General features: G+C 43.3%; 52 protein-coding genes and 1 riboswitch (2 of these 53 cut by a window edge). Of the genes, 18 read left to right on the top strand and 34 right to left on the bottom strand.

Translation table 11 applies throughout. The features are described from left to right. Positions 1-533, bottom strand: the 5' portion of a protein-coding gene (gene nadC, locus PR799_RS05805) for a carboxylating nicotinate-nucleotide diphosphorylase (RefSeq protein ID WP_272521456.1). The gene continues 370 nt to the left of window position 1, outside the view; 533 of the gene's 903 nt are visible here — the first part of the coding sequence; its start codon is at positions 531-533; the stop codon falls past the left edge of the window. Positions 534-634: 101 nt separating this feature from the next. Here nadC and ampD point away from each other — a divergent pair, with 101 nt between their 5' ends. The 7 genes from ampD to yacG all read left to right on the top strand — a co-directional run bounded on the left by ampD (position 635) and on the right by yacG (position 6,230). After that, positions 635-1,171, top strand: coding sequence for a 1,6-anhydro-N-acetylmuramyl-L-alanine amidase AmpD (ampD, locus tag PR799_RS05800; protein WP_272521455.1), 537 nt, complete (start codon positions 635-637; stop codon positions 1,169-1,171). 296 nt (positions 1,172-1,467) lie between these two features. Further along, entirely contained in the window at positions 1,468-1,893 is a 426-nt protein-coding gene (gene ppdD, locus PR799_RS05795) for a prepilin peptidase-dependent pilin (RefSeq protein ID WP_154627354.1), read from the top strand. Positions 1,894-1,906: 13 nt separating this feature from the next. Beyond that, positions 1,907-3,301 (top strand): GspE/PulE family protein, encoded by a 1,395-nt coding sequence (locus PR799_RS05790; RefSeq protein ID WP_272521454.1) that lies wholly within the window; start codon positions 1,907-1,909, stop codon positions 3,299-3,301. Positions 3,302-3,305: 4 nt separating this feature from the next. Continuing rightward, entirely contained in the window at positions 3,306-4,490 is a 1,185-nt protein-coding gene (locus PR799_RS05785) for a type II secretion system F family protein (protein ID WP_272521453.1), read from the top strand. Positions 4,491-4,644: 154 nt separating this feature from the next. Beyond that, positions 4,645-5,250 carry a dephospho-CoA kinase gene (coaE, locus tag PR799_RS05780; protein WP_154627351.1) on the top strand — a complete coding sequence of 202 codons (606 nt, stop codon included), beginning with the start codon at positions 4,645-4,647 and terminating at the stop codon, positions 5,248-5,250. Between the two features lie 8 nt (positions 5,251-5,258). Next, positions 5,259-6,017, top strand: coding sequence for a cell division protein ZapD (gene zapD, locus PR799_RS05775; protein WP_154602539.1), 759 nt, complete (start codon positions 5,259-5,261; stop codon positions 6,015-6,017). Between the two features lie 15 nt (positions 6,018-6,032). Further along, the gene (yacG, locus tag PR799_RS05770) at positions 6,033-6,230 is read left to right on the top strand and encodes a DNA gyrase inhibitor YacG (RefSeq protein ID WP_132495795.1); all 198 of its coding nucleotides are present in this window, start codon (positions 6,033-6,035) and stop codon (positions 6,228-6,230) included. 83 nt (positions 6,231-6,313) lie between these two features. Here yacG and mutT read toward each other — a convergent pair whose 3' ends face one another. The 3 genes from mutT to secM all read right to left on the bottom strand — a co-directional run bounded on the left by mutT (position 6,314) and on the right by secM (position 10,107). Further along, on the bottom strand, positions 6,314-6,712 hold the full coding sequence (gene mutT, locus PR799_RS05765; protein ID WP_272521452.1) for an 8-oxo-dGTP diphosphatase MutT: 399 nt from the start codon (positions 6,710-6,712) through the stop codon (positions 6,314-6,316). Positions 6,713-6,772: 60 nt separating this feature from the next. Further along, positions 6,773-9,484, bottom strand: a complete 2,712-nt coding sequence (gene secA, locus PR799_RS05760; RefSeq protein ID WP_154627349.1) for a preprotein translocase subunit SecA — start codon at positions 9,482-9,484, stop codon at positions 6,773-6,775. Between the two features lie 95 nt (positions 9,485-9,579). Continuing rightward, on the bottom strand, positions 9,580-10,107 hold the full coding sequence (gene secM / locus PR799_RS05755; protein ID WP_272521451.1) for a secA translation cis-regulator SecM: 528 nt from the start codon (positions 10,105-10,107) through the stop codon (positions 9,580-9,582). 86 nt (positions 10,108-10,193) lie between these two features. On the opposite strand from secM, the gene PR799_RS05750 reads away from it, so the two are divergent. Next, positions 10,194-10,715 carry a DUF721 domain-containing protein gene (locus PR799_RS05750; protein WP_272521450.1) on the top strand — a complete coding sequence of 174 codons (522 nt, stop codon included), beginning with the start codon at positions 10,194-10,196 and terminating at the stop codon, positions 10,713-10,715. Between the two features lie 37 nt (positions 10,716-10,752). On the opposite strand, the gene lpxC is transcribed toward PR799_RS05750, so the two are convergent. From lpxC to leuO, 21 genes are all read right to left on the bottom strand, one after another. Continuing rightward, a complete protein-coding gene (gene lpxC, locus PR799_RS05745; RefSeq protein WP_006660764.1) occupies positions 10,753-11,670 on the bottom strand; it encodes a UDP-3-O-acyl-N-acetylglucosamine deacetylase in 918 nt (305 codons plus the stop codon). A 99-nt stretch (positions 11,671-11,769) separates the two neighbouring features. Beyond that, the gene (gene ftsZ, locus PR799_RS05740; protein WP_036951193.1) at positions 11,770-12,927 is read right to left on the bottom strand and encodes a cell division protein FtsZ; all 1,158 of its coding nucleotides are present in this window, start codon (positions 12,925-12,927) and stop codon (positions 11,770-11,772) included. Between the two features lie 57 nt (positions 12,928-12,984). Beyond that, a complete protein-coding gene (gene ftsA / locus PR799_RS05735; RefSeq protein WP_036951194.1) occupies positions 12,985-14,241 on the bottom strand; it encodes a cell division protein FtsA in 1,257 nt (418 codons plus the stop codon). 44 nt (positions 14,242-14,285) lie between these two features. After that, a complete protein-coding gene (ftsQ, locus tag PR799_RS05730) occupies positions 14,286-15,098 on the bottom strand; it encodes a cell division protein FtsQ (RefSeq protein ID WP_154627347.1) in 813 nt (270 codons plus the stop codon). A gap of 1 nt (position 15,099) precedes the next feature. Beyond that, positions 15,100-16,020 carry a D-alanine--D-alanine ligase gene (locus tag PR799_RS05725; protein ID WP_272521449.1) on the bottom strand — a complete coding sequence of 307 codons (921 nt, stop codon included), beginning with the start codon at positions 16,018-16,020 and terminating at the stop codon, positions 15,100-15,102. Positions 16,021-16,022: 2 nt separating this feature from the next. Further along, positions 16,023-17,441 (bottom strand): UDP-N-acetylmuramate--L-alanine ligase, encoded by a 1,419-nt coding sequence (gene murC, locus PR799_RS05720; RefSeq protein ID WP_154602698.1) that lies wholly within the window; start codon positions 17,439-17,441, stop codon positions 16,023-16,025. A 97-nt stretch (positions 17,442-17,538) separates the two neighbouring features. Then, entirely contained in the window at positions 17,539-18,612 is a 1,074-nt protein-coding gene (murG, locus tag PR799_RS05715; RefSeq protein WP_154602533.1) for an undecaprenyldiphospho-muramoylpentapeptide beta-N-acetylglucosaminyltransferase, read from the bottom strand. Beyond that, positions 18,609-19,802 (bottom strand): cell division protein FtsW, encoded by a 1,194-nt coding sequence (ftsW, locus tag PR799_RS05710; protein WP_272521448.1) that lies wholly within the window; start codon positions 19,800-19,802, stop codon positions 18,609-18,611. The genes murG and ftsW overlap by 4 nt, the downstream gene beginning before the upstream one ends. After that, the gene (gene murD / locus PR799_RS05705) at positions 19,802-21,127 is read right to left on the bottom strand and encodes a UDP-N-acetylmuramoyl-L-alanine--D-glutamate ligase (RefSeq protein WP_272521447.1); all 1,326 of its coding nucleotides are present in this window, start codon (positions 21,125-21,127) and stop codon (positions 19,802-19,804) included. Before murD ends, ftsW begins: the two co-directional genes overlap by 1 nt. A gap of 1 nt (position 21,128) precedes the next feature. Beyond that, complete coding sequence (gene mraY / locus PR799_RS05700) at positions 21,129-22,211, bottom strand: phospho-N-acetylmuramoyl-pentapeptide-transferase (protein WP_006660755.1); 1,083 nt, start codon at positions 22,209-22,211, stop codon at positions 21,129-21,131. Then, positions 22,205-23,563, bottom strand: a complete 1,359-nt coding sequence (gene murF, locus PR799_RS05695; RefSeq protein ID WP_272521446.1) for a UDP-N-acetylmuramoyl-tripeptide--D-alanyl-D-alanine ligase — start codon at positions 23,561-23,563, stop codon at positions 22,205-22,207. The genes mraY and murF overlap by 7 nt, the downstream gene beginning before the upstream one ends. Further along, the gene (murE, locus tag PR799_RS05690) at positions 23,560-25,047 is read right to left on the bottom strand and encodes a UDP-N-acetylmuramoyl-L-alanyl-D-glutamate--2,6-diaminopimelate ligase (protein ID WP_272521445.1); all 1,488 of its coding nucleotides are present in this window, start codon (positions 25,045-25,047) and stop codon (positions 23,560-23,562) included. The genes murF and murE overlap by 4 nt, the downstream gene beginning before the upstream one ends. Further along, positions 25,034-26,800 carry a peptidoglycan glycosyltransferase FtsI gene (gene ftsI / locus PR799_RS05685; RefSeq protein ID WP_272521444.1) on the bottom strand — a complete coding sequence of 589 codons (1,767 nt, stop codon included), beginning with the start codon at positions 26,798-26,800 and terminating at the stop codon, positions 25,034-25,036. The genes murE and ftsI overlap by 14 nt, the downstream gene beginning before the upstream one ends. Positions 26,801-26,812: 12 nt before the next feature. Next, a complete protein-coding gene (ftsL, locus tag PR799_RS05680; protein ID WP_036951205.1) occupies positions 26,813-27,133 on the bottom strand; it encodes a cell division protein FtsL in 321 nt (106 codons plus the stop codon). After that, positions 27,133-28,086, bottom strand: a complete 954-nt coding sequence (rsmH, locus tag PR799_RS05675) for a 16S rRNA (cytosine(1402)-N(4))-methyltransferase RsmH (RefSeq protein ID WP_272521443.1) — start codon at positions 28,084-28,086, stop codon at positions 27,133-27,135. Before rsmH ends, ftsL begins: the two co-directional genes overlap by 1 nt. Before the next feature lie 2 nt (positions 28,087-28,088). Continuing rightward, the gene (gene mraZ, locus PR799_RS05670; RefSeq protein ID WP_154602526.1) at positions 28,089-28,547 is read right to left on the bottom strand and encodes a division/cell wall cluster transcriptional repressor MraZ; all 459 of its coding nucleotides are present in this window, start codon (positions 28,545-28,547) and stop codon (positions 28,089-28,091) included. A 721-nt stretch (positions 28,548-29,268) separates the two neighbouring features. Further along, entirely contained in the window at positions 29,269-30,279 is a 1,011-nt protein-coding gene (gene cra, locus PR799_RS05665; RefSeq protein WP_181477415.1) for a catabolite repressor/activator, read from the bottom strand. An 84-nt stretch (positions 30,280-30,363) separates the two neighbouring features. After that, complete coding sequence (gene ilvN, locus PR799_RS05660) at positions 30,364-30,855, bottom strand: acetolactate synthase small subunit (RefSeq protein WP_154602524.1); 492 nt, start codon at positions 30,853-30,855, stop codon at positions 30,364-30,366. Positions 30,856-30,857: 2 nt separating this feature from the next. Next, positions 30,858-32,585, bottom strand: coding sequence for an acetolactate synthase 3 large subunit (gene ilvI / locus PR799_RS05655; protein WP_272521442.1), 1,728 nt, complete (start codon positions 32,583-32,585; stop codon positions 30,858-30,860). Between the two features lie 329 nt (positions 32,586-32,914). Next, positions 32,915-34,672, bottom strand: coding sequence for an AMP-dependent synthetase/ligase (locus tag PR799_RS05650; RefSeq protein WP_154627339.1), 1,758 nt, complete (start codon positions 34,670-34,672; stop codon positions 32,915-32,917). 321 nt (positions 34,673-34,993) lie between these two features. Beyond that, entirely contained in the window at positions 34,994-35,941 is a 948-nt protein-coding gene (gene leuO / locus PR799_RS05645; RefSeq protein ID WP_154627338.1) for a transcriptional regulator LeuO, read from the bottom strand. A gap of 906 nt (positions 35,942-36,847) precedes the next feature. On the opposite strand from leuO, the gene leuA reads away from it, so the two are divergent. The 7 genes from leuA to PR799_RS05610 all read left to right on the top strand — a co-directional run bounded on the left by leuA (position 36,848) and on the right by PR799_RS05610 (position 45,713). Continuing rightward, on the top strand, positions 36,848-38,428 hold the full coding sequence (gene leuA, locus PR799_RS05640) for a 2-isopropylmalate synthase (protein WP_154627336.1): 1,581 nt from the start codon (positions 36,848-36,850) through the stop codon (positions 38,426-38,428). Positions 38,429-38,430: 2 nt separating this feature from the next. Continuing rightward, a complete protein-coding gene (gene leuB, locus PR799_RS05635; protein WP_272521441.1) occupies positions 38,431-39,522 on the top strand; it encodes a 3-isopropylmalate dehydrogenase in 1,092 nt (363 codons plus the stop codon). 1 nt (position 39,523) lies between these two features. Continuing rightward, entirely contained in the window at positions 39,524-40,927 is a 1,404-nt protein-coding gene (gene leuC / locus PR799_RS05630) for a 3-isopropylmalate dehydratase large subunit (RefSeq protein WP_154627334.1), read from the top strand. A gap of 11 nt (positions 40,928-40,938) precedes the next feature. Next, a complete protein-coding gene (leuD, locus tag PR799_RS05625; protein WP_154602516.1) occupies positions 40,939-41,541 on the top strand; it encodes a 3-isopropylmalate dehydratase small subunit in 603 nt (200 codons plus the stop codon). A 452-nt stretch (positions 41,542-41,993) separates the two neighbouring features. Then, positions 41,994-43,670: an HTH-type transcriptional regulator SgrR gene (gene sgrR / locus PR799_RS05620; RefSeq protein WP_272521440.1), complete on the top strand. Its 1,677-nt coding sequence runs from the start codon at positions 41,994-41,996 to the stop codon at positions 43,668-43,670. A 569-nt stretch (positions 43,671-44,239) separates the two neighbouring features. Next, positions 44,240-44,923 carry a DNA mismatch repair endonuclease MutH gene (mutH, locus tag PR799_RS05615; RefSeq protein ID WP_418055353.1) on the top strand — a complete coding sequence of 228 codons (684 nt, stop codon included), beginning with the start codon at positions 44,240-44,242 and terminating at the stop codon, positions 44,921-44,923. Between the two features lie 61 nt (positions 44,924-44,984). After that, positions 44,985-45,713 (top strand): TerC family protein, encoded by a 729-nt coding sequence (locus PR799_RS05610; RefSeq protein ID WP_154602514.1) that lies wholly within the window; start codon positions 44,985-44,987, stop codon positions 45,711-45,713. Positions 45,714-45,721: 8 nt separating this feature from the next. Here PR799_RS05610 and PR799_RS05605 read toward each other — a convergent pair whose 3' ends face one another. Further along, positions 45,722-45,961 carry a helix-hairpin-helix domain-containing protein gene (locus PR799_RS05605; RefSeq protein WP_154602513.1) on the bottom strand — a complete coding sequence of 80 codons (240 nt, stop codon included), beginning with the start codon at positions 45,959-45,961 and terminating at the stop codon, positions 45,722-45,724. A 216-nt stretch (positions 45,962-46,177) separates the two neighbouring features. Between PR799_RS05605 and PR799_RS05600 the strand changes: the two genes are divergently transcribed. Next, positions 46,178-47,053, top strand: coding sequence for an alpha/beta fold hydrolase (locus tag PR799_RS05600; RefSeq protein WP_272521439.1), 876 nt, complete (start codon positions 46,178-46,180; stop codon positions 47,051-47,053). Between the two features lie 54 nt (positions 47,054-47,107). Here PR799_RS05600 and speB read toward each other — a convergent pair whose 3' ends face one another. Both speB and speA read right to left on the bottom strand, forming a co-directional pair. After that, positions 47,108-48,028, bottom strand: coding sequence for an agmatinase (gene speB / locus PR799_RS05595; RefSeq protein ID WP_154602511.1), 921 nt, complete (start codon positions 48,026-48,028; stop codon positions 47,108-47,110). 13 nt (positions 48,029-48,041) lie between these two features. Then, positions 48,042-49,946, bottom strand: coding sequence for a biosynthetic arginine decarboxylase (gene speA, locus PR799_RS05590; protein WP_154602510.1), 1,905 nt, complete (start codon positions 49,944-49,946; stop codon positions 48,042-48,044). Positions 49,947-50,637: 691 nt separating this feature from the next. On the opposite strand from speA, the gene metK reads away from it, so the two are divergent. Beyond that, on the top strand, positions 50,638-51,789 hold the full coding sequence (gene metK, locus PR799_RS05585; RefSeq protein WP_006661136.1) for a methionine adenosyltransferase: 1,152 nt from the start codon (positions 50,638-50,640) through the stop codon (positions 51,787-51,789). Positions 51,790-52,120: 331 nt separating this feature from the next. On the opposite strand, the gene PR799_RS05580 is transcribed toward metK, so the two are convergent. Genes PR799_RS05580 through PR799_RS05570 form a run of 3 tightly spaced genes read right to left on the bottom strand, consistent with a single transcriptional unit; the run spans position 52,121 to position 53,316 of the window. Continuing rightward, the gene (locus PR799_RS05580) at positions 52,121-52,537 is read right to left on the bottom strand and encodes a DUF6691 family protein (protein ID WP_006661135.1); all 417 of its coding nucleotides are present in this window, start codon (positions 52,535-52,537) and stop codon (positions 52,121-52,123) included. 4 nt (positions 52,538-52,541) lie between these two features. Next, positions 52,542-52,979 (bottom strand): YeeE/YedE family protein, encoded by a 438-nt coding sequence (locus PR799_RS05575; protein WP_272521438.1) that lies wholly within the window; start codon positions 52,977-52,979, stop codon positions 52,542-52,544. A gap of 1 nt (position 52,980) precedes the next feature. Beyond that, on the bottom strand, positions 52,981-53,316 hold the full coding sequence (locus PR799_RS05570) for an ArsR/SmtB family transcription factor (protein WP_036975329.1): 336 nt from the start codon (positions 53,314-53,316) through the stop codon (positions 52,981-52,983). A gap of 117 nt (positions 53,317-53,433) precedes the next feature. On the opposite strand from PR799_RS05570, the gene PR799_RS05565 reads away from it, so the two are divergent. After that, positions 53,434-53,961, top strand: a complete 528-nt coding sequence (locus tag PR799_RS05565) for a SprT family zinc-dependent metalloprotease (RefSeq protein ID WP_154627629.1) — start codon at positions 53,434-53,436, stop codon at positions 53,959-53,961. Positions 53,962-53,992: 31 nt separating this feature from the next. On the opposite strand, the gene PR799_RS05560 is transcribed toward PR799_RS05565, so the two are convergent. The 3 genes from PR799_RS05560 to hcp all read right to left on the bottom strand — a co-directional run. Further along, positions 53,993-55,063, bottom strand: coding sequence for a magnesium transporter (locus PR799_RS05560; RefSeq protein ID WP_036975177.1), 1,071 nt, complete (start codon positions 55,061-55,063; stop codon positions 53,993-53,995). Positions 55,064-55,137: 74 nt separating this feature from the next. Next, a riboswitch (M-box (ykoK) riboswitch) is annotated at positions 55,138-55,310 on the bottom strand. 326 nt (positions 55,311-55,636) lie between these two features. Then, positions 55,637-56,641 (bottom strand): NADH oxidoreductase, encoded by a 1,005-nt coding sequence (gene hcr / locus PR799_RS05555; RefSeq protein ID WP_154627428.1) that lies wholly within the window; start codon positions 56,639-56,641, stop codon positions 55,637-55,639. Positions 56,642-56,692: 51 nt separating this feature from the next. Then, on the bottom strand, positions 56,693-57,671 hold the 3' portion of the coding sequence (gene hcp, locus PR799_RS05550; protein ID WP_154627429.1) for a hydroxylamine reductase. The gene runs 674 nt beyond the window's last position; only the last 979 of its 1,653 coding nucleotides appear in the window; its start codon lies off the right edge, out of view; its stop codon occupies positions 56,693-56,695.

The following is a 57,671-nucleotide window of genomic DNA, read 5'->3' as shown; positions in this document are numbered from 1 at the left end:
AAACCTAATCGGTGGTTATACCCGCCGCCCATGAGCACTGCATACTTTAATGCGCTCCGCAAACCAGGGATTGTTTTACGGGTGTCTAATAATTTAGTTCGAGTCCCCTCAAGAAAGGCAACATACTTTGCTGTCACTGTAGAAACCGAAGATAGTGTTTGCACAAAATTCAACGCCGTTCTTTCCCCAGTGAGTAGAATCTGAGAAGGTCCTTGCATCTCACATAATACTTGGTCTGGTGAAACCTTATCGCCGTCTTGAACCTTCCAATCCACTTTAACTTTATTACCGAGTTGGTAAAAAACCTCCTCTAGCCATTTTTGCCCACAAAACACACCGTCTTCACGGGTAATAATTCGAGCTGTGGCTTGGGCCTCTTCATTTAATAGCTGCCCTGTAATGTCCCTTTTATAATCAATGACCTGGCCGAGATCTTCTTTTAAAGCAACACTGACCATAAAAGGAATGTCGGTAATCAATCTTGCCATTAACAATTTACGTCTTTCTTGTTCATCATAGCGTCGTGTAGTCATTATTTACTCCAAAATATGCACCCGTACGGATCTCAACTATGCTAATCTTTCTTAATTACGGGTACTTACAAAAAAGAAAAGAGCATACTATGGATACTGATATGAAAATACATGATGGTTGGTTAAATAATGTGACTCATATCCCTTCCCCACATCATGATGACCGCCCTGAGGGCGAAGAACCTTCACTTCTTGTCATTCACAATATCAGCCTTCCACCAGGACAGTTTGGTGGTCCTTATATTAACCAGCTATTTACTGGCACTTTAAACCCCGAAGAACACCCATTTTTTGATGAAATTAAACATTTACGTGTTTCAGCCCATTGCCTCATCCGTCGTGATGGTGAAATTATTCAATATGTTCCTTTCAACAAGCGTGCATGGCATGCAGGGCAATCTAATTATCAAGGGCGAGAAAAATGTAACGACTTCTCTATTGGCATCGAGTTAGAAGGTACGGATTATGAAGCCGTTACTGAAGCTCAATATATAGCTTTAGCCAAGCTCACTAAGTTACTGATAACTGAATTCCCGCAGATCGAGCAGAATATTACAGGTCATAGCGATATTGCTCCCCATCGAAAAACTGACCCAGGCCCTTACTTTGATTGGCTGCACTATAAAAACACACTCTAAGCTTTCCCAATTAATAATTTTTACGAATTATCCGCCTATTATCTTAGCTAATGAGGGTAACTGCCCCATTAGCTCCTATTCCTGATGTGCCTCTATTTATATCAGTCTGACAAACTCATTTTTATTAGAAAAAATATTCTTGGTATATTTTTGCGAGAACGCTCGAAATAAAATGAGACAATTCACCATTTGCAAGATCATTTTACAAAGCCACTCGTAACCTGAATTTTCAATTCGTATTTCCACTAAAAAACTCTTTTATGATGCAACCTCACACTATCAAGGAGGTTTTATTTATGAATCAGAAGGGATTTTCTTTAGTCGAAATCATGGTTGTTATTGCAATTATCTCAATACTCAGCGCTGTCGCCATACCGGGCTATCAAAGCTATATGCAAAGAGCCGCAATGACTGATGTACTACAAACGATCTTGCCTTATAAAAACAGTGTGGAACTGTGCAGCTTTAACCAAGGCCTTTTAGCCAAATGTAATTCAGGAAAAGAAGATATACCGAGCAATATAAAAGGAAAATATCTAAAACAGATTGATGCGAAAGCAGGCGTCATTACCTTTGTTGGTGACAAAACATTAACAGGTCTTACGGGTATTTTGACACCCACTAACTCAACAGCCACATCACCATTTTCATGGAGTATCAGTTGCCAAGCTGATACTAATGCAGATCTAAAAAAACTTTGTGAAAAAACACTGAGCTTCTAATTAAGGGATTAACATGCGGACATCTAGGGAAAGCCATTATATTTTCAAAGAACTCAAAGTGCTTTGTGATAAAAACTATATCGTGATTATCGATTACAACGACAAAAGGTTATCCATCGCCACGATAGAAAAACTCAATGACAATTTATTATCCACATTACGTTTTATTGCCAGCGTTCCTGTTTGTTATGAAATATGGCCTAAAGAAAAAATTGATCATTATTTCAATCGTCATGTTTTAGAAATCAATGAAGATGAAAATGATTATCAGGCTAATACTATTGAACCTATCAACGTGGCATCTCCTGCCGTTGATTTTGTCGATGATTTATTAAAGATGGCAGTAAGAAAGCGTGCATCTGATATTCACCTTGAACCAACCAAACATAACCTAAAAATTCGCCTTAGAGTGGATGGAAAACTCTACGTTATCCCTTCACCACCTCATGAAATAAACAATGAGGTTATTGCCCGAATAAAAATATTGTCAAAAATGAATATTGCGGAAAAAAGAATACCACAGGATGGACAAATGAATTGGAGCTTTGAGCGAAAGAACTTTAGCATCCGTCTTTCCAGCATGCCCACACTTCATGGCGAGAAATTAGTTCTGAGATTATTAAATACTCAGCTAAAATACTCTCTTGAACAAATTGGGATGTGCCCGACTTTATTACCCCTTTTAAAAAGCACATTACAAAAACCGCAAGGATTGATTCTCGTGACGGGCCCCACTGGTAGCGGGAAAACTGTCACACTTTATAGTGCATTAGAATACCTAAATCAAACATCAAGAAATATATCCACCATTGAAGACCCTATTGAGATCCCCCTTGGGGGGATCAACCAAACACAAGTACACGAAAAATATTCACTTACTTTTGCGTTTATTCTTCGTGCACTACTTCGGCAAGATCCTGATGTTATTATGATTGGTGAAATTAGAGACGAAGAAACTGCTCAAATAGCAGCTCGAGCAGCACAAACAGGGCACCTTGTTCTCTCAACACTTCATACTAATTGTACAGTCAGTGCTATTACACGCATGGAACAACTAGGCGTTGACAGAAATCAACTTCAATCTTGTTTAAAAATGGTTATCGCTCAGCGCTTAGTGAGAAAACTTTGCACATGCTGTAAACAAGAAACGGCACGTATTACTCCGATAAACTCAATGCAGAATATTAACGAATACCACTCTACAGGGTGTGAATACTGTTTTTCTGGATTTATGGGGCGCACTGCAATTTATGAATACCTTGATCAAGCACAGCTCGATTTTATATTAAAAGACAATGGTAAATTAGCTGATAATTTCAAAAATCTATTTCAAGCAAGTCTTGAGCGAGTCGAATCTGGAGAAACAACATTACAGGAAGTTTATTCTGTTATCGGACAAGGAGAGTAAATTAATGTTTGTATATAAATATACTTCACTTGAAAATAATTCGTATATAACTGATAACTTAGTAGCAAAAAATAAACAACAAGCTTTTTTAGATATAATCAAACGAGGCCAAACGCCAATATCCATAAAATTTAAATCTCTATTTATATTGGACAAGGAAAATTTAAACTATAGAATTCATTTTTTCCATCAACTAAATATACTATCTTTATCAGGAGTCAGTTTATTAAAATGCTTTCAATTACTTCAACTTAATTGCCATTTACCCTTTTGGAAGAACCTCATTAATCAAGCAATCAATGATCTAGAAAAGGGTATTAGTTTTATTAAGAACTTAGAAAATCACCCGCGTATTTTTAATAGTACAATAATTAGCTTAATCGCAATCGCCGAAAAAACGGGAAAATATGATGAAAGCTTTTTGATCATCAAGAATATGCTTGAACATAATCAAAAAACATCAATCTTAATAAAAAAATCCTTGCGTTACCCAGTTACCCTCGTAGGGTTCTCTAGCCTATTACTTATCATTATGCTGGTTTTTGTCATTCCGCAGTTTGTTGACATTTACGAAAGCTTTCAACAGGAATTACCATCTATAACAAAGGTAGTTATTATCATATCGGATACTCTGATTGAGAATTTTCAATGGATACTATTAACACTGTTCACAACTATATTCTTATTTGTTAAATATAGGTCATATGTATCCAGAAAACTGAGCCATTTAATGCAATATCTTCCTTATATCAATAACATCATCAGAGCCAAAAATTTGAACATCTACTTTTTAACATTATCTTCCACATTAAAATCAGGATTACCTCTCATGGAATGCCTTGATTGCTCAACTAAAACGATAGTGCATCATAAATACAAGGAAGAATGTCATGAAATTTATCACTCCGTTCTTAGAGGCGCTTCATTATCTGATGCAATGAAAAATACTCAGCTCTTTCCAAAACTAGTATTTCAGTTAATTTCCTTGGCGGAAGAATCTGGCAAGCTAGAATATTTTGCAGTATATTTATTTAAGTATTATTCAAGGCAATATAAGACTATTACAGAGCATCATCTTAAGAGCCTTGAACCTATATTACTCTTATTTATAGCTATCATTATCTGCCTAATAATGTTTGCTATGTATTTACCAATATTTAAATTAGGCTCAGTCATTTCTGGAATGTAGCTTATTACATAAAGAAAACAGTTCAATTTAGAGAGTAAAAATAGATTGAAATCACACATATATCCATAACATGATAACTTGACTCAATTGTATACAGACAAATTAAAACTTTCAGTGTAACCTGACTTATTTCCCGTAAACTAATGAATCATTTATGTCTTATATCGTTGCCCTCACTGGGGGGATAGGAAGTGGTAAAACAACCGTTGCCAACGAATTTGCTAAACTAGGGGTGCCACTTGTTGATGCTGATGTCATCGCCCGCCAAGTTGTTGAACCTAATACCCCTGCATTGATCAGCATTCAACAGCACTTTGGTCAAGATGTGTTAAACCATGATGGCACTTTAAATAGAGGTTTCTTACGGACAGTTGTTTTTTCCGAGCCTAAGAAAAAAGCGTGGCTAAATGCGCTGCTTCATCCTTTGATACAACAAGAAACGCAGACACAACTTCAGCAGGCTAACTATCCTTATGTTTTATGGGTAATCCCCCTGCTTATTGAAAATAAAATTTCGCATTTAGCAGATCGTGTTCTTGTCGTTGATGTAACAAGAGAAGAACAAATAGAAAGAACGATTAGACGCGATGACACCAGCCTAGAGCATGTTATTAATATATTAAATGCCCAAGTATCTCGAGAAGAAAGGTTGTCATATGCTGACGATATCATCACTAATCATACAGATGATACTGAGCTACCAAATAAAGTTGCAGAACTACACAAGCAATACCTAGCACTTGCAGCACAAAAAGAATAGGAATGAGCATGAGCGAAAAAATCGAAACAACTTTGGTTACTTATGAATATCCAATGAATGAAAAAATTCGTTCTTGGCTGCGGCTTGAAACATTATTAATGCAAATCTATGAACAGAGCCATATAACCTCCTACTCCTCTGGAATCGCCTTTTTCCGCTCTGTTTCTGAACTGATTGAAATATTGGATAGAGGTGAAGTTCGCTCAGACCTTATCAAAGAACTCGAAAGACAAAAAAGTAGGCTACTCAGTTGGGCTGATGCTCCAAATGTTGATAAAACATTAATCACCTCTCTTTTAAATGACCTAACACCCAAAATAAGCAGTTTAATGTCTGCACCTCGATTTGGCCATCAACTACGCAATGATAAAATTATTAGCATGGTTCGCCAACGTCTCAGTATTCCCGGTGGATGCTGTAACTTTGATTTACCCACCCTTCAACTGTGGTTAAATATCCCTCAATCAGATAGAGATAATGAAATAAAAAGCTGGCTAAATAGTTTAGACCCTCTACAAGATGCCTTAAAAACCGCGTTATTACTCATCCGCCAGAATGGCAGTTTTGAACCTGCCGAATCTCACAATGGTTTTTTCCAAGGTAATGTCGAAGGAAAAGAGCTTTTGCGTATTAAATTATCACCAGAGCATTTGATATACCCTCAAATTTCAGGACATAAAACGCGTTTTGCCTTACGTTTTCTTCATATCGATAGTGAGAATGGTATACTCCCAGACGTAATTCATTTTCAGTTAGCCTGTTGTTAGTTTGAGAGTCGATGTATGAATGAAATTATTGAAGTCAATTGTCCGACTTGCCAAAAAGTCGTGACTTGGAATGAATCCAGCCCTTTTCGTCCATTTTGCAGTAAGAGATGTCAATTGATTGATCTAGGCGAGTGGGCCGCCGAAGAAAAACGCATTGAAAGCCAAGGTGATATTTCCGATAGCGATAATTGGAGTGAAGCACCTGAGCATTAATTCCACTTTATCTGTGTTGATAATGAAAATAGCCAAATCTCTGCATTAGGCTATTTTCATTCTTCATTACAGACGACTGGTTGTTATGTGCCCTTAATCAGCATATCAACAATTACGCGATTAGCAGGTGGAAACTCTTCAGCAATTAAGCTTTGCTGCTCAATCCAACGTGATTTTTGCCCTTCTTTACCATAAGGGTCATTTTTCCAGCCTGAAACCATAAAGAAATAGAGCGTAATAAATCTATCGTCAAATTCATGATCAACTTGATGGTATAGATCGCAGTCAGTCACCGCAATACCCACTTCTTCTTCCAATTCACGGATCAGTGCGCCCTTCGGGTCTTCCCCCTTTTCTAGCTTCCCACCAGGAAATTCCCAAAACCCAGCCATGTGAGTACCTTCTGGTCGCTGAGTAATAAAAATATGTTGCTGAGCATTACGAATGATCCCAGCGGCAATATGCAGATGTTTTTTTTCCATAATTTCTTCACTAAAAAGGCGGGTTTCCCCGCCTTTATTGATTATTTACTGAATTCTAAATTAATTTAAGCGGCCATGGCACTGCTTGTATTTTTTACCAGAACCACAAGGGCATGGATCATTACGACCAATTTTATTACCTTGGGTTGCAATCTTCGCTTCTGCTTCTGTCATTAGCGATTCAGCTTCAGCCTCATGGCTTAAATGCTGTTTCTTCGCCAAACGTTCAGCTTCTTCACGACGTTGCTGCTCTAATGCTTCAACTTCTTCCGGTAAACGTACTTGTACTTTTGACAAGGTACTGATCACTTCATATTTCAATGCTTCCAACATATTGGCAAACATACTGAAGGACTCACGTTTGTATTCTTGTTTTGGATCTTTTTGCGCATAGCCACGTAAATGGATACCTTGACGTAAATAGTCCATGGAAGCTAAATGCTCTTTCCATAATGTATCCAGCGTTTGCAACATAACGCCTTTTTCGAAATTACGCATTGCTTCAGAGCTAACGATCTCTTCTTTACGTTGGTAAATTTCAATCGCTTTTTCCATGATACGTTCGCGCAAAGTTTCTTCGTGAAGTTCAGGCTCTTTGTCTAACCACTCTTGAATTGGTAAGTCGAGGTCAAAATCGTTCACTAAACGTTTTTGCAGACCATCAATGTCCCACATTTCTTCCAGTGATTGAGGCGGAATATATGCATCAATAATAGTGGTAAAGACATCTTCACGAATGCTGTCTACGGTTTCTTTAATATCGCCGCCATCCAGCAGTTCATTACGCTGAGTATAGATAGCGCGACGTTGGTCACTTGCCACATCATCATATTCAAGTAATTGTTTACGAATATCAAAGTTACGGCTTTCAACTTTACGCTGTGCGTTAGCAATTGCTTTAGTGACCCATGGATGTTCAATAGCTTCGCCCGGTTTCATACCCAGTTTTTTCATCATGCCCGTAACACGGTCTGATGCGAAGATACGCATTAAAGCATCTTCCATAGACAGATAGAAACGTGATGAACCAGCATCACCTTGACGTCCCGCACGACCACGTAACTGGTTATCGATACGGCGAGATTCATGGCGCTCTGTACCGATGATATGTAAACCGCCAGCCGCTAACACTTCATCGTGACGGATTTTCCAGTTCGCTTTGATTTCATCAATTTGTTCTTGCGTTGGGTTCTCTAGCGCAGCCACTTCTGACTGCCAGCTTCCCCCTAACATGATATCGGTACCACGACCCGCCATGTTAGTTGCGATGGTTACAGCGCTTTTTTGCCCCGCGTTAGCAATAATATCAGCTTCCATTGCGTGAAATTTCGCATTCAATACGTTATGAGCAATTTTTGCTTTAGTCAGCGCATGAGAAATTAATTCAGATTTTTCAATCGAAATGGTACCGACCAGAACTGGCTGACCTTTGGACGTTTTATCACGAATATCTTCAATAATTGCTTCAAATTTGTCTGCTTCAGTCATATAGACTAAATCAGGCATATCCTTACGAACCATTGGACGGTTAGTTGGGATAACAATCGTATCCAGTTTATAGATAGAGCTAAATTCGAATGCTTCGGTATCTGCTGTACCCGTCATACCCGCTAATTTTTCGTATAAGCGGAAATAGTTCTGGAAAGTGATAGATGCCAATGTTTGGTTTTCATTATGAATTTCAACACCTTCTTTTGCTTCAACAGCTTGGTGCAGACCATCAGACCAACGACGCCCTTCCATTGTACGACCAGTATGTTCGTCGACAATAATGACTTGGTTATCTTTAACAATATAGTCAACATCACGAGTAAACAGTGCATGTGCACGTAAACCTGCCATGACGTGGTGCATCAGCATAATGTTTGATGGTGAATAAAGCGACTCGCCTTCATCCATTAAACCAGCTTTTGCCAGTAATTCTTCAACCAGAACCAGACCGCGCTCTGTAATTGTTACCTGGCGAGATTTTTCATCAACTGAGAAGTGACCTTCACCTTGGAAAGTGTCTGAGTCTTCTTTTTCTTGGCGAACAAGTTTCGGGATCAGTTTGTCCACTTTGATGTACAGATCCGAGCTATCTTCTGCTGGGCCTGAAATGATCAGTGGCGTACGCGCTTCATCGATAAGGATAGAGTCCACCTCATCCACTAATGCGTAATGCAGTTTACGTTGAACGCGATCTTCTGGGCTAAATGCCATGTTGTCACGTAAATAGTCAAAACCAAATTCGTTGTTAGTACCGTAAGTAATGTCTTCCGCATAAGCTTGACGCTTTGCAGGTGGAGCCATACCCGATAAGTTAATACCCACGGTTAAGCCTAAAAACTCGAATAATGGGCGGTTATTTTCCGCATCTCGTTTTGCTAGGTAGTCGTTCACGGTAACAACGTGAACCCCTTTGCCTGATAATGCGTTAATGTATGCTGGCAGCGTTGCAGTCAGTGTTTTACCTTCACCTGTACGCATTTCTGCGATGCAACGTTCGTTCAGAACCATACCACCGATTAACTGAACGTCGAAATGACGCATACCGAATACACGTTTACTTGCTTCACGCACTGTCGCAAACGCTTCAGGGATCATATTTTCAATGCTTTCGCCTTGCTTTAAACGCTCACGAAATTCTGCGGTTTTGGCTTTCAGCTCGTCATCCGATAATTTCTCAAACTCCGGCTCTAGCTGGTTAATTTTTTCCACTTCTTTACGCAGACGGCGCAGAGTACGGTCATTACGGCTACCAAATACTTTGGTTAATAGTTTAGTTAACATATTTTTTCTCAGGTAAATCAATTAATTATTTGAATCGGTGATTTTTGACACGATGAAAAGCGTCCCAATGGCAGGCTTTACATCGTTAAATGGATTTAGGCGAAAAAGGGTCCAGCCCGAATGCCATGTACCTGAGCAACCCAAATCGCGGGCTGATAAACAGTAAAGAGAGGGTAGATATGTTCGCTAGCTTGAGTCGTTGCCACATCCCATTGTAAAGATCGCTGCGCCAACATCGCGTACAGCGTATCTAACATTAATTGAGGGGCAAATAGCGCCTCTTTTTGTAGCTTACTTTTGTCGGTATCTTCATCTTCAGTTGCTGAAAAGGCAAAAGTCAGTTGGCGAATAACATTACGTACCGCATGTTGCTGCCAGTAATTGACTGAGTAAGAAGACGAGGATGAAGAGCGTTGGGAGTTCTGCTGTGCAAATAAGTTATCGAAAGCATTTACAGCTTGGCTTTGTCGATTCGCTGGCGCAGAATTAACTTGAGTTTGCTGAGATTCTGATAAGGCATTTAAAATTGTAGGCAAGCCAACACCCGTAGCCACAACACCTAATAACAGGTGGGACCAAAAGTATCGTCTACCTAAATGCCGCCAAAAATTTAAAATGCCCATCAAACTCTTATATAATTTATAGATTAAAGTATGATTCCCAATTATGTTCTGACATCTTTAGCAATCGCGTAAAATGAGAGTTCACAATGAGAGATAGTCATCCACAAGCACTTTTCGATGTTCTCGAAGAGTCTCTGGCGAAAACATCAAACACTTTACAAACTATTCAGCGAAATGCAAAAGCTATTCTAAAATTGAATCGTGTTGTAAAAAGTTTGCTGCCAGCAGAAATTAAACCCATGTGTCGAGTGGCAAACTACCGTAATAACATTATGGTTATCGAAGTGGCTAATGCCAGTTGGATGACCCGCCTTAATTACGAGAAAATGAATCTTACTTCTGCATTAAGGTCGTCTATTCTACCATCTTTATCTTCCATCGACATCAGAATCAACCCCGATCTTATACGAAAATCTAAGCAAAATAGCTCATTGAATAAGCAATCAGTGAGTCAAAAAGAAAATCGTAATCAAAGACAGATTAGTACGCAGACCGCAGAGCAGTTATTAAGATTAGCGAAAAAGAGTCCGAAGGGATTAAAAGAGAAGTTTGAGCGGCTGGCTGCATTAGCCGGAGAGAGTACTAATGCAACCAACAGAAAAGGCTAACCCTGGCAGGCAGGAGATAGCCGCATAATAGAAACTATTATGCGAATACAGTCGAAGGCGCTTTGAATGCCAGAGGTAATTCAGCTTCGTCTTCAAAGGTGACCAGATCCCAAGCAGACTCTTTAGCCAGAACCGCTTGCAGCAATTTGTTATTCAATGCGTGACCAGACTTGAATGCAGTGAATGCACCAATAATGTTATGTCCACACATGAATAAGTCACCAATTGCATCGAGCATTTTGTGACGAACGAATTCATCTTCAAAGCGTAAACCATCTTCGTTGAGCACTTTATAGTCATCAACGACGATAGCACAGTCAAAACTACCGCCTAAGCATAGGCCTTTCGATTGCAGATATTCAATGTCACGCATGAAACCGAAAGTACGCGCGCGGCTAATTTGGTTTACAAAAGATTCTGCAGAGAAATCCATTGCATAGCGTTGCGTGCTGCTATCAATCGCAGGGTGTTGGAAATCAATAGTGAAATCAAGGCTAAAGCCATTGTATGGGGACATTTCTGCCCACTTATCACCATCTTCAACACGTACAGTTTCTTTAATGCGTAAGAATTTCTTCGCACAATTTAATTCTTCAATACCGCCATCTAGCAGTAAGAAAACAAACGGTGCAGCACTGCCATCCATAATCGGGATTTCAGGCGCATTGACTTCAATAACAATGTTATCGATGCCTAATCCTGCTAAAGCAGCATTCAAATGTTCAACCGTCGAAATACGTACGTTATCTTCGTTGACTAAGCAAGTACATAACATAGTATCGCGAACTGATTTCGCATCTGCCGGAAAATCTACCGGTGGATTAAGGTCAGTACGACGGTAGATGACCCCGGTATTGGCCGGTGCCGGACGTAAAGTAAGCGTAACTTTCTTGCCGGTATGTAAACCAACACCAGTCGCTTTAATAATACGTTTAAGTGTCCGTTGTTTGATCATCGTATTTTCTCGCAATGTTATAAGTCCTACTGGCTATCTTAATTGATAACCAGTAGAAAATTTTAGCACAAAAAGCGGAAAAACCAATCTAATTAAAAATTAATCGGCCTGTTTACGCAAGAAAGCTGGGATATCTAAGTAATCCGGCTCTTTATTTACTTGTGTATTTTGGTCGTTAACGGCTTTTGCAGCTGGTTTTTCATCATTTAATGAAGACATACTATTTTGCATTTGCTGATAGCGTTGCTCCATAGAAGCTTGCTGAGACATTTTATTGCTGACTAAAGTAATTTCTGGACGTTTGTCCATACCAATACCTGTAGCAACAACAGTCACGCGCAATTCTTCATGCATTTCAGGGTCTAAAGAGGTACCGATTACGACAGTCGCATTATCCGATGCGAATGCACGAATGGTATTACCCACTGTTTCAAACTCATCCAAGCGCAGGTCAAAACCAGCAGTGATGTTAACCAGAACACCACGCGCGCCAGACAGGTCGATATCTTCCAGAAGTGGGCTAGAAATTGCCATTTCAGCAGCTTCTTCCGCTCTATCTTCGCCACGAGCCACACCAGAACCCATCATCGCGTAGCCCATTTCTGACATCACGGTACGTACGTCAGCAAAGTCCACGTTCATTAAACCTGGGCGAGTGATCAGCTCAGCGATACCTTGAACTGCACCTTTTAATACGTCGTTAGCCGCACCAAAAGCATCCAGTAAAGAGATACCACGACCAAGTACTTTCAGTAACTTGTCGTTAGGAATAGTGATCAGCGAGTCAACGTGCTTAGACAGCTCAGTGATACCCGCTTCCGCGAATGCCATACGTTTTTTGCCTTCGAAATTGAATGGCTTAGTCACGACAGCAACGGTTAGGATACCTAATTCTTTAGCAACTTCAGCAACGACTGGCGCTGCACCAGTACCCGTGCCACCGCCCATACCTGCAGCGATGAACACCATATCTGCGCCATCAAGAGCATTGCGCAGTGCTTCACGGTCTTCTTCCGCCGCATTACGGCCAACTTCTGGGTTTGCACCCGCACCCAGACCTTTAGTAATACCTGTACCGATCTGAATGGTTTGTCCGACTGCGGTTTTACGCAGGGCTTGTGCATCGGTGTTGACTGCAAAGAATTCAACACCCTCAATGCGCTCGCGTACCATGTGTTCAACGGCATTTCCGCCGCCGCCGCCAACGCCGATGACTTTAATCACCGCATCGTTGGTTAGCTCCATTGGTTCAAACATAATGTCTCTCCGTTTTGTGCTTACTATTGAAGCTAATAATATGCTTCTAAATAAAAATTAAAATTCTTTTCTCAGCCAGCTGGTGAGCTTACTAAACCACCCGCTAACTGAAGCACGTTTTTCCGTCTCGGTATCATCGCCAAGGTGGCTTTCTTTACCGTAATGCAGAAGCCCTACTGCTGTGGAGTAGTATGGCTCCTGAGCATAATCCGTTAATCCTGTTATATTAAGTGGGGTACCGATTCTGACCTGTGTATGGAACACTTTTTGAGCGCATTCAACTAACCCGTCAATCTGTGCTGCCCCACCGGTCAAAACTATCCCTGCCGCTAAGTGGTGTTTGACACCTTGCTGGCGTAACTGTTCCTGTAAATTTAAAATTTCTTCATTCACTAAATTTAACAGCTCAGTATACCGTGGCTCAATCACTTCCGCTAAGGTTTGACGCTGTAAACTTCTTGGTGGACGACCGCCAACACTCGGCACTTCCACCGTTTCATCTTTACTCACAATCGAACCGACTGCACACCCGTGACGCACTTTAATTGCTTCTGCGTCTGTTGGCGGCGTACCAAATGCGTAAGCGATATCACTTGTCACCACATTACCTGCGTATGGGATCACTTTGGTATGACGCAAAGCACCACCCGTATAAACCGCCATGTCCATTGTGCCGCCACCGACATCAACAACACAGACACCTAATTCGCGCTCATCTTCAGTTAACACACTGTAGCTTGCGGCAAGGCCAGCAAAAATAAGCTGGTCTACTTTTAACCCACAACGCTCAACGGCTTTCACAATGTTCTTCGCCATATCGTTATGGCAAGTGATCAGATGAACTTTAGCTTGCATACGAACACCAGAAAGACCGACTGGATTTTTAATGCCTTCTTGGTAGTCAATCGCGAATTCTTGCGGGATAACATGCAAAATTCGGTGTTCGTCTTTAACTCGGACAGATTTCGCCGTGTGAACGACGCTGTCCACGTCTTCTTGTGTCACTTCTTCTTCTGAGATTGGCACCATACCAATCTCATTTTGGCAGCTCACATGTTTACCTGATAATGCAAGGTAAACAGAAGAAATTTGGCAATCTGCCATTAATTCAGCTTGGTCAATCGCTCTTTGGACGCATTTAACAACCGACTCAAGATCGTTAACGCCACCTTTGTCCATTCCGCGAGATGGACAGCTTCCCACCCCAATAATATTAACCATACCATCGGGCAGAATTTCTCCTACAAGGGCTGACACCTTGGAAGTTCCAATTTCAAGGCCTACCACTAATTTTCTGTCCGTCGCTTTAATCATTTGCTTCTGCCTATCTGCCTAATTTGAGTTATTAGCAATTTGTCTTATTGGAAGCCTTGCGGTGCGTCAACTAATAGAGGAGCCCACCCCACCGCTGCCCCACTGGTATAACGCAAATCAACATAGTCGACGCGTTTATCAGTCGTTTGCTGTAAAAGTGGATAAAGCTCGAGAAAACGGTTTAACCGCTCTAACACATCTTTTTTCCCAAGTTCGACTCTTACATCATTATCTAAAATAATCTGCCATGCATGGCGCGCTGTCATAGAAACGGATTTTAGTTTCAAGTTATTTTTCGCCAAAATACCACTTAGCACAGCAAATTCTTTCAAAACCTCTGTTTGGCTTCCTTGCGGACCATACAGCATCACATAATCGCCTTTCCCATTTTGACTTGGTGGAAGGGTAAACACACGCCCTTCTTGGTCGACCATGTTTTGGTCATTCCATCTTGCGTAGGGTTTGTACTCCGCAATATGGATTTTTAATTCATCCGGCCACTGTTTACGCACTGTAACTTGGCGTATCCATGGCATCATACTGATTTGGTTTTGAATCGCATTCACATCCACCGTCATAAAGGTTCCCGGCTGACCTAATGACAAAATTGCCTTTCGCACATCGTCATTGGTGGTGTAATTGCGCTCTCCCGTTAATATCAGTTTGGACATTGGCAGCCTATCGGCATCCTTCATCCAGTTCATCACAGTCCAGCCGCTCCACACAATGGTGCCGACGACCATCAGGAAGAAAATCAATCCGCCCAGAAAAGCCCCATTACTTGGTCTTGAGCGCGGATCTTCATCTTGACCGCTATTCTGATTGTGATGCCTTACGTTTAACGCTGCCTGTGACATATCAACTAGCCAATTCCAAAATACGTACCACTAACTGCGAAAAATCCAAACCGGCTTGACGCGCAGCCATTGGAACTAAACTGTGACTGGTCATTCCCGGCGAAGTATTCACTTCGAGTAAATAGAATTCCCCATCACTATCTTGCATCACATCAACCCGTCCCCAGCCACGACAGCCTACCGCTTGATAAGCTTGCATTGCGATATCTGCCAGTTTCGCTTCGAGGTCGCGTGTTAAACCACTTGGGCAGAAATATTGAGTCTCATCGGACAAATACTTCGCTTCATAGTCATAAAAAATACCCGGTGGCTGAATACGAATCGAAGGTAGAACCTCGTCCCCCAATACCGCGACCGTATACTCAGGGCCACTTAACCACTTTTCAATCAATAACGTATCGTCAAACTGGAAAGCAAGCTCAATGGCTTCTGGCAGTGCATCCAGAGAGTCAACTTTGCTCATTCCAACACTGGAACCTTCCAAACTCGGTTTAACGATAAGTGGCAGTCCTAAGTGCTTAACTTGCTGAGCTAACTGCTCTTTTTTAATATTAGTATATTTCTGCTTGTTAAGTGAAATATATGGAGAAACACTTAATCCAGCGCCTTGCCAAAGTTGTTTGGTGCGCAGTTTATCCATACTCAGTGCAGATGCCATTACGCCACTGCCTGTGTATGGAAGCCCCAGAAACTCAAGCATACCTTGGATCGTGCCGTCTTCCCCGCCACGACCATGTAAGGCGATAAACGCTTTATCAAAACCAGCTTCTTTTAATGTCACAACAGGAAAATCTTGGGTATCAATTGGATGTGCATCAACGCCCGCTTGGCGTAATCCCGCCAATACAGCATTGCCAGACTGAAGTGACACTTCACGTTCAGCAGATGTGCCGCCAAATAGAACCGCGATTTTTTCTGTCATGCTTATTCCTCAACCATCGGTGGCTGTAATTTCGTTTCTGCTAGGTTTTTGGCTATTTTACCAATATTTCCTGCGCCTTGAACTAAAATTAAGTCGTTATCATCAAGAACTTGTGCCAGCATATGTGAAACTTGTTCAGGTTCTGCCACAAAAATAGGGTCAACCTGCCCACGACTGCGGATTGTACGGCACAATGAGCGACTATCAGCCCCCGGAACTGGCTTCTCACCCGCGGAATAAACTTCTAGCATGAGCAAGACATCTACCTGCCCCAGCACGTTTGCAAAATCATCGTATAAGTCACGAGTACGTGTATAACGATGAGGCTGGAAAACCATAACGATACGTTTATCTGGCCAGCCTGCGCGAGCAGCTTTAATGGTGGCATCCACTTCTGTTGGATGGTGACCATAGTCATCCACCAGCATCACTTCACCTTCTTTACCATTCACATTACGCAGCGCATAGTTACCTAAGAAATCGAAACGACGACCTGTCCCTTGGAATTCCACTAGTGCAGACAGAATGTGTAAATCGTCGATGCCTTCTTCAGTTGCCACAGCAACAGCCGCCGTTGCATTAAGCGCATTGTGGCGACCAGGTGCATTCAGCACGACGGTCAACTCTGGCATTCCTTCACGAGCAATCGTGAAAAAGCCTTGGTTCCCTTTTTGCTCGTACTTGGTGATACGAACATCCGCATCGTCACTAAAGCCGTAAGTGGTAATGTAACGACCGATTTTTGGTAATAATGAACGGATCACCGGGTCATCAATGCACATCACTGCACGGCCATAGAATGGCAAGTTATGCAGGAAGTTGATGAAGGTATCTGTCAGGTTTTCAAAATTACCCTGATAGGTATCCATGTGGTCCGCTTCAATGTTCGTCACAACCGCAACCAGTGGCTGTAAATGCAAGAATGACGCATCACTTTCATCCGCTTCAGCGATCAAGTAACGGCTACTACCTAATCGTGCATGAGTTCCCGCTGATTTCACTAATCCGCCATTCACAAATGTTGGGTCTAATCCCGCTTGCGCGTAGATCCCAGAAATCATTGCCGTTGTCGTTGTTTTACCGTGAGTTCCCGCCACTGCGATACCATGACGATAGCGCATTAATTCAGCCAGCATTTCAGCACGGCGAATAACGGGGATACGCAGCTCTTTCGCAGCTTGAATTTCAGGGTTCTCTGCAGAAATAGCCGTAGAAACTACCACCACACTCGCATTTTCAACGTTTTCAGGGCGATGATTAAAATAGATAGTGGCGCCCAATTCAGTGAGCTGCTGAGTCACCGCATTAGGTGCTAAATCTGAACCACTAATTTCATAACCTTCGTTAGCCAACACTTCAGCGATACCACCCATGCCAGCACCACCGATGCCGACAAAATGAATGTGCCGTACTCTACGCATTTCTGGCACCGATGTTCTTAATTTCGCTAACTGTTGTGTATTCACTGTATTTCGCTTCTCTATAAATTCTGTCTACATTCTATTTTGTATGGTCAGGCTATTTCGCAACATCGCAAATAACCGCCGCAACACGTTCGGTTGCATCCGTGATGGCACAGCTATAGGCTTTTTCTGCCATCGACAATAATTCGGTTCTATCCCACTTGTTGAGTAACTCAACAACGGCTTCAGGTGTAAACTGCGGTTGCTCAATAATCTTCGCAGCCCCTGCTTGTTCTAAAGGCAGTGCATTCCAATACTGTTGGCGGTCTTTATGCTGGAAAGGAACAAAAATCGCGGGTAAACCTGCCGCGGCTATCTCACTGACAGTTAATGCACCTGAACGACAAACCACAATATCAGCCCATGCGTAAGCTTGCGCCATATCATCAATAAATTCAGTCACTTTAAACTCAGAATTGCCTGAATTTTGCAAACAATCATTATACAGTGCTTCTGTCGATTCCTTACTGCCTTTTCCAGCCTGATGCCAGATATTTAACTGTTTGCTCACATTTCCAGCAACTGCAGGCATAACTTGATTTAAAATTCGCGCCCCTTGGCTACCACCTACAACTAATACGCGTATTGCACCTTCACGCCCTGCTAAGCGCTCTTGCGGTGCCGGCAATGCCAATACATCTTCACGCACTGGGTTACCTACAACGGGTGCATTAGGGAATGCGCCAGGGAAAGCTTGTAAAACACGTTTTGCAATTTTTGATAACCATTTATTGGTTAATCCCGCGATACCATTTTGTTCATGGAGAACAACAGGAACGCCACATTGCCAAGCTGCTATCCCGCCGGGACCAGACACATAACCGCCCATACCGAGCACAGCATCGGGTTGATAGCGCTGAATAATGGTTTTCGCTTGGCGAATGGCTTTATAGATACGCCAAGGTGCACCAATTAATGCACCAATACCTTTACCTCTTAAACCCGAGATCTGAATAAACTCAATATCAATACCGTGTTTCGGTACTAAGGTGGCTTCCATGCGATCCGCGGTGCCTAACCAGCGAATTTCCCAACCTTGAGCCTGCAAATAATGCGCCACAGCTAAGCCGGGAAAAACGTGTCCCCCAGTTCCGCCTGCCATAACGAGTAATTTTTTTGCCTGACTCATTTGGAACTCCTTACAAACGCCTGAGCTTTCTCAAGTCGTGTTTCATAATCAATTCTAAGTAGCACAGCGATCGCCGCTGACATCACTAATAAACTCGATCCCCCGTAACTGATTAACGGGAGTGTTAAACCTTTGGTTGGCAACATGCCTGCCGCTGCGCCCACGTTAACCAATGCTTGGAAGGTAAACCAAATACCGATGGCACATGCGAGATACCCACCAAATAATTGGTTGGTCAGTAGTGCTCTACGCCCTACCATCATCGCTCTAAATGCCAACATGAATACCATCAGTAACACCAGAACCACACCCACATACCCCAACTCTTCAGCTAGTACGGAGAAAATAAAGTCAGTGTGTGCTTCCGGTAAATATTCTAATTTCTGTACCGAGTTACCCAGACCTTGTCCGAAAAGCTCTCCTCGACCAAATGCCATCAAAGATTGCGTTAACTGATAACCGCTACCAAACGGGTCATCCCACGGATTTAAGAAGGATGTCACACGGCGCAAACGATACGGTTCAAAGATAATCAAAGCCAGTACGCCTACACCACAAGCCGCGATACCGATAATAAACGGTGCTAAGCGCGCACCAGCTAAAAACAGCAACCCTAACGTAGTTACAACCAGTACAACTACCGTTCCCAAGTCTGGCTGTAATAGCAGCAATAACGCCATCATGATCAAAATACACATCGGTTTTACGAAGCCGAAAAACTTGGTGCGTACTTCATCTGACTTACGAACTAAATAGCTGGAAACGTAACAAAACAGCGCGAACTTCGAAATTTCTGCGGGCTGAATTTTTACAATACCGATATCAATCCAGCGCGATGCCCCATTGACGGAACTACCGGCAACCAACACCACTGCCAGCATGCCCAATGCGCCCATCAGCAAAATAAAACTGTATTTTTCCCATGTGGCCATCGAGACCCGCATGACGCCTAAAACCAGAAGAAATGCAACGACCAAATACACCACGTCACGTTTAGCAAAATAGAATGGGTCATCCGTTAATCGCTGTCCGACTGGCATCGATGCGGAAGTTACCATAATGAAACCGATTGCCGCCAAACCGAATGCTAACCAAACCAATGTACGGTCGTAGAGCGTCGAGCCTGAAATCACGCCATTCTTTTCACCGATGATCCAGTTTTTTAAACGCAAGGCACCCGGTATGGTCATTAACCTAACTCCTTAGCGAGTTGAGCAAAAACATCACCCCGCTGCTCAAAACTTTTGAACTGATCTAAGCTGGCACATGCTGGAGATAACAGCACCATGTCGCCAGATTTTAACAACGGCGCAATTTGGCGCATACTCTGCTCCATCGTATCTGTCAGTACGGATTTTTCTGGTGCGAGTTCCGCTAATTGCTGACCGTCACGACCAAAGCAGTACAAACGGTAGTTATCTGCCGAAATATATTCTTTGAGCGGAGAAAAATCAGCTGACTTGCCGTCACCACCCAGCAATAAGTAAATATAGCCATCCACATGCAAACCATTAAGTGCAGCTTCTGTACTGCCCACATTGGTTGCTTTTGAGTCATTGATCCAACGCACACCGCGATTGAAAAAGACCAACTGGAAGCGATGCACTAAACCGGCATACTCTTTTAAGACTTTAAGGCTAGCTTCACGGGGGATTGCCACAGAATCAGCTAAGGCTAGTGCAGCCAGTGCATTCATATAGTTATGCTGCCCAGTCAGATGCATTTGTGCCACATCCAACACCACTTCACCTTGAGCGACTAAGACACGTTTTTGCGTATCAAAGTAGTAATCACCGTTATTTAAACCAAAACTAGTGTATTGGCTAGCGCTCTGGTCATGTGGAAGTGTTAGCGGATCTTGCGCGTTCACAATGCAGTATTGTGCATTATCATAAATACGTAATTTTGCTGCACGATATTGCTCAAGCCCCAATGGATAGCGATCCATATGATCTTCAGTCACATTCAACACGGTTGCAGCCGCTGCACGTAGGCTAGACGTGGTTTCTAATTGGAAACTAGACAGTTCCAGCACAAACAGACTATGCCCTTGATTGAGCAAAGAAAGTGCAGGAATACCGATATTCCCGCCCACACCGACGGAAATGCCCGCCGCTTTCGCCATTTCCCCCACAAGGGAAGTCACCGTGCTTTTACCATTAGAACCTGTGATTGCGACGATTGGCGCATCCGCCTCACGGCAGAACAGCTCAATATCACCCACAATCTCAATACCGTTGCTGGCTGCTTCCTGTAACTGCGGTGTTGCCAACGCGACGCCTGGGCTGGCAACAATCAAATCGGCTTGTTGCAGCCATTCATTATTTAAGCTGCCACTATGGCAAGCAACATTCTCAGGAAGTTTATCAACTCCAGGTGGCACAGCGCGGGTATCCATCACGCGAGGAACAACCCCACGAGCAAGGAAAAAGTCAACGCAGGAAAGCCCAGTTAAACCTAGGCCAATAATCACGACGTTTTTACCCTGATATTGCTGAGCCTGTGAACCAATCATCTTAACGCACCTTCAATGTTGCTAGTCCAATCAGAACTAACATGAGAGAGATAATCCAGAAACGCACGATAACGCGTGGTTCTGGCCAACCTTTCAATTCATAGTGATGGTGAATTGGTGCCATACGGAAAATTCGTTGGCCACGTAATTTGAAGGAGCCAACTTGTAAAATCACCGACAGTGTTTCAACCACAAACACACCGCCCATGATGACTAATAAGAATTCTTGACGCAGTAAAACAGCGATAGTTCCTAATGCTCCACCTAATGCCAAAGAGCCAACATCACCCATAAATACTTGCGCTGGGTAGGTGTTGAACCATAAGAAGCCTAAACCTGCCCCAACAATCGCCGTACACACAATCACTAATTCCCCCGCATGCGGTAAGAATGGAATGTGTAAGTAGTTAGCAAAGTTAACGTTACCCGTTGCCCATGCCACTAAAGCAAAGCCCGCAGCAACAAACACTGTTGGCATAATCGCTAAACCATCTAAGCCGTCCGTTAAGTTAACAGCGTTACTGGTTCCAACGATAACGAAGTAAGCCAGTAAAATGTACAGCACGCCTAATTGCGGCATCACATCTTTAAAGAACGGAACAACCAGCTGAGTCGCTGGCGTGTCTTTACCAATGGCATACATAGAAAAGGCAACGACTAATGCAAGCACGGACTGCCAGAAATATTTCCAGCGGGCAATCAAACCACGGGTGTCTTTTCTCACCACTTTGCGATAGTCATCAACAAATCCGACAATACCGTAACCCACTAACACCAGCAGTACACACCAAACATAAGGGTTGTCTAAACGCGCCCATAGCAGCACAGACATACAAATAGAAAACAGGATCAAAATCCCGCCCATGGTTGGCGTACCACGTTTACTAAAGTGAGACTCAGGACCTTCATTACGGACAACTTGACCAATCTGCATTTTTTGTAGGTAAGCAATGAGATGTGGACCCATCCACAAAGCAATGATTAATGCAGTCAGCAAACCGACAATGGCTCTGAACGTCAAATAGGAGAAGACGTTAAAAGCAGAAAATTTATGAACCAATAATTCGGCTAACCAGACTAACATTCGAAGCACTCCTTCAATGCATTCACGACATCTTCCATCGCGGAGCTGCGTGAACCTTTAACTAAAATAGAAACAACATCATTCTGCTGTGCTAGCGGAATTAGTCGGGTTAATAAATCTTGTTTCGCTGTAAAATGCTCGCCGCGTTCGCTAGATTGGCTAATAATTTCGCTTAACTGTCCAACACTGAGAACTTTATCTAACCCCGCTTGTTTCGCGGCTAAACCAACTCGCTCATGACACTCGTGGGCATAATCACCAAGCTCACCCATGTCACCGACAACGAAAATACGATAGCCTGGCATTTTCGCCAGCACATTAATCGCCGCAATCATCGAACCATCATTGGCATTATAGGTATCGTCCAGTACGACTTTCGTCTCACTTAAACTCACTGGAAATAAACGCCCCGGTACCGCTTTCGTGGTGGCAATACCTTGTTTGATATCGTCTAAGGTTGCCCCCACAGAGATGGCTAATGCACTTGCCGCTAAAACGTTGGCAATGTTATGCACTCCCGGTAATGGCAATGTGATTTCAACCTGCCCTACCGGCGTATGTAGTGTGAAATCTGTTGTCAGCTGTTTGATTTGAATATCTGAAGGATAGAAATCCGCTTTTTCAGTCAGTGAGTAATACCAAACGGTTTGACGAGGATTAAATTTCCACTTATCAGAGTAGCTATCTAAATTCACAATCGCCGTGCCTTCTTCTGGCAGACCTTGGTAAATTTCACCTTTGGCTTTAGCAACACCTTCAGGGGAACCAAAACCAGCAAGATGCGCACCAAATAAGTTATTCACGAGCGCAGTTTCTGGCTTAACGATGTTAGTCGTGTATTCAATTTCATGTGGGTGATTGGCCCCCATTTCGATCACAGCAAATTGGTATTCATCTGTTAAACGGAACAGTGTCAGTGGAACACCAATATCATTATTCAAGTTACCTGCGGTATATAACGTTTTACCACGTTGCGCCAGAATCGAGGCTGTCATCTCTTTCACGGATGTTTTGCCGGAAGAGCCAGTCAACCCGACCACTCTCGCTTTAGATTGTTGGCGAACCCAAGCTGCGATTTGCCCCATCGCAATACGCGTATCTTCAACAATTACCAGTGGGCAGTTCACATCCAATTGGTGGTCAACTAACAGTGCTGCCGCGCCAGCATCAACGACTTGATCGGCAAAGTCATGAGCATCAAAACGCTCGCCTTTTAAGGCAATAAATAGGCAGCTAGCGTCGATTTTACGGCTATCGGTACTCACGTTTAATAACGCTAATTCGTTATTGCTCGCTTGTTCAATGCGACCGTGAGTGATTTGTGCCAGTTGGGCTAAGGTCATCGGGATCATGCCATCACCCCCAACAATCTTGCGACGGTCAAGCGGTCTGAATAATCTAAACGGCGAGAACCAATGATTTGATAATCTTCATGACCTTTACCTGCCACTAAAATCACATCATCAGGTTGTGCTTGTAAAATAGTGTTGGTAACGGCTTCGGGGCGTCCAGGGATCGCGAAGACACGACTAGAATCCAAAATACCCGCCATGATGTCGTTGATAATATCCAGCGGATCTTCGCTGCGAGGGTTATCATCGGTGATCACCACTTTATCAGCATATTGCTCAGCAGAAGCGCCCATCAGAGGACGCTTACCTTTGTCTCTATCACCGCCACAACCAAAGACGCACCACAGCTTGCCTTTACAATGTAAACGCGCTGCCGCTAACGCTTTTTCTAATGCGTCAGGGGTATGAGCATAATCCACAACCACAGTTGGCTTACCTGCAACGCTGAACACTTCCATACGACCACAGACTGGCATTAATGCACCTGTTGTCGCTAAAAGCTGCTCTAATGGGTAATCCATCATTAATAGCGTCGCCATCGCCAGCAATAAGTTGCTTACGTTAAACGCCCCCATTAATGGGCTTTCAAATGAACCTTCACCCCAGCTTGACGTGAAATGGATGGTTGCGCCTTTATCGTGATAATCCACGTCAGTAGCTTTTAACCATGAGCCTTGCCAGTTAGCCGGAATACGATTTTCCATCGTCACGGCACAAGCTTGCGGCAAGCGCTGCAACCACTTCAGCCCGACTTCATCATCAGCATTAATAATTTGAGTTTTAGTTTGATGAGTAGAGAACAGTAACCATTTTGCAGCTTCGTAATTTGCCATATCACCATGGTAGTCAAGGTGGTCACGGCTTAAGTTAGTGAATACTGCCGCGTCAAATTGCAGCGCAGCAACACGACCTTGCACCAAGCCATGGGAAGAAACTTCCATCGCCGTCAACGTTGCTTTTTTATTCAGTAATTGAGTCAGTTCTAATTGGATATCAACGGCGGAGCCCGTGGTGTTCTCGCTTGGGGAAACTTGCCCCAGTAGCCCATTACCTACCGTACCCATCACTGCTGATGTTTCGCCTAATCCTTTTGCCCATTGGGCAATTAATTGCGTGGTGGTGGTCTTACCGTTAGTACCCGTCACACCCACTAATTTCATTTGGGATGAAGGTTGATGGTAGAACTCACCCGCTAATGCGGATAAACGGTTGTTTAGGTCGTTAAGATAAATGACAGGCACACCATGAATAAAGCGAATTTCGCCTTCTTCTGCTTCGCCTTGTGCTTCTGCGATAACTGCAGAAACCCCTTGCGCGATAGCTTGAGGAATATAGTGTCTGCCATCTGACTGATGGCCTTTTACAGCAATGAACAGATCGCCCGCGGCAGCCTTTCGACTGTCTAGCGTCATCTCTCGTAAAGAGACATTTGTTGTACTCACACCAAATGGGGCGAGGAGTTCACAAAGATTACGATCTGCCACTTTTAACCTCTTTTTGACTGTTCACGATTTCACTTTTATCGTCTGTTTGCAATGCATCTGGCTCAACGTTCATGAGACGTAAAACCCCGCCCATGATAGAACCAAAGATAGGTGCAGATACTGCACCTCCGTAGTACTTACCGGCTTTTGGATCGTTGATTAACACAACGAGGGCATAGCGCGGGTTGCTTGCGGGAGCAACCCCTGCGGTATAAGCGATATATTCGTTGATATAGCGCCCTTCAGGTCCGACTTTTTTGGCAGTACCTGTTTTAATTGCAATACGATAGCCTTTAATTGCGGCACGTGTTCCCCCTCCACCTGGCAGAGCAACACTTTCCATCATGTGCACAACGGTGCGCATTATTGGCTCAGGAAACACTCGCGTCCCCGGAACAGGCGGGTCGACTTTAGTAATCGATAACGGGCGATATACCCCGAAACTACCGATCGTTGCATAGGCACGCGCAAGCTGTAATGGCGTCACCATCTGCCCATACCCAAAAGAAAAGGTGGCCCTTTCTAAATCAGACCACCGTGTTTTTTTACTTGGAAAGATGCCACTACTTTCCCCGACTAACCCCAGATTAGTCGGCTTGCCAAACCCAAAGCGGCTATACACGTCCACCAGCTCTGTGGCAGGCATCGCTAACGCTAATTTTGAAACACCAACGTTACTCGACTTCTGTAAAATACCGGTAATTGATAACTCTGCGTAACGCGCAACGTCTTTGATCTCATGACCATTCACGCGGTACGGATAGGTATTTAATACGGTATTTTCTTTTACTATCTTGTTATTCAGCGCACTCATCACGACGAGTGGCTTCACGGTCGAACCCGGTTCAAAAATATCCGTGATAGCGCGGTTACGCATGAAATCCATCGGCGTACCCGCGAGATTATTTGGGTTATAGGATGGACTGTTTGCCATCGCTAAGATTTCCCCAGTATTCACATCCACCAGGATTGCCACACCGGACTCAGCTTTGTTCTCTTGAACACCTTTCGTTAGCTCACGATACACAATGGATTGAATACGCTCATCAATACTGAGCATCAAGTTATGTGCTGCTTGGCTATCGACGGAAGAGACGGTCTCAATAACACGCCCATTACGGTCTTTACGTACGGTACGTTCACCCGGAGAACCTTTTAACCAACGGTTGAAGCTTTTTTCCACCCCTTCAATACCTTCACCATCGATATTTGTCACGCCTAGTAAGTGAGCAGTCACTGGACCTGATGGGTAATATCGGCGAGACTCTTTACGTAAATAGATCCCTGGAACTTTTAGTTTGCGGACATATTCACCGATGGAGGGGTTAACTTGACGAGCGAGGTAAACAAAGCGCCCTTTCGGGTTAGCAGAAATTTTGGTGGTGATTTGTTCAAGAGGAATATCTAATGCATCGGCGAGCGCTTTCCAGTGTTCATCGTTACTTACGCCGCCTTTTTCAAAGACTTCTTTAGGATCAGCCCAGATAGCATTGACCGGAACACTAACCGCTAATTGGCGACCTTCACGGTCACTGATCATCCCGCGAGCCGTTGATACTTCTTGAACGCGAAGGGAGCGCATATCCCCTTCTTTAACGAGTTGTTCAGGGGCAATAATTTGTAGGTACGCAACGCGAGTCAACAACCCTGCTAATGCCAGCCCAATACATCCACACAACAAAACAAAACGCCAGCGAACAAAGCTGGTGACTTCTTCTGTTTTCTTGTTCTTAGCGGGTTTGGTTGCTTTCATTCTTAACCTTCGTTATTGCTTGGAAACAATAATGTTTTCTTGGGATGGTTCCACATGAACCATTTGCAATTTTTCAACAGATAAACGCTCAACACGGCTGTGACTGGCTAACGCATTCTCTTCAAGGATCAAGTTTCGCCATTCGATATCGAGAAAATCTTTCTCTTCGTACAGCTTATCTTTGGCGGCAGTCAGCAGTCGTGTTTCATGAGCGGTGGTCACCACAAACACAGCGCTAATCACTATCGCGGCTAGCAAAATCATCGGAATAATTCCGTAACGAAATAAATCGCGACCGATGACTCTGGCTAAACTGTGTCTTTCTGGTGTCATTACTCTACCGCTCTCTGTGCAAAACGTAACACCGAGCTACGTGCTCGTGGGTTTTCGTCAATTTCACTCTCGGAAGGCTTCATTTTGCCTAGTGCACGTAATTTAGCGGCACCTAGCTCTTTGATTTGCGCTTCTGTCAGTGGAATCCCCGCAGGAACAGAAGGTCCGGTACTGTTTTGACGAATAAAGCGTTTTACTAATCTGTCTTCCAATGAATGGAAACTGATCACCGATAAACGCCCTTCAGGTGCTAAAACAGACATCGCACCATTTAATGCTTTCTCAATCTCTTCCAGCTCGCTATTGATATAAATACGAATCGCTTGGAAGCTGCGGGTTGCTGGGTGCTTGTGTCGGTCTTTAATCGGACTGACTTTGGCAATCAGCTCCGCCAAGTGGCGTGTACGCGTTAACGGTTCTTCTTCGGGATTATGGTTACGCTCAACAATGGCTCTTGCGATACGCTTTGCAAAACGCTCTTCACCAAATGTTTTGAGCACCCATGCGATATCGTCTGCTTCCGCGTTCATCAGCCATTGCTGCGCGGATTGACCACGCGTTGGATCCATACGCATATCCAGTGGCCCATCACGCATAAATGAGAACCCACGCTCTGGATCATCTAACTGTGGAGAAGAGACACCGAGATCCAGCAACACACCATCAATCTTGCCAACTAAGCCTTCTTCTTCCACATAATCTGCAATGGCTGAAAATGGGCCATGCTTAATCATAAAACGTGGGTCATCAATCCCTTGAGCGGCTTTAATCGCCTCTGGGTCACGGTCAATGGCAATCAAGCGACCTTGATCTCCCAGTTGGCTTAAAATCAAGCGAGAGTGCCCGCCACGACCAAATGTGCCATCAATATAGATACCATTTGGTTTAAGATTTAAGCCGTTCACTGCTTCATCGAGCAGTACTGTTACGTGTTTAAATTGCTGCTGTGTCATTGTTATAGTGACAAATCCTGTAGACGGGCGGACAGCGGTTCGTCAGCTAGACGCTCAGCAGCGATGTCAGTTTCCACCTGCTGGTACCACATCTGTTCATCCCAAATTTCAAATTTATTTATTTGGCCCACCAACATGACCTCTTTTGTTAGCCCTGCGTGTTGACGCAGCGTGCTAGCTAGCAAAAGACGTCCTGCATTGTCTATCTGACATTCACTGGCATGACCAAGTAAAAGGCGCTGTACTCGACGTTCTGCGGGATTCATGGTGGATAACTTAGACAGTTTTTCCTCAATGATTTCCCATTCGGGTAAGGTATAAAGCAGCAGGCATGGCTGGTGAAGGTCAATGGTACACACCATTTGCCCTTTCGATTCCTCGCTCAGCATTCCTCGATAACGAGTAGGCACGGTTAGCCGCCCTTTGCTGTCGAGATTAACCAGTGTAGCCCCACGAAACATACCTGATTTTTCCCCTTTATTTCCAACTGCCCCACTTTACCCCACAATTCTCCACTTATAAAGTTTACGAATGGTATGAAAACGTTGTCAAGCCAGCCGCACGTAGCTTTAGCTTTATTTACAGAACGTTTTAGAAAAGAAAAAGTTGGAAAAAATCTTACTTGGAAAGAAAAAGAGAAATAACGAGTTGATATAATTCACTTATTTATAAAACGCAGGTAAAACATATTTAAATCTATTTCATTGCTGCAAAATCATACAAATTTGAGTAAATGATATATACGTCTCATTTTTAATCAGTTTATTTCGTGTCTATTCTTTACCTTTTGATCATCATTTATTGATGATTATTTAAACAAAACTACCAAATAATACGTATTTTTATATAAAATCATTATATTTCAATACATTAAATAACTGTTTTAATTCACAGTATTATTTTACTGACAATAATTTGCTCATTGTATTTATCGGTTTTTTTATGGGTTAAAAAAAAATTAATTCGTCAAAAAACCAATCAATGCAAAATAATCAAAAAAAGTATTAGGAAAATTCCTAAAGTGAAATATTTACAGGATAACGCAATAAAAAAATCGTAATCAACCATAAATTTCACCAAAAAAAAGCCCCTAATAGATAGGGGCGGATATATTACTAAGAATCTTGGTTAACATCACTAACTATTAAACCGGTTTTTTCACCATTGGATAAGGTTTATCCACTACTGTTTGCGACCTAAACTACCACGGCGACATAAGTCCCTGCGAATTCGACGAATTCCAGTTTCTGGCTTCTGTTTCTCGTCTAGGCTGGCTAATACCAATTCTAAAATACGCTCTGCAATATCACGGTGGCGCTGAGCGAGAGAGAGCACAGGACAACCGAGGAAATCCAGTAATTCGTTATCACCAAAGGTACTGATAACCATGTTTTCAGGTAAGCGGCCATTGCGTTTCAATGCCACATCCAACACGCCTTGCAGCAAAGAAAATGACGTTGTGAATAATGCATCCGGCATCGCGTTACCACTATCTAGCCATTGGGAGAAAACGTCGGCAGCGGCATCACGCTCATAACTATTGGCGTATAAATAATTGACTTCGCGAGTGTCCCCTTCCCATGCTTTACGGAAGCCTTGCTCACGTAGATAGCTCACAGAAAGTTCAGGTAATGCCCCGAGATACAAGACCGATTCAGCTGAGAATTTACGTAATTCTTTAGAGATCATCAGTGCATCTTCTTGGTCGTCACCGACCACGCTAATGAAATGCTCTTTTTCTAATGCTCTATCCAGCGCGATGATAGGCAGTGAACGGTTCGCCCAGCGCTGATAAAACGGATGTTCAGGAGGTAATGCGGTAGACACAATAATCGCGTCAACTTGGCGCTGCAGTAAATGTTCCACGCAACGAATTTCGTTGTCAGGTTGGTCTTCTGAACACGCAATTAAAAGCTGATATCCGCGCTGACGAGCTTGTCTCTCAAGATAATTGGCTATACGGGTATAGCTCGTATTTTCAAGATCAGGGATCACCAACCCAATTGAGCGAGTGCGACCTGCGCGTAACCCTGCAGCGACTGCGTTTGGATGGTAATTGTGCTCTCTGACGACTGCCATCACTTTTTCTACAGTTTTATCGCTGACTCGATACTGCTTGGCCTTGCCGTTGATCACATAACTAGCCGTTGTGCGGGAAACACCCGCTAGACGGGCTATCTCATCCAGTTTCACGTTAACCTCTTTGCAATTTGGGAAACAGCCCCGAGTCATTCGAGGCCTTAATCTGCTCTATTCTACCTGTGGCGGATAAATTTTTCATCGCATAATTTTATCGCCACGGGAAACACCAACGATCCCTGAGCGTGCAACTTCAACAATTTCAGCAACACCACGCACAGCTTCAAGAAATGCATCCAGTTTATCGCTTGTTCCTGCGAGCTGAACGGTGTACAGCGTTGGTGTCACATCCACAATTTGCCCACGAAAAATATCGGCACTTCGCTTAATTTCATCGCGCCCATAACCGGAAGCTTGCAGTTTCACTAACATGATTTCACGCTCGACATGAGCTGATGCGGTCAGTTCACTCACACGCAACACATCCACCAGTTTATGCAGCTGTTTTTCAATCTGCTCTAGCACCTTGGCATCCCCTTTTGTTTGGATGGTCATCCGTGACAACGTTGGGTCGTCGGTCGGTGCTACGGTCAAGCTTTCGATGTTATAACCGCGCTGTGAAAACAACCCAATCACGCGAGATAATGCCCCTGATTCATTCTCTAGTAACACTGATAAGATACGACGCATGATCAAGTCCTCTCCGTTTTACTTAACCACATTTCATCCATTGCTCCACCACGGATCTGCATTGGGTAAACATGCTCAGTTTCATCAATATTAATATCTACAAAGACCAGACGCTGGTTTTCATTCACTTCGACTAGCGCTTGTTTTAGCTTATCTTCAAGTTCATCTGGGGAGGCAATTGAAATCCCTACATGCCCATAAGCTTCGGCTAATTTTGTGAAATTTGGCAATGACTGCATATAGGACTGTGAGTGGCGGCCTTGATAAATCATGTCCTGCCACTGTTTTACCATGCCTAAAAAACCGTTATTTAGGTTCAGAACCAACACCGGCAATCCATATTGCAGTGCAGTTGAAAGCTCTTGAATGTTCATCTGAATACTGCCGTCGCCAGTCACGCATACAACCGTGGATTTAGGGTGCGCTAATTTAACCCCTAAAGCAGCCGGCAAACCAAAGCCCATGGTGCCTAAGCCCCCTGAGTTGATCCAGTGCCGTGGTTTATCAAACGGATAATAAAGTGCAGCAAACATTTGGTGCTGCCCCACATCTGAGGTCACATAAGCTTCACCGTTGGTTAAGCGGTAAATAGCCTCAATGGCTTGTTGCGGCTTCACTTTACTTGGGTTTAATGCATATTTTAGGCACTGTTTTTCGCGCCAAATACCGATCTCCTTCCACCACGTTTGCAGTGCAGCGGTATCTTGCTCGGCAGCCGCATGATCCAGTTGAGCAATCATCTGTTCTAACGTAAGTTTTGCATCGCCAACAATGGGAATATCCGCTTTGACTGTTTTCGAAATTGAGGTTGGATCCACATCAATTTGGATCACGGTTGCATTCGGACAATATTTTTCTAAGTTATTGGTTGTACGGTCGTCAAAGCGAACACCAACCGCAAAAATCACATCAGAATGATGCATCACTTTGTTGGCTTCGTAGGTGCCATGCATTCCGAGCATACCCACAGATTGTTGGTGAGTTTCGGGGAATGCGCCTAGCCCCATCAACGTTGATACCACTGGCAACTGAAGTTTTTCAGCTAATGTCATTAGCTCCGCGGAGCAATTGGCATTGATCGCACCGCCACCGATATACATCACTGGCTTCTTCGCCGCGACTAATTTGATCAACGCTTTCTTAATTTGACCTTTGTGCCCTTGTAAGGTCGGATTATATGAGCGCAATGAAACGGATTCAGGGTAGCGATAAGGGAATTTAGCGGCCGGATTCACCGTATCTTTTGGAAAGTCGATCACCACAGGCCCTGGGCGTCCACTCGCCGCAATATAAAACGCTTTTTTGATGGTTTCAGGGATCTCTTTCGCGTGTTTGATGAGAAAACTATGCTTCACGATTGGGCGCGAAATACCCACCATATCGCACTCTTGAAACGCATCGTTCCCAATTAATGAACTGGCGACCTGCCCCGATAAAACCACCATGGGTACAGAGTCCATATACGCAGTAGCAATACCGGTTATCGCATTGGTTGCGCCGGGTCCTGACGTTACTAACACTACGCCCACATCCCCCGTTGAGCGCGCATAGCCATCGGCCATATGCACCGCAGCTTGCTCGTGACGAACTAAAATATGCTCTACGCCCCCCACAGTATGCAGTGCATCATAAATATCAAGAACTGCGCCTCCCGGATAGCCAAATACGTGTTTCACTCCTTGGTCAATCAATGACTTGACGACCATTTCTGCTCCCGACAACATCTCCATGAGTTTGCCCTCAGACTATTTGCAAGTTAACAGAGAGCCGAACAGCCCTCTTTAATTTTTATTAAGTTAGTCATAAATTCAGCTCTTAACATATCCCTACCATTTGTGGGACGCAAATTTGATTTCGCAGAGAAATTAAGGAAGATTTCATTTTGTCTTGAACATGAAAATTCGGCAGATTCATTGACTAGTTTTCAATCAAAATAGAGCGAAAATAACTAAAAGGTAAGCAAAAATAGTGGCAACGCGATTTTACATAAATAGCAGGTAAAACAAAGCCCTTCAGGAATAACGACTGAAGGGCTTAGAAAATATGATTAAATATCGAATTACTCTTGATACATAGATTCAATTTCTAATCGGTAGCGCTCTGAAATAATTTTACGGCGTAATTTCAGCGTAGGCGTTAATTCACCTTTCTCCATTGAGAAGTTGCTTGGTAACAGTGTAAAACGCTTCACTTGATGGAAGTTTTCCAGATTCTTTTGTAGCTCTTTGAGACGACCTTCAAACAGCGCGACAATTTTAGAGTCTTTTAACAGCTCCAAACGATCACGGTATTTTAAGTTAATTGAATTGGCGTACTCTTCAAGGCTGTCATAGCAAGGCACAATTAACGCAGAGACAAATTTACGTGCATCGGCAATGACGGCAATATGCTCAATAAAACGGTCTTGACCTAAAACACCTTCGATAACCTGTGGCGCTATATATTTCCCGTTAGACGTTTTCATTAAGTCTTTCAGTCTATCTGTAATATATAAGTTGCCTTGCTCATCGATTTTTCCGGCATCTCCAGTACGTAACCAGCCATCAGCCGTGAATGTATCTATCGTTTCTTGCGGGCGATTATAGTAGCCTTTCATGACGACAGGGCCTTTGACTTGGATTTCGTCGTTTGCTCCAATGCGTACAGAAATGGCAGAAAGCGGTGTACCAATTGAACCTAATGGGTATTTGTTAGCTTCCCAGCACGAGACTGTCGCGCAAGTTTCGCTCATCCCATAGCCATATTTGATATCCACACCTGCGGACAAGAAAAACGCAATCACATCATCATCGAGACGCGCGCCCGCCGCTGGCATAAAACGAATGCGACCACCTAGCCCTTGGCGAATTTTGCTCAGAACCAGCTTATCGGCCAATGCATATAAGCGATTGTTGATAAATGAAAGTGATTTACCTTGCGCCATCGCTTTCACTTTTTGTTTCCCTATCGCAATCGCCCATTTGAAAATCACACGACGCATAAAAGGCGCTTGGGATACTTTACTTTGTACTGCGCTGTAAACTTTCTCATAGAAACGTGGTACGGCACACATCACCGTTGGCTTAACATCAGCAAGCGCTTCTTTTACTAAATTAGTATTGGTTAAATAGACATTACGCGCTCCGCTGTGCATGACATAAAAACTCCATGCGCGTTCAAAAACGTGGGAAAGCGGCAGGAAACATAATGAAACATCGTCTTCGGACAGCTCTAAACGGTTGTCATGAAGATAAAGCTGAGCTGCCATATTGTAGTAATCCAGCATCACCCCTTTCGGTTCACCCGTGGTGCCCGAAGTATAAATAATGGTGAATAAATCACTTAAGTTTTGTGCTGCAATTCGCGCATCTAACTCAGCTTGATAATGCGGCTGAGCGAGAGACATAAATGTCGATAAGTGCATGCTGTTGGCCACTTGACCATCCAGTTCGACATTGTCATCTAATGCAATGATAGCGGTGAGTTGCGGGCAATGGGCAAGTAATTGGCAAGCAACTTGGTATTGTTCTTGAGCACCCACAAAGAGGATCTTAATGTTGGCGTCATTAATGATATAGGCGGCTTGGTCGATACTGCTGGTAGCATAGAGAGGCACCGTCACGGCTTTAATTTGTAATACAGCCAGATCAACCAAAGACCAATTCATACTATTATGAGCAAAAAGCCCAATATTCTCTTGCGGGGCAACATTCATCGCCAAAAGCTGACGTGCAATCGCGGTGGTTTTGGTTCCCACTTCTGCCCAAGTCAGTTCTGATTGATGTCCGTTGTCCCATTGACTGAAAGCTATCCGATCCGCTGACTCGCTCGCGTCCATTCTGGAACGTATGCGGTTAACAATATGATATGGATATAGATTTTCAGTAATCAAAGTGTATTCCCTATAGGTCATTAGAATTTTAAGTCATTCGGCAAACTCACAAATAACCTAATTTTAATACTTTTTATTATTTCAGCTTACATCTGTTAGCTGAATATTTTGAGTGTATAGCGGAAAGATAAACGAGGAAAGGAATAAAGTGTAAATTTTTTGCAAATGCTACGGACACAACAAAACTCGCCACTATTTTCATCATGGCGAGTTAGTATTTAGAGGAATATGCTAGTGTTATCTTGGAATGAATTGAATCAATTTAGCTTACAACTGTTCTATCATTTGGCAAAACTGCGTTTTCATCCATTGATGGCCTTTATCTCGCGCCGTCGATTCATGCCACGTTAAATAACATGGGCGAGAATTATCTTCCCAAGGCAATGATAAAGTACGTAGTTGCAGTTGACTTGCATGATGCTCCACTAACCATTTAGGTGCAATCGCCACTAAATCTGTTTGTGCCACAATGTTCAATACACTGTTTAAGTCAGTTCCTTGATAACTGACAGTGTGTGAGAGTTCCGTATTATGGTAATACAATTTGCTAAATGACCCAATATTATCCATTGCCATAATAGCGTGTCTTTCATTCATTAACATTTCTTGATTAATGGTACTTTCAATTCTTGGATGGTGATTCGCCACGACTAAAACTAATTCATCATTAAATAAAATCTGATGTTGATATTCGGGTTTTTCGAATTGATTATAGCCCAAGAAGAAATCTATCTCTTGATATTTTAATTGATGCGCAATGTTATTCCCTAAAAAAGAATGAATGAAAACTTGAATATTTGGCGACGCAATTTTAAATTTATCAACAATTATTGCCGCTAAACGAATATCTAATGGAGAGCAAATAGATAAGTTAAATGCTCTTTCGCTTTGCTTAGGATCAAATCCTGCGCCTGGTAATTCATTATGCACCAATTGAAGCGCTTGTCTTACTGGCCCAAATAATTGTTTAGCACGCGAAGTTGGTTGAATACCACGCCCATAACGAACAAATAATTCGTCATTGAACATAGATTTTAAACGGGATACGGCGTTACTTACTGCTGGCTGAGACATACCGAGAACTTGCGCTGCACGAGTGACATTTTGCATTTGCATCACAACATCAAAAACAGTTAATAAGTTCAAATCAACATTACGCAGATGAATATCGCTACTTTCTTTTTTTGCTGTTGAGATCGTATCAAAATCAGTCATTTTTAACTCCACTAAATATATTTATCATTTTTAATTAATGAACATGATTCATCAAAGCAATATTGACGAAAAACATAAAATCATTAAATATTATTTTTAAAACAACTTATACATGATAAGTTATTTCGCTTTCCCTGCATTTATTAAAACGACGCTTCTATTCTTTTTGCCCATAAATTAGAATCGAGATATAGATATCATCATAAAATGCAAATATTCATCAGTGTAATGGGTGCGTGTAACTTATTAAAGCCAGCATCATTTCGATAAAAATAATAAAACAAATTCAAGAATAAATCATAATAAATCTCTTCTATAAACGCACTTGAATCTCATTATCAGATTAATTTTTAATTATTTATTTATTAGATAATTAACCTTATTTGAAGCATAACCATCATCAATACCAACAAAGACTTTTATCTAACTTCTGCATGCTTTCATTACATAAACATAATAAAAATCATTACGTTATAAAAATATCATCATGCCATTAATTTTTAGACGAAATTTTAGCCTACTTTTAGCTGCCCGATATAGACAAAAACATCATGAAAATTATAAATATCAGACACAAACTCCAATAATCGATAACAACTCAATTTCAAGCATTTCGCGCTCAAAAAATTAAGTTTGACATCATTATTGAAATCACGTATCAATAAATGCAGATTATTTGAAATTCAGAAAGAGACAGTTACCCATGACATTTTCTATCCGCCTACTAAGCCTACTACTACTCGCAGCCAATTTGCGCGGTATGCTTATGGATGGAAAGTAAAACAAATACTGTCCACAAACATAAAGAAGCCCGCGCAACCAGCGGGTTTTTTTATGCCTGCGGCTAGATGGGAATCCAACAAACAGAATTAAAAACAACAAAATTTAGTCTATGAGGAACGCATTATGAGCAACCAAGTTATCATCTTCGATACGACCTTACGTGATGGCGAGCAAGCCTTGCAGGCCAGCTTATCCGTTAAAGAAAAATTACAAATTGCTTTCGCGTTAGAGCGCTTAGGTGTCGATGTTATTGAAGCTGGGTTTCCTGTCTCATCCCCAGGTGATTTTGAGTCTGTTCAAACTATCGCCCGCGAAATCAAAAACAGCCGTATCTGCGCATTAGCACGCTGTGTTGAAAATGATATTGATGTGGCGGCTGAATCCTTGAAAGTGGCTGAAGCATTCCGTATTCATGTGTTCTTAGCAACATCCAATTTGCATATGCAGAAAAAGTTAAACAAAACGTTTGATGGCGTGATGGATATGGCGATCAACTCCATTAAACGCGCACGTCGTTATACCGATGATGTAGAATTTTCGTGTGAAGATGCGGGTCGTACCGATATTGACAACTTATGTCGCATTGTCGAAGCCGCCATCGGTGCAGGCGCGACCACCATTAATATCCCTGATACCGTCGGCTACACGACCCCATATCAATTTGGCGGCATTATCTCTTCTTTATATGAGCGCGTACCTAACATTGATAAAGCCATCATCTCCGTTCACTGCCACGATGACTTAGGCATGTCAGTCGCCAACTCCATCAGCGCCGTTCAAGCCGGAGCTCGCCAAGTGGAAGGAACGATCAACGGATTAGGCGAACGAGCCGGCAACACTGCGTTAGAAGAAGTTATTATGGCGATTAAATTACGTGAACAGATGTTAGGTGTGCATACCAATATCAATCACAAAGAAATTTACCGCACCAGCCAGTTAGTCAGCCAGTTATGCAATACCCCAATTCCTGCCAATAAAGCGGTTGTGGGCAGCAACGCATTCGCGCATTCATCAGGGATCCACCAAGATGGCGTGTTAAAGAATCGCGAAACATACGAAATCATGACCCCTGAATCCATCGGCTTGAAAGAGCAACAATTAAACTTAACCTCCCGTTCAGGTCGTGCAGCGGTTAAACACCGCATGGAAGAGATGGGTTACAGCGAAGGTAAAGATTTCAACTTGGATGAGTTATACACCGCATTCTTGAACTTAGCCGATAAAAAAGGCCAAGTGTTTGATTATGATTTAGAGGCTTTAGCCTTCTTCGCGAAACAACAAGATGAAACTGACCATTTTGTCATGGATTACTTTAGTACACAGTCGGGTTCAAGCATTGTGGCCACTGCAACCGTCAAAATGCAGTGTGGTGAAACAGAAAAATCAGAAGCGGCAACCGGAAATGGCCCTGTTGATGCCATCTACCAAGCGATTAGTAAAATCACTAACTACCCAATGAAATTGGTTTCTTACCAATTGTCTGCAAAAGGTCAGGGGGAAAATGCATTAGGGCAAGTGGATATCGTCGCTGAATGTTTTGGTCGTCGTTTCCACGGTATGGGATTAGCAACGGATATCGTTGAATCATCCGCAAAAGCCATGGTACATGTATTAAATAGTATTTGGCGTGCAGAACAAGTCGAAAGAGAAAAACAAAAAATCTCTGACCAAGAGTCACAAATTAATACAAAGGAAGCGGTATAAACATGTCTACGAATTTTAATATTGCGGTATTAGCAGGCGATGGAATCGGCCCAGAAGTGATGGCTCAAGCTCATAAAGTATTAAACGCTATTAGCAAGCGCTTTGCTATCACAATTTCGACCAAAGCATATGATGTGGGCGGCGCGGCCATTGATAATCACGGAGAGCCATTACCGCAAGCGACAGTCAAAGGTTGTGAAGAGGCTGATGCCGTATTATTCGGCTCAGTGGGTGGCCCAAAATGGGAACATTTGCCACCAGACAGCCAGCCTGAACGCGGTGCATTATTGCCATTACGCAAACATTTTAAATTATTCAGTAACTTACGCCCTGCTCGTTTATACCAAGCATTAGAAGCATTTTGCCCATTACGCGCAGACATTGCAGCTCAAGGCTTTGATATTTTATGTGTGCGTGAATTAACTGGCGGGATCTATTTTGGTCAGCCAAAAGGACGTAAAGGCGAAGGGGCTGAAGAATATGCGTTCGATACCGAGGTTTATCACCGCTATGAAATTGAACGCATTGCCCGTATTGCCTTTGAATCTGCTCGCAAACGTAGCCATAAAGTGACTTCAATTGATAAAGCTAACGTTTTACAAAGCTCCGTATTGTGGCGCGAAGTGGTTAACCAAATTGCCAAAGAGTATCCAGATGTTGAAGTGAACCATATGTATATCGATAACGCCGCGATGCAGATGATCAAAGCCCCTTCTCAGTTTGATGTGGTGCTGTGCTCCAACTTATTCGGTGACATTATTTCCGATGAGTGCGCGATGATCACAGGCTCGATGGGTATGTTGCCTTCAGCTAGCTTAAACGCCGATGGCTTTGGCTTGTACGAGCCCGCAGGCGGTTCAGCACCAGATATCGCAGGCAAAAATATTGCCAACCCAATCGCACAAATTTTGTCGGCATCCATGTTGTTACGTTTTAGCTTGAATCAAACGGAAGCGGCTGATGCCATCGAAAACGCGGTGAATAAAGCATTAGAAAATGGCTATCGTACTGCAGATTTAGCGGGCAATGGTCAATCAATCAGTACCAGTGAAATGGGTGACATTATCGCTCGTTATATTGAAGAAGGGGTTTAACATGTCGAAGACTTTATACCAAAAATTATATGACGCTCACGTTGTCCGTGAGGTTGAAAACGAAATCCCTTTAATTTATATCGATCGCCATCTGGTACATGAAGTGACTTCACCGCAAGCGTTTGATGGTTTAAGAACCAAAAATCGCCCGTTGCATCAACCAAGCAAAACATTTGCAACCATGGATCATAACGTGTCAACGCAAACTAAAGATATCAATGCCTGCGGTGATATGGCGCGAATTCAGATGCAAGAGTTGATGAAAAACTGCGAAGAATTCGGCGTGACTTTATATGATTTAAATCACCCATATCAAGGTATTGTCCATGTGATGGGGCCAGAGCAAGGCATCACTTTACCGGGGACAACCATTGTTTGTGGTGACTCTCATACTGCCACTCACGGTGCATTCGGCGCATTAGCTTTTGGGATTGGGACATCCGAAGTTGAACACGTCATGGCGACCCAAACCTTGAAACAGGCGCGAGCCAAAACCATGAAAATTGAAGTGGTGGGTAAAGCGCCAGCGGGGATCACCGCAAAAGATATCGTCTTAGCTATCATTGGTACGACAGGTAGTGCAGGTGGAACGGGCTATATTGTCGAATTCTGCGGTGATGCGATTGAAGATTTGAGTATGGAAGGTCGCATGACCGTCTGTAATATGGCGATTGAGTTAGGCGCTAAAGCTGGCATTATCGCTCCTGATGAAACGACTTTTAATTATATGAAAGGTCGCCAATTCGCACCGAAAGGTCAAGATTGGGATGATGCCGTTGCGTATTGGAAAACCTTGAAAACCGATGATGATGCGACGTTCGACAAAGTGATCACTATCCAAGCTGAGACTATTGCACCGCAAGTGACTTGGGGTACTAACCCCGGGCAAGTGATCGCGATTAACCAACCAATCCCAGCACCAGAATCTTTTGCTGACCCCGTCGAGCGAGCTTCTGCAGAAAAAGCCTTGGCCTATATGGGATTGGAATCAGGTATTAAGTTATCTGACGTGAAGATTGATAAAGTCTTTATTGGCTCTTGCACTAACTCACGCATCGAAGATTTACGCGCCGCAGCTGCCATCGCCAAAGGTAAGAAAGTGGCATCTGGCGTACAAGCGATTGTGGTACCAGGTTCCGGCCCCGTTAAAGCCCAAGCGGAACAAGAAGGTTTGGATAAAATCTTTATGGATGCAGGCTTCGAATGGCGCTTACCGGGCTGTTCAATGTGCTTAGCGATGAACAACGACCGTTTGAATCCAGGTGAACGCTGCGCATCCACCAGCAACCGAAACTTTGAAGGTCGCCAAGGTCGTGCGGGTCGCACCCATTTAGTCAGCCCTGCAATGGCAGCTGCCGCAGCGATTAACGGTCATTTTGCTGATGTTCGTGACATTCAAATCTAAAGGAGAAAACCATGGATAAGTTTATTAAGCATGTTGGGATTGTTGCTCCTTTAGATGCCGCAAACGTCGACACCGATGCGATTATTCCAAAGCAGTTTTTGCAGAAAGTGACGCGTACAGGCTTTGGTCAGCACTTATTTAATGACTGGCGTTTTTTAGATGATAAAGGCCAGCAACCTAATCCTGACTTTGTCTTGAACAAACCCGTATTTAAAGGCGCTAGCATTCTGTTAGCCCGTGAAAACTTTGGTTGCGGTTCATCTCGTGAGCACGCCCCATGGGCATTGACCGACTTTGGCATTCAAGTGGTGATTGCACCGAGTTTTGCCGATATTTTTTACGGAAACTCATTTAATAACCAGCTGTTGCCGATTAAATTGAGCGAGCAGCAAGTGGATGAGATGTTCAACTATGTGAATAGCCACGAAGGTTGCCAGTTTACTGTCGATTTAGAAGCACAAACCGTCACTGCCGGCGACAAAGTATATACTTTCGAGATTGACAGTTTCCGCCGCCATTGCATGATGAATGGTTTAGATAGTATTGGTTTGACATTACAGCACGTCGACCAAATTAAAGATTATGAACAAAAGCTCCCTGCCTTTATGAATTAATCTCCAGCCCACTTCGGTGGGCTTTTTCTTACCTATTTGTATTTATAAAAGTAGAACTCAACTCCAACAAACCGCGCCCACCAATAAATCCTTCCCCATTAATTCTGAATATGCCATGATTTCAAATAATCATGATTCTGGGTTTAATCAAACCGTTTTTGCAAAATAGTTCATGTTGTGGCAAGGCGGCAAAATGAGGATATCTCGGGGAGCATACATAAGTATGTGACCTGAGTAGCCGAATGAAGCCAACACAGCCACAACGTGAAATATGAAGAAAAAAGAAAAAAAGCCGATATGCATTCACATACCGGCTGGTAAATATACCATTACTCAATAAATGGGGGAGTAAACCTGCAACAAACAGGTCAATAGAGCTACTTACTGTCCCCTATTATCTACGGAATATAGGATATTAAAATTGATACAATTTTTTCCGGAGTTCCTCTTTTATGTCTAATTCTCGATTACAAACCCAATTTGTTCGCTTGTGGCAACATTTTCAGGGAAAAAACAGCGAAACCACTTTGCAAGATATTGCGGAGATCCTGTTTTGTTCTCGTCGCCATGTACGTACGCTACTCAATAATATGCAAGCTCATGGTTGGCTCAGTTGGCAAGCCGAAGCGGGACGAGGAAAGCGTTCCGCATTAATTTTTCATATCAATGGATTAGAGCTTCAGCAAGCACAAGCAGAACAGTTATTAAAAGAAGAAAGTATTGAAAAACTCGTGGCGCTTGTTGGCGATAAAGAGACTATCCGCCAAATGGTCTTATCAGAGCTCGAGCGCAGTTATCGACAAGGTAAAAACTTACTGCGCATCATTTATTACCGTGATTTTCCTAATTTACTTCCCGGCACCCCAATGCGCCGCTCTGAAATCCACTTAATGAGTCAGATATTTAATGGATTAACTCACTTAAATGAGGAAAAAGGGGAAGTGGAAGATGGTATTGCTCACCACTGGCAAGCCGTTAATGAGCAACATTGGCGCTTTTATTTACGTCCGGCTATCTATTTTCATCATGGACGTGAAATGCAAGTGGAGGATATTATCCACTCTTTATTACGATTAAAGCAGTGCTGGCCGCTGTTCTCACATATTCACTCAGTCACCTCCTCGCAACCTTACGTAATTGATATCCATCTGAGCCATCCTGATACCCAATTTCCTTGGTTACTGGGCAGCCCACATGCCGCCATTCTCCCGAAAGAGTGGGAAACCATCAGCGGTTTTAGTCAGCGCCCTATTGGTACGGGTCCTTATGAAGTAGAAACCAACATCCCGCAGAAACTCACCATCAGCGCTTTTGATCGCTATTTTGGCTATCGCGCCTTGTTGGATGAAGTGACTATTTGGGTGGTTCCCGAACTTTCTGAGCAGATGGTGTGTACCACATTAAAAATGGATGGCGACAAACGCCACAATGACTCCCTCGAAAGCCGCATGGAAGAAGGTTGCTATTTTCTGTTATTCGACCAACGCTCCGATATTTCTCAACGGGAAGATGTGCGTAAATGGCTGTGCAGCTTTTTAACCCCCGTCAACCTACTGGCGCACTGTGAATCCTTCTATCAACGCCACTGGGCACCTGCTTATGGATTACTGCTTCATTGGCATCACAGTAAAATGCTCTCCCAGCGCACTAAACCTGAAGATTTAACTGAGCTAACTGTCACTTTTTATCACCATCATCATGAATTTTATGCCATCAGCCAAATCATGAAGCGAGTGTTAGAAACCCAAGGAGTAGAGCTTAAAATTAACATCGTTGATTATGATGATTGGTTTAACGGGGATGCGAAGAGCGATATTTGGCTCTCCACTGCCAACTTTTATAAACCTCTTGAATTCTCTATCTTCGCCACCTTGTACGAAATGCCGCTATTGCGTCAGTGTTTAGGAAAAACCCTCGATAAAGAGTTACAGCTGTGGCGCCAGCAAAAATTGGATGTGGAATCTTGGTGCGAGAGCTTGATTGATTCTCAAGTCTTCCACCCCATTTTTCATCACTGGTTAGAGTTACAAGGTCAAAGAACGATGCGAGGTGTTCGTATGAATACCTTTGGCTGGTTTGACTTTAAATCAGCTTGGTTTAAGCCAACTGAGGATAATACACAGAATTGATGATAGTTATAAACAGTTAGAGTGAGCAAAATGGATTTTATTCACTTTTTCTGTGGATATCCATGTGAACAACCAGATAGTAATCAGGGTATATCCCAACTGTTCATTTCTAACAAAAAATCATACTAAAAAATAAAACATTATAAATCATAGTAATAAATGGATTTCACATGAGATATCCACTGTGAGTTTTCCCCTCTTTTTTTGTTAGGAGTTCAACTGAGCAAAGATCAATCAATGCATGTTTTATCCACAAGGAATGTACTTAACTTACCCGCTTTTTGTGACGAGCTTCAATAAATGACATTAGTCAAGGCTGTAAATTCACACAGTAATCGCAGTTTTTCACAGTTATCCAGAAATCCTGTGGATAACCTAGTGCATGATCCTGTGATTATCTTGGGATGAAGTTGAATAACCCTAAATATTCATAATCCCATCTGTGATTATTATCTAATATCCATATATATATCATGAAGTTAAATACAGTGACTAAAAAGTGTTATACTCACCCTATCTTGCAACCATTTTCTTGGTTATTTTTTAAACACAATCAAACTCTGTCGACTATGTCCTTTATACCGCCTTCACCACCAGAAAATGAAACCGTCTTATTAGCGCGAGCCCAAGCCCTTGCAGGCTATACGCTTGGTGAGTTAGCTACTATTGCAGGCATCCCAATCCCCCCCGATCTTAAACGAGATAAAGGCTGGGTCGGGACACTGTTAGAGTATTTTTTAGGTGCGACCGCAGGCAGTAAAGCCGAACAAGATTTTGCAGATATTGGCGTTGAGCTTAAAACAATTCCAATCGATCGCCATGGCGTACCATTAGAAACGACGTTTGTTTCTGTCGCGCCACTTACGGGCAATAGCGGCCTGACATGGGAAAATAGCCATGTGCGCCGCAAATTATCTCGCATTCTGTGGTTTCCGATTGAAGGTGAACGCCAAATTCCACTTGCCCAGCGCCGTATTGCAAACCCGCTGATTTGGAGCCCTTCTGCGCTTGAAGAACAACTTTTACGCCAAGATTGGGAAGAGTTAATGGATTTAATTGTGCTGGGAAAAGTAGAAACCATCACCGCTCGTCACGGACAAGTTCTACAAATTCGTCCCAAAGCGGCAAATAATAGAGCGCTAACCGAAGGTATTGGTGAATTTGGACAGCCAATAATGACATTACCGAGAGGTTTCTATTTAAAAAAAGATTTTACGGGTCCATTATTAGCGCGGCACTTTAACCTCGGTTAATCGGTCAAGGCATCGCCTGTACCAAACAGACGATTTTTTATTCCATTTTTAAGGCAATAAGATGTTTGAGTGGTTCTTAGATCCCCATGCTTGGATGGCATTGGCAACATTAACAATTTTGGAAGTCGTACTGGGTATCGATAATATTATTTTCTTAAGTATTGTCGTCAGCAAATTGCCTGCCCATCAACAAAATAGCGCCAGACGTATTGGATTAATCGCAGCGATGGGAATGCGCTTAGCACTACTAGCGTCCATTGCTTGGCTCGCACGCCTCACAACACCACTCTTCACATTAGCTGAACATACCGTTTCCGCCCGCGACTTAATTTTATGTGCCGGTGGCTTATTCCTCATTTGGAAATCCAGTCAGGAGATTTTCGATACTATTGAAGGGGAAGACGATGATGGGATAGCCCAGAAAAAAGTCACTTCATTCTGGGGAGCCATTATGCAAATCGCAATTTTAGATATTATCTTTAGCTTAGATTCCGTGATCACCGCTGTGGGGCTATCTGACCATCTGTTTATTATGATGGCCGCAGTGATTATGGCGGTCATGATCATGATGTTCGCCGCGAAACCGATTGGTGATTTTGTGGAGCGTTACCCTTCCGTTAAAATCCTCGCGCTCTCTTTCTTGATCCTTGTGGGCTTCACTCTGTTACTTGAAAGTGTTCAGGTGCATGTTTCAAAAGGCTATATCTATTTTGCTATGTTCTTCTCCATGTCAGTGCAAATGCTCAATATTCTGCGCAGCAAAAAGTGGAAAATGAAAAACAAGCAATAATAGAGGCTTTAGCGTAAGGCGTCCTTAGCTGCGGCAATGGCGCCTTCCACCGCTTTTTTAGCCTGAGGGCTATTTTTCCAACAACTTGACCCCGTTAGTGCTGCGCCCGAAATTAAAATTTCATCATAAGAAGCTTCACTTAACTGCGCTAAAGATGAAAACCCCATTTGTTCTAATCGACTAATCACTGTTGGTCCAACTCCCTTCACCGCTAAGAGAATTTGCTTTTCTGAGTCTGAAAATGGCATAAATTATCCTTTTGGCTGTAAAACAGCCGTAATTGAGCGTATATTTTGCAATTAGCCTATTTCTTAATTTAAAATTCTGAGCTGTCTATAACAGGTTGAGTTACCTGCCCTACAAATCTGTTTTAGCAAATAGGAAATAACAACGGTAAAGTCATTGACGACTCGCGATAGAAACTAACATGTCGCACTAAAAATTCTATCTTGTAGGTATTTATTATGTATAGCAACAAAATATCCAATACTCGCCATATGTCGATGACATTATCTGATGGGCGACTTTTGTGTTGGTATGAATCTGGCCCTGAACAGGGGTTCCCCGTAATTTTTTGTACTGGCGCAGGGATGAGCGGTACACTGGGCTTTGGCATTGACCGTCTTGAAGAGCTAAATATACGCTTGATAACCCCAGAGCGTGCCGGACTGGGTCAATCCACCTTTGATGATCATAAATCCCTACAACGCTTTGCTCAAGATATTCAAGAACTTCTGAATGCTCAAAAACTGCCATCATTTTCCGTTGTCGGTTTTTCTCAAGGTGCCGTTTTCGCCATGGCACTCGCCAGCTACGCTTCCCCAATTTCATTATCACTTGTGTCAGGACAAGACCAATTTGAGTTTCCTGCAACCCGAGCGCAATTAAAACAAGATGTGATTAATATGCAGGAGCAAGCCATTCATACCCCTGATGCTTTATCAGAATGGTTGATGCGCAATGTGACCTCACAATGGTTACTGGCGTTTATTCTTAACTGTAGCGCAGAGATAGACCAGCAGGTTTATAGCGAAGAGAGCTTCTTAGCCGCCTACAGTGACTGTATGGAACGTGCATTTATGCAAGGTAACCAAGGCTATGTTCAAGATCTCTTAATCGCTCTGCAGCATTGGCAGTTCAATCCTGAAGATATCCACTGCCCTGTCGCGCTGTGGTATGGCGAGCAAGATGTGAGTACCGTGCACTCCCCTGATTTTGGTAAAACACTGGCTCAGCGTTTTCCTGATAGCGAACACTTTTTGTTCTCTCATGAAGGCGGCTCGGTTCTGTGGACACAAGCCTATTCCATTCTTGCCCAATTGAAAGAACACAGCCTTTAGGCATAAAAAAGGTGCCCAATGAAACATTAGGCACCTTAAATAGCGGATTAAAACTTATTTCTTAGACGCTTGGATATATAACAGTTCCAATGCAATCGTCGCCGCGGCTAATGCCGTAATTTCTGATTGGTCATAGGCTGGTGCCACTTCCACCACATCCATCCCAACAATATTCAGTGACTTAATGCCACGCAGCAGTTTTAACGCTTTATCAGATGTTAACCCACCAATCACTGGCGTGCCGGTTCCTGGTGCAAAGGCAGGATCCAGACAGTCAATATCAAACGTCAGATAAACGGGCATATCACCCACGATTTGTTTGATCTGAGCAACCATGTCATCCACGCCACGATCATTCGCTTGAGCCGCATCCAATACCGTGAAACCGTTGTCAGAATCATGCTCAGTACGAATACCAATCTGCACGGAATGATTTGGGTCGATCAAGCCTTCTTTTGGCGCATGATAGAACATGGTACCGTGGTCATACAGACTGCCATTACCGTATGTGTCAGTGTGCGCATCAAAATGCACTAACGCCATTTTACCGAAGTGCTTCGCGTGGGCGCGCAGTAATGGCAATGTCACAAAGTGGTCGCCACCAAACGTTAGGCAACGTTTACCGGATTCCAGCAACTTTTCAGTGTGAGCTTGCAGTTTGTCGCACATATCTTGCGCGTCACCGAATGCAAACACCACATCGCCGCAATCAACCACGTTGAGTTTGTTTTTTAATTTAAAATCCCACGGCCAACGGTGGCTTTCCCACGCAAGGTTAGTGGAAACCTGACGAATAGCAGCAGGCCCATGACGGCTACCCGCGCGTCCTGAGGTTGCCATATCAAATGGAACACCCGTGATCACCCAATCAGCATCAGAGCTGTATGGTTGGAAATTTAACGGAAAACGTAAAAAACCAAATGCGTTTGAAACCAGTGAATTATCAACCTGATTTCCTAATGTGCTATTAATCATCACTGTTCCTTAATCATTCATCTTCTAAGTAAGTGTAACCGTACAACCCACTTTCAAACTCGTTCACAAAATCTTTTTGCAGTTCGTCACTCAGCCCAGTGCCTTTCACTTGCTCAATAAAGCTTTCTAACAGCACTTCAGGAACCAGCTTCACATATTGCAGCATATCGGCGACTGAATCGCCCTCTTCACTTTGCAGGTAACGAATACTGCCTTGGCTATCAACCCACACATCGATGGCGGCAGTATCACCGAACAAGTTGTGCATGTTGCCTAAAATTTCTTGGTATGCCCCGATCATAAAGAAGCCAATCATTGGTGGATTTTCTGGATCATACGCTGGCATTGGCATGGTGGTTTCCACCCCATCACCATCAACATAGTGATCAATAATACCATCTGAGTCGCAAGTAATATCCAGTAACACCGCACGTCGGTCTAACGGCTTATCTAAGCCTTCGATTGGCAAGACTGGGAACACTTGGTCAATTCCCCAAGCATCAGGGAGCGATTGGAACAGCGAGAAATTCACATAGAATTTATCCGCCATACGCTCTTGCAGCTCATCAATAATTGGGCGATGGGCGCGGTTGCTTGGGTCTAAATCTTGCTGAATACGGCGACAGATATTTAAGTATAGCTCTTCTGCCCATGCCCGTTGTGTTAAGTCCAACACACCATGCGCATACTGAGTGTGCGCTTCTTGCAAATCAAATTGGCTATCGTGTAGCCATTCACGCAGCGAGCGGCTATTGCCTTGATGCTGCATGGATTCCCACGTTTCCCATAGCGAAACCAGCGAACGTGGCGCATCTTCGCTCGGCGGAGTGGTTTTGGTGAATTCGTTACGCTCAACCCCAATCACGTTAGAGACTAACACGGTATGGTGAGCGGTCAATGCACGCCCAGACTCGGTGATCACCGTTGGGTGTGGCAAGTTAAACTCTTCACACGCATCACCAATCGCCCAAATCACGTTGTTCGCGTATTCGTTCAAGCCATAGTTAACCGAACAATCTGACTGAGAACGCGTACCTTCATAATCAACGCCTAAGCCACCGCCCACGTCAAAACACTGAATGTTGACACCTAATTGATGCAACTCGACGTAGAAACGGGCTGACTCACGAACCCCTGTCGCGATATCGCGAATATTCGCCATTTGAGAACCTAAATGGAAGTGCAATAATTGCAGGCTATCCAAGCGGTTCGCATTGCGTAAAATTTCGACTAATTGCAGAACTTGTGTTGCAGCCAATCCAAATTTAGATTTTTCACCGCCACTCGCCTGCCATTTACCTGAACCTTGGGATGCTAAACGGGCACGAACACCTAAACGAGGCGTTACTTCCAGTTTTTGCGCTTCTTCCAGCACCATCTCGATTTCAGACATTTTTTCGATAACCAGGTACACTTTGTGACCCAGTTTTTCGCCAATTAAAGCCAGACGAATATATTCGCGATCTTTATAGCCGTTACACACAATCACAGTGCGAGTGCGACCTGCGTTGGCTAATACTGCCATTAGCTCCGCTTTTGAACCCGCTTCTAACCCTAAAGGTTCACCAGAATTGACCAGCGATTCAATCACACGGCGTTGTTGGTTAACTTTAATTGGGTAGACTAAAAAATAGTCTCCTTTATAACCGTAAGATTCCCGCGCACGTTTAAACGCCGCGTTAATTGAACGCAAACGGTGTTGCAGAATTTGAGGGAAACAGAACAGCGCAGGTAAACGTAAATGTTCCTGCTCTTCTTTAACTTGGTAGACTAAATCAGCTAAATCAACAAAGGTGTCCGGGTTTTCAGGATTCGGGCAAACACAGACATTTCCGCGCTCATTCACCTGATAGTAACCACCGCCCCAATACGCAATATTGTAAGTTTGGCGCATCTTGCGAGCGATATTATCATTCATAATAAACTCCTAGTATGGAGGGGTGAGTGATGCGTTCTCCTTCCAGACAAGCAGCGACCAAGCGCATGATGCAACTAGGCAGTAATGTCAGGGAAACAGCGATACTCAGATTGTAATTAAAGTGCTTAGAACTTCTAAACGGTGACAATATATATCCACAGGCTTAGCAGACGACTACATTATAGATTACTGGCTAAGTATTATGGATCTATGATAGGTATGACGGTAACTTCGCGATGAAGTCAACATAGACAGGAAAGTAAAAGCCAATGTCACACGGCGATCCGCGTAAGACGGTTGGATACTGTTATTCAGCAGATTATGGATCATCGCCCATTAACCCCCAATATAACTGTTTTCCCCTTAAAAACTTCAATGATTATTATTGAAATTCAACCGGTTATAAACATTCCTGATAGAAAGCAGACTCATGGCTGACCTGCTGGTATATAGCGGGAAATGACAACCATCCGCTACGGTCGCAGTTTATACCTTGAATAGCCCCAAAATGCAAAAGCAAATTATCTAAAATTTCACATTCACGATAAAACTAACTGAATTAGCCATTTATGCGCTTATCATTTTAGGCTGAAAAACAGGTAGAAATTATTCATTGAAAAGTCTAGAATAGCCGTCTAGATGTTAAAACATCCAACTATAATGTTCTTTGAATTCTTAAGGTATTAATCTCATGTCTACACACCTCTTTACTTCTGAGTCCGTATCAGAAGGGCATCCTGATAAAATTGCTGACCAAATTTCTGATGCGGTCCTTGATGCTATTCTTGAACAAGACCCAAAAGCGCGCGTAGCTTGCGAAACCTATGTCAAAACCGGCATGGTCATGGTTGGTGGTGAAATCACTACCAGTGCATGGGTCGATATTGAAGAAATTACGCGTAAAACCGTTCGTGAAATCGGTTATACCAGTTCAGACATGGGCTTTGATGCCAACTCTTGCGCAGTATTAAGCGCAATTGGTAAACAATCACCAGACATCAACCAAGGTGTTGACCGTGCAGATCCTCTAGAACAAGGCGCTGGCGACCAAGGTCTAATGTTTGGTTATGCAACTAACGAAACTGACGTATTAATGCCTGCACCGGTGACTTATGCACATCGTTTAGTGCAGCGCCAAGCTGAAGTTCGTAAAAATGGCACACTGCCATGGTTACGCCCAGATGCGAAAAGCCAAGTCACCTTCCAATACGATGACAACAAAATTGTCGGTATTGACGCGGTAGTTCTGTCCACACAGCACTCAGAAGATATTGACCAAAAAGCTTTACACGAAGCGGTTATGGAAGAGATCATCAAACCAGTTCTACCTGCTGAATGGTTATCTCCAGCAACTAAATACTTCATCAACCCAACAGGCCGTTTCGTTATCGGCGGGCCAATGGGTGACTGTGGTTTAACGGGTCGTAAAATTATCGTCGATACATACGGCGGTATGGCACGTCACGGTGGTGGGGCATTCTCTGGTAAGGATCCATCAAAAGTTGACCGTTCTGCTGCTTATGCGGCGCGTTATGTTGCAAAAAATATCGTTGCTGCAGGTTTAGCTGACCGTTGTGAAATCCAAGTTTCTTACGCTATCGGTGTCGCAGAGCCTACCTCTATCATGGTAGAAACGTTCGGTACGGGTAAAGTTGACGAAGCATTGCTTGTAAAATTAGTCCGCGAATTCTTTGACTTACGTCCTTACGGTCTAATTCAAATGCTGGATTTATTACACCCAATGTACCAGCAAACTGCGTCTTACGGTCACTTTGGTCGCCCACAATTCCCATGGGAAAAAACCGACAAAGCGGCACAACTGCGCGAAGCTGCTGGCCTGTAATTTTCGCGAGTGTCACTGACGCTAAGCGTAAAAATTAGCTTAATAAAGACCCATCTTAATGATGGGTCAGACCATTGACAAACCCATCAGGTTTGGAAATGGCTCTTTTGGGTTGTAAAATTAACAAGGCAAATCAATTTATTGATTTTCGCCTGATAACACAAAGCAGGAAAAACGACGCTTTTATCCTGCTTTGTCAACAACCTCACCCATCTTAATGATGGGTTTTTTTATACCTAAAATTGCTCTCCAATGTAATGAGTCAAATAACCTTTCTATTCGCCTCATTTTTTGAGTAGAATAATCAAATTAATTGACTCATTCGTTTTGATTACTTTTCAGTACGTTGAAACAACTGGAAAATGGCCATTCCCGCTATCATCGCCAGCGTAAACAAAATACCTTGAGTCAGTCCCATACCCGTTAATAAAATGGCAGGTCCTGGGCAAATTCCCCCAAGTCCCCAACCTAAGCCAAACAATGCACTACCAATAAGTAGCTTCTTATCAATAAGCTTGCTGGTTGGGATCTGCAATGGACAATTTAATACACTGGATTTGCGCTTTTTCACGAACTGGTACCCAATAGCACTGATGACCATGGCAACGACCATCGTCACTAATAGCGATGGATCCCAATTGCCAGTGATATCCAAGAAAGCCAGAATCTTAGCAGGGTTCCCCATACCAGCCAGTAGCAACCCCAATCCAAATAAAATTCCAGAGACTAACGCAACGATGATTGGCATTGAATTACCCTCTTAAACCAAAATGATTAATGACGGCAACCGTGATAAATGCCATCAGCATGAAAATAACAACCGCAATGATGGAACGGCGGGAAAACCTCGCCATACCGCAAATACCGTGACCGCTAGTACATCCCCCACCGAGTCGAGTACCAAATCCCACTAATAGTCCTGCGACAATAAGTAACGGCGTGCTAGTTGTAATTGCCACTTCAGGCGCATACACAAAGGCAGTAAACAGTAGCGGCGCAACCAAGATGCCGACAATAAAAGCAAGCTTCCAAGCTGTATCCCCTTTAGTGGGTTTCAGGACTCCCGCTAAAATCCCGCTGATCCCTGCAATTCGCCCATTAAAAATCAATAATATTGCCACTGCTAAACCAATCAAAACACCGCCAACTGCCGCAGAGCCTGGCGTAAAATGCGCCCAATCAATCGTCATTTTAATTCCCCTTCACAGGACAATAGAGTTGATACAACGTATTGAGTAAGGTAAATAATTTCTCATCTGCAATAGAATAATAGATACGCTTACCTTCCCGACGCGTTGCGACTAATCCTTCATTTCTTAGTACGGTTAACTGCTGCGATAACGTCGGCTGCACAATACCTAGCGAAGCTTCTAAATCGCTCACGCACGCTTCGCCCTGCGTTAATTGGCACAGCAATAACAATCTGTCTGGGTTCCCCAGTGTTTTTAATAATGACGCAGTTTGCGTTGCTGCTTGGGTCATTGCTAAAAGCAGCTGTTCTGAATTTGGTTGTTCATTCTTTGGCATCATTCAATCTCTAGTTACTTATACATATTATTATACCTTAAAATAATATATATTTTGATATATTGAATGTCAATTATCACTTGTTAGAACTCTATGACTTCACGTATTCTTGAGGACATGAAAACAATCCGAGTGCCTATCCTGCTTCAACAGCGAGTGATGAAAACCCTGCGTGAAAAACTCGCATTAGCTGAAGAAAAACTGGAACAGAAATTTCCAGAACCAACCATCAACTATAAACAGCGCGGTACCACCGCGGGCAGCGCCTATTTAAAAGAGTGGGAAATTCGCGTTAATCCGACGTTGTTAATTGAAAATCCAGACAGTTTTGTGGACGAAGTGATCCCCCATGAACTCGCCCACTTGCTGGTTTACCGTGTATTTGGACGTAAAGGGGTCGCCCCTCATGGCAATGAGTGGAAATGGATGATGCAGACTGTTTTAGGGGTAACGGCAAAACGGACTCACAACTTTGCAGTGACCAGCGTCAAAAGCCAAACTTTTCGTTATCTGTGTGGTTGCGACACAATTCATGAACTTACCATCAGAAGGCATAACAAAGTCGAGCGAGGGGAAAACCAGTATTTATGTCGAAAATGCGGGGAAATTCTCAAGCGAGAAATTGAGTCAGCGGCAGAGTGTTAATTCCCTGCCGCATCAAGAGATAGGACTGAACTTAAGCGAACTCCGTCATCACTAATTTCGCGATTTCAAAGTAAATAATCAAGCCCGTACCATCAATAAATGTCGCGATGAATGGCGCAGAAACTACCGCTGGGTCAACCTTCAGCTTTTTCAGAACCATTGGGATAATAGAAGAAACAATCGCGCTCCACACGGTAATAGCCACAATCGTTAAGCTCACCACGATAGTCACTTCATGACCTACACCTAAGATCCAAGCTCGAATTAACGCCGCGCCGCCAATGGTGACAGCCACTAAGAACGAGGTTGAAACTTCTTTTTTCAATACCGCACCGAGGTTACGTAAACTCACTTCTCCCAACGCCATCGCTCTCACGAGGGTCGATGTAATCTGAGTTCCGCTGTTTCCGCCGGTACCAATCAATAATGGAATAAAGAACGCCAGTGAAATGGCGGCTTCAAGTTGCTCTTCGAACGCTTTCAGCACGGTTCCAGTATAGGCTTCCGCCACAAACAGCATTAATAACCACACAACACGCTTACGCCATAAAGTGACTGGACTGGTGGTTAAATATGGCTCTTCGAGTGGCGTAGTTGCCCCCTGCAATTGTGCATCGAGGGTGTTTTCGTCTTCAATAAGCTCGGCAATATCTTGAGGACGTAATACACCCATTAACTTACCGAACTGAACAACAGGGATCATATCCAAACCGCTATGATTAATTAAATCATAAACATCATGGCGTGATTGTTCAGGGGAAACAGAGAAATAATTGTGGCGCATAATATCCGACACTAATAAATCCTCTGCTGAGGCAAGTAATGATTTAACGGACAGAATTCCATTTAAATAGTTTTCACTATCTACGACAAATAAATACGTTGGAATTTGTTCGCCTTCGAGATGTTCAATAAGACTTTTCTTCACACATGCCACAGAGTCGGCAACCGATACAGGCAAATATGATTGGCTCATATAAGCGTGAACAGTTGAATCATCAATTTTAGGTGGTTGTGTTTGATTAGACTTTTGACGAGCGTCTTTCATCGCGGATTGTGCAATAGCTACTGCACCCGCTTTGTTCTGGGTAGAAAATGACATTTTTTTTAGTCCCTATTACTGTTGTTTACTCAAACAGTACTCACATAGGGGCGAAACCAGATGAGAGAATGCGATTGCTATCTCTTCGTCTCGGTTTTAGCACTATACAACGTATCCTGAATCAATCAGGAAGTTACATGGGGATATACCTTCGGTCGATATATCCTGTCCTAATCTTGGGCGTCTCTCGACGTCGTCAGATCAGTAACCTATGTTTGTATAGGAGCCTCGCCTAACGAGATACTGCACTTTGGATGCGGCGCGAATTATACCCACTGAGTGTTCAATTTCCACCCTTTTACTGGGCTCTTTTTTTAATAGCCTCCCCGTGTTTAAGTTTCGTTTAAGTTAATGTGTATCGAGAATTCAACGTGTAACCATTTGTAACTTTAATGGGAAATTATATTATTCATAATATATAAAGTGATAATAACGTAATGAATTATCGGCTTATTTTTGATGATATTTCGAAACGCAAACAAATCGATTAATAAACAAAAAAGCCACCTTATTTATACTCATAATAAGATGGCAATGAATGAGGCATTTAAATTTTATATTATCGAAAATCGATTAAGCGATTTCTGTGTCACCTTGTAATTGGCAACTGCACGCTAAAACATAGCCGCTAGCAATTTCGTCTGCGGTTAATGTCATCGTACTGCTGGTTGTATAATTACCTGAGAGCACTTTGGTTTTACAGCTACCACACACACCCGCACGACACGCCGCAATTACCGGTTGTTTATTCTGTTCTAACGCAGACAACAGCGATGTTCCCACTGGGACATTGAAATTCACTAAACGGTGACGAATTTTTAAGTTCAATACCTCTTCACTCACGGCCTCATCGCCGCCAGTGGTAAAGCGCTCCATAAAGAAGTGCTCAGTAGGAACGCCCAATGCCTTAGAAAATTCCTGCACATTTTTCATATACGGAACCGGCCCACAGGTCATCACGACACGGGCATGAATATCCGGTACTAATTCCAGCAATTTTTCTTGGCTTAAACGACCTTGTGCAACACCGCCGTTATCGGGTGTTTCCGGCATGATGCACAGTTGCAAACGCTGCGGATATTGCAGCACCAGTCTTTGCCACTCATTGGCAAAAATGACCTGCTTTTCATCTCGCACATTAAACAGTACTTTGACATCCGTTTCTGGGCGATTCGCCATCAACCAGCGAGTCATCGACATGATCGGCGTGACACCGCAGCCTGCCGCTAACATTAAGTATTGGTGGCTTTGAACATGGGCACAAGTAAACTCCCCTTGCGCCTCAGATAACCAAAGATAATCCCCTGGTTTGACCGCTCCAGTTAGCCAACAAGAGCCTGCCCCCTCGTCTAATCGTCTCACCGTAATGGAGATAAAACGGCTTTGCCCCGGCGATGAAGACAAGGTATAAGCACGCATCACGTCATCACTGTTTTTGATACTCACCAGCGCATACTGTCCCGGTTCATATTGGTAAAAATCATGATTAATCAGGTTAATTGTCCAAACATCTGAGGTTTCCTGCACAATCGAGTGAATTTGCATTCTGTTCGGACATAGGCTTGTTGGCATGGTCATGGGTTACTCCTTGCAAGGGGGAAAGCCGCTTCCCCCTTGGTTTCCATCAAATTACGCAGGCAGGATTTCCGCCAAATCTTGTTCAACCGTGGTAATGCTGCGCATACCGAATTTTTCATTCAGAATATTCAGCAGATTTTCGGTTAAGAAGCCCGGAGCCGTTGGACCGGTGTAAATGTTTTTCACACCCAGAGCAAGCAGGGTTAACAAGATCACAATGGCTTTTTGCTCGAACCAAGAGAGGATCAGGCTCAGCGGTAAGTCATTCACGCCACACCCTAATTTCTCTGCTAAGTTCACCGCTAACATAATGGCAGAATAGGCATCGTTACATTGACCCACATCCAGTAAACGCGGTAAGCCTTCTAAGGTACCGAAGTCCAGTTTGTTGAAACGGTATTTACCGCAAGCCAGCGTTAAAATCAGGCAGTCTTTCGGTACGCTGCGAGCGAAATCTGTGTAGTAACTGCGTTCACCACGGCTACCATCACAACCACCGACTAAGAATACGTGGCGTAATTTTTTCTGAGCAACGAGATCAATCACCGCATCCGCAGCACCCAGCAGGGTTTGACGACCAAAACCGACCGTAATTTTGTGTTCGATTTCAGTGTATGGGAAGCCTGCCATTTCCTGCGCTTGCGCTATCATTTCAGCAAAACTGTCGCCCGTAATGTGTTTCACGCCCGGCCAGCCCACAATGCTGCGAGTCCAGATACGCGCTTTATATTCACCTACATCAGGGTCGATAATGCAGTTAGAGGTCATTAAAACAGGGCCTGGGAACTTAGCAAATTCCACCTGCTGATTCTGCCAACCACTGCCGTAGTTACCCACTAAGTGAGCGTATTTTTTCAGTTCAGGGTAACCATGAGCAGGCAGCATTTCACCATGGGTGTAAATATTAATACCTGTGCCTTCGGTCTGTTCTAACAACATTTTTAAATCTTTCAGGTCATGACCTGAAATCAGAATGCATTTACCAGCAACTGGGCGCACGTTAACTTCCGTTGGAACTGGATGACCAAAT

The sequence above is a fragment of the Providencia sp. PROV202 genome, assembly GCF_028479565.1.
Classification (GTDB): Bacteria; Pseudomonadota; Gammaproteobacteria; order Enterobacterales; family Enterobacteriaceae; genus Providencia; species Providencia zhijiangensis.
The sequence above is the reverse complement of the archived record's forward strand: the minus strand, read 5'-3'. Positions and strand labels throughout refer to the sequence as shown.

Excerpts from the sequence above, each read along its gene's own strand:
- sgrR (WP_272521440.1), top strand. The coding sequence starts at position 41,994 with ATGTCTAATTCTCGATTACAAACCCAATTTGTTCGCTTGTGGCAACAT.
- rsmH (WP_272521443.1), bottom strand. The coding sequence starts at position 28,086 with ATGACACAGCAGCAATTTAAACACGTAACAGTACTGCTCGATGAAGCA.
- ilvN (WP_154602524.1), bottom strand. The coding sequence starts at position 30,855 with ATGCGTCGTATCTTATCAGTGTTACTAGAGAATGAATCAGGGGCATTA.
- PR799_RS05790 (WP_272521454.1), top strand. The coding sequence starts at position 1,907 with ATGCGGACATCTAGGGAAAGCCATTATATTTTCAAAGAACTCAAAGTG.
- ilvI (WP_272521442.1), bottom strand. The coding sequence starts at position 32,585 with ATGGAGATGTTGTCGGGAGCAGAAATGGTCGTCAAGTCATTGATTGAC.
- leuO (WP_154627338.1), bottom strand. The coding sequence starts at position 35,941 with ATGACTGATTTTGATACGATCTCAACAGCAAAAAAAGAAAGTAGCGAT.
- ftsL (WP_036951205.1), bottom strand. The coding sequence starts at position 27,133 with ATGACACCAGAAAGACACAGTTTAGCCAGAGTCATCGGTCGCGATTTA.
- PR799_RS05605 (WP_154602513.1), bottom strand. The coding sequence starts at position 45,961 with ATGCCATTTTCAGACTCAGAAAAGCAAATTCTCTTAGCGGTGAAGGGA.
- mutH (WP_418055353.1), top strand. The coding sequence starts at position 44,240 with ATGTCCTTTATACCGCCTTCACCACCAGAAAATGAAACCGTCTTATTA.
- leuA (WP_154627336.1), top strand. The coding sequence starts at position 36,848 with ATGAGCAACCAAGTTATCATCTTCGATACGACCTTACGTGATGGCGAG.
- ampD (WP_272521455.1), top strand. The coding sequence starts at position 635 with ATGAAAATACATGATGGTTGGTTAAATAATGTGACTCATATCCCTTCC.
- PR799_RS05570 (WP_036975329.1), bottom strand. The coding sequence starts at position 53,316 with ATGCCAAAGAATGAACAACCAAATTCAGAACAGCTGCTTTTAGCAATG.
- PR799_RS05560 (WP_036975177.1), bottom strand. The coding sequence starts at position 55,063 with ATGTCATTTTCTACCCAGAACAAAGCGGGTGCAGTAGCTATTGCACAA.
- leuC (WP_154627334.1), top strand. The coding sequence starts at position 39,524 with ATGTCGAAGACTTTATACCAAAAATTATATGACGCTCACGTTGTCCGT.
- PR799_RS05575 (WP_272521438.1), bottom strand. The coding sequence starts at position 52,979 with ATGACGATTGATTGGGCGCATTTTACGCCAGGCTCTGCGGCAGTTGGC.
- speB (WP_154602511.1), bottom strand. The coding sequence starts at position 48,028 with ATGATTAATAGCACATTAGGAAATCAGGTTGATAATTCACTGGTTTCA.
- PR799_RS05610 (WP_154602514.1), top strand. The coding sequence starts at position 44,985 with ATGTTTGAGTGGTTCTTAGATCCCCATGCTTGGATGGCATTGGCAACA.
- mraZ (WP_154602526.1), bottom strand. The coding sequence starts at position 28,547 with ATGTTTCGTGGGGCTACACTGGTTAATCTCGACAGCAAAGGGCGGCTA.
- ftsQ (WP_154627347.1), bottom strand. The coding sequence starts at position 15,098 with ATGTCACAGGCAGCGTTAAACGTAAGGCATCACAATCAGAATAGCGGT.
- leuD (WP_154602516.1), top strand. The coding sequence starts at position 40,939 with ATGGATAAGTTTATTAAGCATGTTGGGATTGTTGCTCCTTTAGATGCC.
- metK (WP_006661136.1), top strand. The coding sequence starts at position 50,638 with ATGTCTACACACCTCTTTACTTCTGAGTCCGTATCAGAAGGGCATCCT.
- PR799_RS05650 (WP_154627339.1), bottom strand. The coding sequence starts at position 34,672 with ATGGACGCGAGCGAGTCAGCGGATCGGATAGCTTTCAGTCAATGGGAC.
- mutT (WP_272521452.1), bottom strand. The coding sequence starts at position 6,712 with ATGGAAAAAAAACATCTGCATATTGCCGCTGGGATCATTCGTAATGCT.
- leuB (WP_272521441.1), top strand. The coding sequence starts at position 38,431 with ATGTCTACGAATTTTAATATTGCGGTATTAGCAGGCGATGGAATCGGC.
- murG (WP_154602533.1), bottom strand. The coding sequence starts at position 18,612 with ATGAGTCAGGCAAAAAAATTACTCGTTATGGCAGGCGGAACTGGGGGA.
- mraY (WP_006660755.1), bottom strand. The coding sequence starts at position 22,211 with ATGTTAGTCTGGTTAGCCGAATTATTGGTTCATAAATTTTCTGCTTTT.
- secA (WP_154627349.1), bottom strand. The coding sequence starts at position 9,484 with ATGTTAACTAAACTATTAACCAAAGTATTTGGTAGCCGTAATGACCGT.
- ftsZ (WP_036951193.1), bottom strand. The coding sequence starts at position 12,927 with ATGTTTGAACCAATGGAGCTAACCAACGATGCGGTGATTAAAGTCATC.
- zapD (WP_154602539.1), top strand. The coding sequence starts at position 5,259 with ATGAGCGAAAAAATCGAAACAACTTTGGTTACTTATGAATATCCAATG.
- PR799_RS05600 (WP_272521439.1), top strand. The coding sequence starts at position 46,178 with ATGTATAGCAACAAAATATCCAATACTCGCCATATGTCGATGACATTA.
- murF (WP_272521446.1), bottom strand. The coding sequence starts at position 23,563 with ATGATCCCGATGACCTTAGCCCAACTGGCACAAATCACTCACGGTCGC.
- hcr (WP_154627428.1), bottom strand. The coding sequence starts at position 56,641 with ATGACCATGCCAACAAGCCTATGTCCGAACAGAATGCAAATTCACTCG.
- PR799_RS05565 (WP_154627629.1), top strand. The coding sequence starts at position 53,434 with ATGAAAACAATCCGAGTGCCTATCCTGCTTCAACAGCGAGTGATGAAA.
- yacG (WP_132495795.1), top strand. The coding sequence starts at position 6,033 with ATGAATGAAATTATTGAAGTCAATTGTCCGACTTGCCAAAAAGTCGTG.
- ftsA (WP_036951194.1), bottom strand. The coding sequence starts at position 14,241 with ATGATTAAAGCGACGGACAGAAAATTAGTGGTAGGCCTTGAAATTGGA.
- lpxC (WP_006660764.1), bottom strand. The coding sequence starts at position 11,670 with ATGATCAAACAACGGACACTTAAACGTATTATTAAAGCGACTGGTGTT.
- speA (WP_154602510.1), bottom strand. The coding sequence starts at position 49,946 with ATGAATGATAATATCGCTCGCAAGATGCGCCAAACTTACAATATTGCG.
- coaE (WP_154627351.1), top strand. The coding sequence starts at position 4,645 with ATGTCTTATATCGTTGCCCTCACTGGGGGGATAGGAAGTGGTAAAACA.
- PR799_RS05750 (WP_272521450.1), top strand. The coding sequence starts at position 10,194 with ATGAGAGATAGTCATCCACAAGCACTTTTCGATGTTCTCGAAGAGTCT.
- ftsW (WP_272521448.1), bottom strand. The coding sequence starts at position 19,802 with ATGACCATACCGGGTGCCTTGCGTTTAAAAAACTGGATCATCGGTGAA.
- PR799_RS05580 (WP_006661135.1), bottom strand. The coding sequence starts at position 52,537 with ATGCCAATCATCGTTGCGTTAGTCTCTGGAATTTTATTTGGATTGGGG.
- PR799_RS05785 (WP_272521453.1), top strand. The coding sequence starts at position 3,306 with ATGTTTGTATATAAATATACTTCACTTGAAAATAATTCGTATATAACT.
- ppdD (WP_154627354.1), top strand. The coding sequence starts at position 1,468 with ATGAATCAGAAGGGATTTTCTTTAGTCGAAATCATGGTTGTTATTGCA.
- PR799_RS05725 (WP_272521449.1), bottom strand. The coding sequence starts at position 16,020 with ATGACAGAAAAAATCGCGGTTCTATTTGGCGGCACATCTGCTGAACGT.
- ftsI (WP_272521444.1), bottom strand. The coding sequence starts at position 26,800 with ATGAAAGCAACCAAACCCGCTAAGAACAAGAAAACAGAAGAAGTCACC.
- murD (WP_272521447.1), bottom strand. The coding sequence starts at position 21,127 with ATGATTGGTTCACAGGCTCAGCAATATCAGGGTAAAAACGTCGTGATT.
- murC (WP_154602698.1), bottom strand. The coding sequence starts at position 17,441 with ATGCGTAGAGTACGGCACATTCATTTTGTCGGCATCGGTGGTGCTGGC.
- secM (WP_272521451.1), bottom strand. The coding sequence starts at position 10,107 with ATGGGCATTTTAAATTTTTGGCGGCATTTAGGTAGACGATACTTTTGG.